Here is a 57,671-nt window from a genome sequence, read left to right on the forward strand (position 1 = left end):
CCGGCCGGGCGATGGACCGAGGCGGTGAGGCGAATGGTGTCCAGCACTTCGTCGATGCGATCCCTCTGTTCACCACTCAGGCGCGCCCGCAGGCTGGCCCATACCGACTTGTCGGTCTTCTGCGCCAGCTCCAGGTTTTCGAACACGCTCAGGGCTTCGAACACCGTAGGCTTTTGGAACTTGCGACCGATCCCGGCCTGAGCGATCTGCACTTCGCTCAGCGATGTCAGGTCCAGGGTTTCACCGAACCAGGCCTTGCCGTGGCTGGGTCGGGTCTTGCCGGTGATCACGTCCATTAGCGTGGTCTTGCCCGCGCCATTGGGGCCGATAATGCAGCGCAGTTCACCGACGCCGATATACAGGTTCAGGTCGTTGAGGGCCTTGAAACCGTCGAAGCTGACGCTGATATCTTCCAGGGTCAGGATGGTGCCGTGGCGGGTATTGAGGCCCTTGCCCGCCGCCTGGCCGAGGCCAATGGCGTCGCGGCTGGTGCCTTGGTCCTTGTTGGGTTCCAGGATCGGTTCGAGCATGAACTCAGCCGTTGCAGTGACTCTCATTATTCGCCCCTCTTCTTCAGCAGACCGATTACACCCTTGGGCAAGTACAGGGTAACGATGATGAACAGGGCTCCAAGGAAGAACAGCCAGTACTCGGGGAAGGCCACGGTAAACCAGCTCTTCATGCCGTTGACCACCCCTGCGCCCAGCAGCGGGCCGATCAGCGTGCCGCGCCCGCCCAGTGCCACCCACACGGCAGCTTCAATGGAGTTGGTCGGTGACATTTCGCTGGGGTTGATGATCCCTACTTGCGGCACATACAACGCACCCGCCAGGCCACACAGCACCGCACTCAAGACCCAGACAAACAACTTGAACCCACGCGGGTCGTAGCCACAGAACATCAGACGGTTCTCGGCATCGCGCAGCGCCGTCAGCACCCGGCCGAACTTGCTTTGCGCCAGGCGCCAGCCGATGTACAGGCTCGCTACCAGCAACAGCACGGTGGCGAAAAACAGCACTGCTCGCGTTCCCGGTTCGGTGATGCCAAAGCCGAGAATGCTGCGAAAATTGGTAAAGCCGTTATTGCCGCCAAAGCCCGTTTCGTTGCGAAAGAACAGCAGCATCCCGGCGAAGGTCAACGCCTGGGTCATGATCGAGAAATACACGCCCTTGATCCGCGAGCGGAAGGCGAAGAACCCGAACACCAGCGCCAACAACCCCGGCGCCAACACCACCAGGCACATCGCCCAGAGGAAGTGATTGGTACCGACCCAATACCACGGCAACTCAGTCCATGACAGGAAGGTCATGAATGCCGGTAGTTCATCACCAGAGGCCTGGCGCATCAGGTACATGCCCATGGCGTAACCACCGAGGGCAAAGAACAAGCCGTGGCCCAGGGACAACATCCCGGCGTAACCCCAGACCAGATCCAGGGCCAGCGCGACGATGGCGTAGCAGAGGATCTTGCCCACCAGCGTCAGGGTATAAGCCGAGACGTGCAGCGGGTTTTCCGGCGACAGCAGGGAGCACAGCGGCAGGGCCAGCAGCAGGGTCAGGATCACCACACCGACGGCAATCGTCACCTTGGGACCGGCCTTTTGCGTGGCCGTCAGTATTAATGGCTGGTTCATCAGTCGATCACCCGTCCTTTCAGTGCGAAGAGTCCTTGCGGGCGTTTCTGGATAAACAGAATGATCAGCGCGAGGATCAGGATCTTGCCGAGCACGGCGCCGATCTGCGGCTCAAGAATCTTGTTGGTGATCCCCAAACCGAAAGCGGCCATGACGCTGCCGGCCAACTGGCCGACGCCGCCGAGCACCACCACCAGGAACGAGTCGATGATGTAGCTCTGGCCCAGGTCCGGGCCGACGTTGCCAATTTGACTCAAGGCCACGCCACCCAAGCCTGCGATGCCGGAACCGAGGCCAAAGGCGAGCATGTCGACGCGCCCGGTGGGTACGCCGCAGCAGGCGGCCATGTTGCGGTTCTGGGTCACTGCTCGCACATTGAGGCCCAGGCGGGTCTTGTTCAGCAGCAGCCAGGTCAGCACCACCACAAATAGGGCGAAGGCGATGATGACGATGCGGTTGTACGGCAGCACCAGATTGGGCAGCACTTGAATTCCGCCCGACAACCAGGCTGGGTTGGCCACTTCGACGTTTTGCGCACCGAACACCAGGCGCACCAGTTGGATCAGCATCAGGCTGATGCCCCAGGTGGCGAGCAGTGTTTCCAAGGGCCGGCCGTAGAGGTGACGAATCACTGTGCGCTCCAGGGCCATGCCTATGGCGGCGGTGACAAAAAACGCCACCGGCAGCGCGATCAGCGGATAGAACTCGATGGCCTGGGGCACGTAGCGCTGCATCAGCAACTGCACCACATAGGTGGAGTAAGCGCCGAGCATCAGCATCTCGCCGTGGGCCATGTTGATCACCCCGAGCAAGCCGAAGGTGATCGCCAAACCGAGGGCCGCCAGCAGCAGGATCGAACCCAGGGACATGCCACTGAAGGCCTGGCCGAGGATTTCGCCCACCAGCAGTTTGCGCTTGACCTGGGCCAGACTGGTTTCGGCGGCGGTGTGCACGGCGGCGTCGGTTTCCACGCCTGGGGCCAGCAGGCTTTCCAGGCGGGTGCGGGCCAGCGGATCGCCGGTGTTGCCGAGTAGGCGCACGGCGGCCAGGCGTACGGCCGGGTCGGTGTCCACCAGTTGCAGGTTGGCCAGGGCCAGGCTCAGGGCGGCGTGGACGTCGTCGTTGGTCTCAGCGGCGAGTTGCTGGTCGAGCAATTTCAGCTGCGCAGGTTGGGCGCTTTTTTGTAGGGTTTGCGCTGCGGCCTGGCGAATCCTGGGATCGGCGGCGAGTAGTTGCTGGCTGGCTTGCACGTTGTCGATCAGGCCGCGCAGGCGGTTGTTCAGGCGTACGTTTTTGGTTTCGCCGTTGACCGTGAGTTGGCCTTGTTGCAGGGCGTTGACCAACTCGATGCGGGCCAGATCGGGCTGGGCGGCCCAGTCTTGCAGCAGCGTGGCTTGTTGGGCCGGGTTGGCTGCCAGGAAATCGTCGGCATCGCCTGCGTGTGCGGCCAATGGCAGCACAAACAGGACGGCCAGGATGAAGCGGTAAAGGGCAGTAGGCATATCAGTGGGCCTTGCGCGGACAATGTGGGAGCCGGGCTGTTGTGGTGAGGGAGCAAGCTCCCTCACCACAGGTTATTGGCCAGTCTCCGTGGCTCAGTTGCTCTTCACGGCATAGTCAGGCTTCTTGTCATTGCCCTGAATGTACGGGCTCCAGGGTTGGGCACGGACCGGCTCGTTGGTTTGCCACACCACAGAGAACTGCCCGTCAGCCTGGATCTCGCCGATCATCACCGGCTTGTGCAGGTGGTGGTTGGTCTTGTCCATGGTCAGGATGAAACCCGATGGCGCGGCGAAGGTCTGGCCGGCGAGGGCTTCGCGGACCTTGTCGACGTCGGTGGATTTGGCTTTTTCAGCAGCCTGGGCCCACATATGGATGCCGACGTAGGTGGCTTCCATTGGGTCGTTGGTCACGGCTTTGTCCGCGCCCGGAAGGTTGTGAGCTTTGGCGTAGGCTTTCCAGTCAGCCACGAATTTCTTGTTTACCGGGTTTTCCACCGACTGGAAGTAGTTCCACGCCGCGAGGTTGCCCACCAACGGCTTGGTGTCGATGCCGCGCAGCTCTTCTTCGCCCACGGAGAAGGCCACCACTGGAACGTCGGTGGCTTTCAGGCCCTGGTTGGCCAATTCTTTATAGAACGGAACGTTGGAGTCGCCATTCACGGTGGAGATCACCGCAGTCTTGCCGCCGGCGGAGAACTTCTTGATGTTGGCGACGATGGTCTGGTAATCGGCATGACCGAACGGGGTATAGACCTCTTCGATGTCCTTGTCGGCCACGCCTTTGGAATGCAGGAACGAACGCAGGATTTTATTGGTGGTGCGTGGGTACACATAGTCAGTGCCCAGCAGGAAGAAGCGCTTGGCGCTGCCACCTTCTTCGCTCATCAGGTATTCCACCGCCGGGATCGCCTGCTGGTTAGGCGCGGCACCGGTGTAGAACACGTTGGGCGACATTTCTTCGCCTTCGTATTGCACTGGGTAGAACAGCAGGCCGTTGAGCTCTTCGAACACCGGCAGTACCGATTTGCGCGACACCGAAGTCCAGCAACCAAACACCACCGCGACCTTGTCCTGGGTCAGCAACTGCCGGCCTTTCTCGGCGAACAGCGGCCAGTTCGATGCCGGGTCCACCACCACCGCTTCCAGCATCTTGCCGTTCACGCCACCCTTGGCGTTGATCTCGTCGATGGTCATCAACGCCATGTCCTTGAGGGACGTTTCGGAGATGGCCATGGTCCCGGACAGCGAGTGCAGGATACCGATCTTGATGGTCTCGGCGGCCTGGACAGTCCAGGTCATGCCCATGGCGGCGATGGATGCCGACAGAGTGAAAGCCTTGATCAAGCTGCGACGCTTCATTGTGCAATCTCCATGACTCAACGTTGTTATGTGGGGGCAGATACGGGCATTGAGTGGGTAGTTGCAAGGGGTGTGCCTAGTCGGCAAAAGGCAGGAAATAGTCGGTTTTGCACCGTGGTGGCCGGCAGCGGCGCACCATGAGCAGGCAGGGGAGGAGTGTTGGTGCGCAAGCGTGCGCTACAACGGGGCGGTAGCTGCCGGGTGTCAGCGCTTGCGCATCAACCCTATGAAAAACAGCCCGCCGATGGCCGCGGTGGCCACGCCAATGGGCAAGTCCTCCGGGGCAATCATTGTGCGTGCCGAGACATCGACCCACACCAGGAAGATGCTGCCCAGAAGTACGCACACCGGCAGCAAGCGCCGATGCTCGGCGCCTACAAGACGCCGGGCAATGTGCGGCACCATTAGCCCGACAAAACCGATGGAACCGCTGATGGACACCAGCACGCCGGTCATCAGCGAGGCGATCAGGAACACCTTGAGCCGCACATTGCGTGCGTTCAAGCCCAGGGTCACGGCAGTCTGTTCGCCGGCCATCAGGGCATTCAGCGGGCGAGCCATCCCCAGCAGCAACACCAGCCCCAACAGCACGGTGGCGCAGGGAACCGTCAGCAACTCCCAGCGCGCCAGCCCCAGACCGCCGAGCATCCAGAACATCACCGCCGACGCCGCGCGGTGATCGCCCATGAACAGCAGCAGGTTGGCCACCGCCATCATCACGAACGACACCGCAACGCCGCACAGCAGCAAGCGATCACTTTCCAGGCGACCGTTGCGGCTGGCCACTGCCAGCACCACGATCATGCTTAGCAGCGCACCGATAAAGGCGGCGATGGGCAGGGTCAGCAGGCCGACGATTTCACCGACATGCAGCACCACGATCACCGCGCCGAGGGTGGCGCCGGAGGTCACGCCCAGCAGGTGCGGGTCGGCCAGGGGGTTGCGCGTTACCGCCTGCAACACCGCGCCGATCAACGCCAGGCCGGCGCCCACCAGCGCACCGAGCAACATGCGCGGCACCCGGATCAGCCAGACGATATGTTCCTGGCCGACGCTCCAGTTCATCTCACCGATACCGAAGGCCTTGTGCAGCAAAATCCGCCACACCACGTCCACCGGCACCCGCGCTGAGCCGAACCCCAGCGAGACCACGCAGGAGACCAGCAACAACGCACCAAGGGCACTGAGCAACAAGGCGTAGCGACGGTTGATCATTCGCCGTGGAATCCCTTGGCCAGGGTTTCAACCGCCAGCACGTTGTCGATCCCCGGCGTGGCTTGCACGTAAGGGATGACGATGAAGCGCTGGTTCTTGATGGCGTCCACCGATTGCAGCGCCGGGTTGTTCAGCAGGAATTGCTCTTTCTGCTCGGCGGTGATTTCGCTGTAGTCGACGATCACGATGACCTGCGGGTTGCGCTCCACCACGGTTTCCCAGTTGATGCGGGTCCAGCTGGCTTCGACGTCATCGAGGATATTGCGCCCACCGGCCGCATCGATCAGTGCTTGCGGCATGCCCAGGCGCCCGGAGGTCATGGCGCGGTCTTCACCGCTGTCGTAAAGGAAGACGCGAGGTTTGTCAGCGGGCAGGCTTTTTTGCACCTCGGCGACTTGCTCCTGCATCTGTGCGATTAGCGTGTTGGCGCGGTCTTGCACGTCGAAAATCTTGCCCAGGTTGCGCAGGTCGTTGTAGGTGTCTTCAAGAGTGGCCGCCGGGCGCTTCATGACAAATGCGCAGGATTCGGTCAGCTCATAGACGTTGATGCCCAGGGGTTGCAGGGTTTGCGGGGTGAGGTCACCGCCCACGCGCATACCGTAGTCCCAGCCAGCGAAGAAGAAATCGACGTTGGCGTTGAGCAGGGTTTCCACTGACGGGTACTTGCTCGCCAGCTCCGGCAGGCCGTCGAGGATCTGTGCCATTTGTGGGGTTACCGACTTCCAGCCAGTGACGCCGCTGTAGCCGGCCATATGCGGCTTGAGGCCCAAGGCGAGCATCATCTGGGTCATGTTGATGTCGTGGCTGACCGCTTGTTTGGGCGCTTGCTTGAAGGTCACTTCGCGGTTGCAGCTCTGGATTTTCAGCGGGTAATGGGTCGCTTCGGCGAAGGCCTGGGAAGCGCTGAACAACAAAGCGATGGACAGCAGGGAGCGCAGGATCATGGTTGGGTTATCCAGGTGATTCGGGGGTAGCCGGACAGGGGATGAGTGTCGATCAGCGCCTCGACGCCGAATACCTCGCGCAACAGCTCGACGGTCAGCACTTCGTGAGGCGTGCCGCTGGCGACGATGCGCCCGTGGTTGATCACATACAGGCGATCACAAAATGCGGCGGCCAGGTTCAGGTCGTGAATGCTGGCCAGGGTACCGATCTTCAGGCGTTTGACCAGCTTTAAAAGCTCAAGCTGGTAGCGCGGGTCGAGGTGGTTGGTCGGTTCGTCGAGGATCAGCAGTTGCGGTTGTTGGGCCAGGGCACGGGCGAGAATAACCCGTTGCTTTTCACCGCCGGAGAGGGTGGCGAAAGCGTGGTCTTCAAAGCCCAGCAGGCCGACGGATTCGAGGGCCTGTTGAATCAGCTTTTGGTCTTCTATGGTGTCGCTGTCGAACAATCCCTTGTGGGGCGTGCGGCCCATGGCAACCACCTCGTCCACCCGTAAACCGAAGGCATCGGGAAATTCCTGAAGCACCACGGCGATGCGCTGGGCGCACCAGCGAGAGGTTTGTTTCCAGACGTTCTGGTGGTCGAGCAGTACCTCGCCGCTTTCTGGTTTGCTGAACCGATAGGCGCAGCGCAACAAGCTGGTCTTGCCGCTGCCATTGGGGCCGATCAACCCGACAAACTCCCCGGCACCCACCTGCAAACTGGCGTCACGCAATTGGAACTGGTGATGACAGTGGCCGTGACCCAATGGGGTCCAGGCGAGTTGGGTGAGGTTGAGTGAGGTCATTGGTTTCCTATCGGTTGTACACATTCAAGACAGATTTTTTTGGCGAGCGGAGATCACGCAGCAAGTGTTATAAGTTAACACTTGTTGCGTAGGGGGCGAAAGCCTGCGTAAGACTACACAGTGCTTCTATGTAGGGCGTCTCGACTGCTTCATGGCGAAGGTGAAGCAGATTCACTCTGGCGCAAAAAAGCGCGCCAGCACCAGGCGATCCAATACCCAGACCACGATCAGAGACGCCCCCACCAGGGGAAAGATAATCGCCAGGCCCAGCATGATCACCATGGCGGTTTTCCACTTCGGCAGGTCATGGCGCAACGGCGGAACCCCGAGGCCGCCCTGTGGCCGGCGCTTCCACCAGATCACTACGCCGCTGACCGCACTCAGCAGAATCATCAGGCAGACCAGCAGCACCAGAATCTGATTGACCACGCCGAACATCTTGCCTTCGTGGAGCATCACTGCGGTTTCAGTGGCCCGAGCTACGGTGTTGTAGTGTTCCCAGCGCACATCGGCCAGGACCTTGCCGGTGTATTGGTCGACATGCAGGGTGGCGTCGTTGCGCGGGTCGTTGGCGAACACCGCGATGGTGAATACGCCCTCGGCGGTGGTGGGGAAGGTGATGCTGTAGCCCGGTTCAACCTTGCGGGCGGTGGCCAGGTCCACGAGCTGTTGCAGACGCAGGCTTGGCGCTGCCGGGCCGGTGCTCATGCCAGCGTGGTTCATGTGTTCGGCATGATCGCCGGACATCGGCATCGGCGTGTTTTCCATGGCCCAGGGCACGGTCTGTTGTGTGGCGGTATTGAGGATGCGCGCTTGTTGGTCGGACTGCGGCACGTTGTTCCACATCGCCGCCGGGAAGCGGTTCCACAGGTCGGCGTATTGCTTGCCCCAGAAGCCGGTCCAGGTCATGCCGCTAAGGATCATCACCAGCAAAAACGCTGCGCCCCAGAAACCGGTGACTGCATGCAAGTCGCGCCAGAACAGCCGTCCGCGACTGCCCAAACGTGGCCACAAGATCCCGGCCGGCGATTTGCCGTGCGGCCACCACAGGTACAGGCCCGAGACCACCAGCATCACGCCCCAACCGGCCGCCAGCTCTACCAGGCGGTCGCCCACGGTGCCGATCATCAGCTCGCCGTGAAGCGCGCGGGCGATGGCTTGCAGGTTGCTTTTCGCGTCCTGCTCGCCCAGCACTGTCCCGCGATAAGGGTCGACGAATACCGTCACCTCGTGACCTTCGTTGAGCACGACAAATTGCGCGCTGCTGGTGGCGTCTACCGGCGGCAGATATTTGCTGATGGTGCCCTGGGGATAGGCCGCCTTGGCTCGTTGCAGTTGTTCATCGGCGCTCAGTACATACTCGGCGCTTTGCACCTTGAGCAAGTCGCCATACATCAGTGGGTCGAGCTGGGGTTTGAACAGGTAGATGATGCCGGTTACAGCCAGCAGCACCATGAAGGGGGCGACAAACAGCCCGGCGTAGAAATGCCAGCGCCAGGCCAGGTTGTAGAAGGAAATCTTTGGAGGGTTCATCAGGGGTTGCTCCGCAAGGCTTGTTATTTATCTGGCCGATCAAATTATTTGTTGTGGCAAGCAGGCTCGCCACAACAGTAGTGTTCGCTGTCAGAAACTCATATCCACCTTGGTCCAGAGCGTGCGCCCCGGTTCGTTGATGGCTTGCGGGTCATTGGCTGGGTAGCCGAACCCGGCGTTGCCGGCCAGGTTCAGGTGCTCGGCGTAGGCTTTGCCGAACAGATTGTCGACGCCGGTGCTGACCTTGAAGTTTTTATTGATGCGATACGCCGCGTTCAGGGAGACCACGCCAAAGCCCGAACTCTTGTCGAAGTCCTTGCCGACCACGTTGCCCTTGTTCTGGTCGATGCGGTTTTGCTCCGCGACTACTCGCCACAGAGCGCCGGCGCTCCAGTTGTCCTCGCTGTAGGTCAGGCCGAAGCGGGCATCCAGCGGTGGCATTTGCGGCAGGGCCTTGCCGTCGCTGCTGTTTTTTCCCCAGGCATAGGCGAGAGTGGCGTCGGCTTTCCAGTTGGAGGTGAGTTTGTACGCCACGCCCAATTCGCCGCCCATGATTCGTGCATCGATGTTCTGTGCCTGGGAAGTAGTGCCCATCATCCCTGGGGTGTAATTGAACAAAATATAGTCGCGCACCTGGCCGACATAGCCCGAAGCCCAGGCCTCCAGATCAGCGGTTTTGTATTGCAGGCCGAAGTCCAGCTGGGTGGTTTTTTCCGGTTTGACCGCGTCGAAGGCATTCACCGAGCCCGATGGTCCTGATTTTGGGGAAAATAACTCCCAGTAATCGGGGAAACGTTCAGCGTGGCCGAGGCCTGCGTACAGCGTGGTAGGGCTGTCGGCCAGGTCGTGTTCATAACGCACGAAGCCGGAAGGCAGCGTGTCGGCGCGGGTGTTGTTGGCGGTGGGATTGGCCCGAGCCGTCATCCCGGAGCCGGTGCTCTGGCGAAAATCCTTGGCCGAGGCGCGGTCCAGGCGGGCGCCGGTGATCAAGCGGTCATTGTCGGCGGCGTACCAGGTCAGCTCGCCGAACACGCCGTAGTTGTGGAAGTCGGCGTCCTTGTTGCGCGGCACGCCCTTGTAGGTATCGATACCCATGCCGCTGCGCTGGCGATGTTCGTTGGTCTGCGCGTCTATGCCGCTGATCAGTTGCACATCAGCCCATCGCCAGGTGGCCTTGATCCGCGCGCCGAGGGTGCGGCGGTCGACGTTGGAAGCCATGGGACCTGCCATCATCCCGGTGCCCGACGGGGTGCGCAGGCTGTAGTTGTCCATCACATGGTCGGCGTAGTTGTAGTAGACCTGGGCCTCGACCTTGTCCAGCACCTCGCCGATGTTGGATTTCTCGAAGCGCAGGCCCAGGCTTTCGCGCAGGAATTGCGAGCCGTCCATGCCGCGCCCGGCGTAGCGAGCTTCGCCATCGCCACGGCCGGCGGTCAACTCCAGCAGGGTGTCGGCGTCCGGGGTCCAGCCGAGGGCGACGTCACCGTTCCACTTGTCGTAGCGCGAGGCGACGGTGTCGTTGTTGCCGTCCTTGTAGTCGTCGGCGTGGGCCTGGTTACCGATCACCCGGACATAGCCCAAAGAGCCGCCGGCGGCAGCGTCGATGACTTTATCGAAACGCCCGTTGGAACCGGCCAGCACACTGGCGTTGACCCGCGTGCCCAACTCGCCGAACTGCTCCGGCTCGCGGTCGAACAGCACCGTGCCCGCCGAGGCGCCGGGGCCCCAGAGTACGGTTTGCGGGCCTTTGATTACCGTCAGCTTGTCGTAGGTTTCCGGGGAGATGTAGGAGGTCGGCGCATCCATTCGCCCAGGGCAGGCGCCGAGCATCATGCTGCCGTTGGTGAGGATATTCAGGCGCGAGCCGAACATGCCTCGCAGTACCGGGTCGCCGTTGGTGCCGCCGTTGCGCACCAGGGCGAAGCCGGGGATGGTCTTGAGATAGTCACCGCCATCACTGGCCGGCACCGGTTGGCGTGGGTCCTTGGGGTTGGTGATGATCGTCAGCGGTGAGCTGGGGGCGATGGCGGTGATTACCGTCGGGCTCAGCTCATTGTTGTGCTCGGCGTGGTCGTCGGCGTGAGCCTGTGGCGCCAGCAGTGCGCCACACAGAACGGCAAGAACGGGGGTACATCCCATACGGGTGTCAGCAGAAAACCTGGACATAAAAAATTCCATCTATCAATCGTAAACAACACGGCCAGCAGCCTGCGGCTGTCTGTCTAAAGTCGGCCGGGCGTGGTTTTAGGGTGTGGGTGTTTACGAGGCGATGGGCGGTGCGCGGCTGCGGGCGCCGGGGAAAATGCTCTGCCGGGCATGGCCCAGGCGCGGGGAAGGGGTGATGGCGTTAGCGGGGGGCGGGGCGCCGAGGGCGACGAAGGACACGCTGCCAGGCAGGGCCGGGCAACTGAACAGTAGGCTGCAATAGCCGCATTTTTCCCACAGTACAGGGTCGGCAGTGGGAGGCTTACCGTGTTCGGGCGAGTGTTGAGGTTCGCCATGGCAACTGGCGTCCATGCTCATCGGCATGGACATGCCGGCGTGATGATCCATCGGCATCGCTTGGGAAATCAGCGGTCCGATAAAGATCATCAGCATGGCAAACAGGCTGATCCAACTGCCGCGAGCAAGGCTTACGGGCTTGGTGGACAACCTGCTGTGCGGAGCACCCATATGGCGTAGGCCTTGGGTGGTTACTGGGCGTGCATGTGCTCGTGGGCGGCCATCGGCGGCACTTTTTGCACCGACACTTGTACGTTTACCGGCCCTGCGTTTTCGAAGTTCAGGGTCAGCGGGAAATGCTTGCCGTCTTGCAAGACACTGCGGTCCTTCAGGCCCAGCAGCATCACGTGGTAGGCCATGGGGGCGAACGTCAGATCCCCTCCCGCCGGAACGGCGACGCTGGGCACCAACTGCATTTTCATCAAGTCGCCCTGCATCACATGCTCATGCAGTTCGGCCTTGGCCGCCACTGGCGTGTCGACGCTGAGCAGGCGATCAGGTTTGTCGCCCTGGTTATGAATCACAAAATACGCCGCGACAGTCGGCGCGTTGGGTGGCAGTTCCTGTGACCAGGGATCGCTCACAAGAAGGTCGCCGGCCTTGTAGTCATCGGCATTGGCGGCACACACCGGCAGCAACAACGCAGCCAGGAGCAGGGAAGATTTAAGCATGGCAGTTCTCCAGAACGGTTCAAAACGCAGGTCAATTGCGAAGTGATCAGACCGTCGGAGAGGCGCGGGGATTAAGGCTTGGCCATTGCTGGCGCGGCGTGGGGAATTGCAGGGACGACAGCGGCAGGCTCTGCGCGGCGTCGAATCGAGTGACATACAACTGCGGCACATGCCCCGGCAGCGCCACCAACGGCGCCGAGCCCGAACAGTACCAGCAATGCTGCATGGTGGAGTGGTCGTCCTGCTGCGGCGCTTCTTGCTCCAGCGTTCCCAGGGAAATCGCCACCAGCTTGGTACCGCTTGAGGAGCAGAAGCTGCCCCACAGCAATTGTTCGCCAGGGCTCTTGGCTTGCTGCATCGCCCCGGCCATCGGCATGGCAAACGCATTGAACAGCACTGCAAAACAGGCGATCCAGGCAAATGCAAAGCGTTGACGGGCCATGGCGGACAATCCGTAGGGTTTAAACGATCAGATGGGTATTTAGCCTGATCGGGGTGGATAAGTAAAAACCGGGTGTGCGGTTTGGTGTCGCATGGCTATCAGGCTAGGCCGCAGGCACTCCATGAACTTGCATATCGACGCCTAGCGCCTTCCTGACCACTGCGAATATCGCAGCCAGATTGTCCATGCTTGGATTGCCTTTGGCTGAAAGCATGCGATGAAGGCTTTTACTGGGTTTTGCTGTCTCTTTCGCCAAGCCTTCGAAGCCAACTGTGGCATTGACCAAATCACGCAGGATCACGCGCGAGATTTCTGGTTCGCCGTTGAGAAATAGCGTAGCAGCCTCATCCAGAAGAGCTTGGGCAAATTCAGGATCACGCTGCGCGCGTTCGGCAATGGTGTGTTTATAACTGCGGGTGAGCGCCATGTCGGCTACCTCTGGTGTTCCGATTTTTTGCAACGCTGATACTCGTTGATCAGCGACTTTGCTGCTTTGATATCTCTTTTTTGGCTGGACTTGTCGCCACCACCAAACAGGATGATCAGCCGATGGCCTTCCTGTATCAGATAAATCCGGTAACCCGGCCCCCAGTTAATGCGGTATTCACCGAGCCCATCGAACCATTTGATATTGCTGGTATTGCCCATTTCAAGCCAAACCAATGCGTTTGAAACCTTAAGTGCCGCCTGCACACTCAAGAAAGAGAACCATTGACCGAACGGGCTGATCTGGTTTTCACGTTGGTATTCTTCGATCTCGATCATTGGCGACCCTGAAGGTAACAAATAGGTTACTACTCAAGCAAGCGAATGATCCTGACTTATCGGGCGAAGTTTTCCAACGCAGCGAGTGTTTCTTCCAGCGACAAAAACTCCCGATCCACCCCCACCAACACCGGCCGCTTCAACACCAACACCGGCACCCCACGCTCGCGCGCCACTTCCAGCTTCGGTTCGGTCGCACTGCTGCCGCTGTTCTTGCTGATCAGCACATCAATCTGCCTGCGTTCGAACAAGGCCCGCTCAGCCTCGATCAAAAACGGCCCCCGTGCGCCGATCACTTCGCAGCGTTCGTTGCCGGGATACCTATCCAGCGCCCGCAAGGTCCAGAACTGCTCGGCGGGGATTTCGTCGAGGTGTTGCAGCGGTTCGCGGCCCAGGGTGAACAGTGGGCGCTTGAAGGGCTTCAGCGCGACGATCAGCTCGGCCCAGTCGCCGACTTCCCTCCAGTCATCACCGGCCTGCGGCTGCCACGCCGGGCGGCGCAAGGCCCAGCAGGGAATGGCACACAGTTGCGCCGCACGAGCAGCGTTCTGGCTGATCTGCGCGGCGTAGGGATGGGTTGCGTCCAGCAGCAGGTCGATGCCTTGGTCGCGGATAAATTGCGCCAGGCCTTCAGCGCCACCGTAGCCGCCGACGCGAACCTGGCAGGTGAGGTCGGTGGGCACCCGGCCGATGCCGGCCAGGCTGTAGATATGCTGCGGGCCGAGGGTGCGAGCGATGGCCAGGGCTTCAGTGACGCCGCCCAGCAGGAGGATGCGCTTCATTGTGGTTTGATCACTTCCAGCAAGGTGATCGGCAGTGCCTGGCGCCATGTGTCGAAGTCACCCAAAGGCTGGGCCTGGGCAACATGGATGCGGGTCAGTTCACCGCCGTGTTGTTCGCGCCAGGCCATCAGGGTCATTTCGCTTTGCAGGGTGACGGCGTTGGCGACAAGCCGGCCACCGGGGCGCAGGTGTTGCCAGCAGGTGTCCAGCACGCCGGCGCGGGTCACGCCGCCGCCGATGAAGATGGCGTCGGGTGCTTCAAGGCCTTCGAGGGCTTGAGGCGCGCTGCCGCGAATCAATTGCAGGCCCGGCACGCCGAGGGCATCGCGGTTATGTTCGATCAAAAGTTGACGGCCTTCGTTTGCTTCGATGGCCAGCGCCCGACAGCTGGGGTGTGTGCGCATCCATTCGATGCCGATGGAGCCGCTGCCGGCGCCGACGTCCCACAGCAGTTCGCCGGGAGTGGGCGCGAGACGAGCCAGGGTCATGGCGCGCACGTCGCGCTTGGTCAGTTGGCCGTCGTGCCTGAAAGCGGCGTCTGGCAACCCAGCCAACCGTGACAGACGTGCCGTACCCGGTGCAGCCAGGCAGTCGATGGCTACCAGGTTCAACGCGGCAAACGGCGAGTCTTGCCAATCCTCGGCAATGCCGTCGATGCGACGTTCATCCGCGCCACCCAGGTGCTCGAACACACTTAAACGACTCGGGCCGAAACCACTTGAACACAACAAGGCCGCGATGGCCGCCGGGCTCTGGCCGTCGTTGCTCAGCACCAGTAAGCGCACTCCGCTGGACAGCTGGGCATTGAGCGCAGCCAACGGGCGGGCGACCACCGACAACGTCAGCACATCCTGCAACGGCCAACCCAGGCGCGCCGCCGCCAGCGAAACAGAGGAGGGCGCCGGCAGGATCAGCAGCTCATTGGCCGCCACTTGCCGTGCCAGACTGGCGCCGACGCCGTAAAACATCGGGTCACCGCTGGCCAGCACACACACCGGTTCACCACGCCGGGCCAACAGCGGTTCGAGGGAAAACGGGCTGGGCCACAGCTCTCGTTCACTGCGAATGCACGCCGGTAACAAGTCCAGCTGGCGCTGGCCGCCAATGATCCTGGAGGCGTGCAGCAGAGCGTGCCGGGCATTCCTGCCCAGGCCTTTGAAGCCGTCTTCACCGATGCCTACTACCGTCAGCCAGGGCGACATATTGATTCCTTGAACGACATCCGACGGGCAGGCTTTTCATGCTGTCGGACAAAGCAGGCATAATACCGCGCCTTTACCTGTGAACCGGTAGCCCGTTGAGTAGCCCCGTGAAGCCATTCCCACTGTCCAGCACCCTACGCCCCTCGGCTTGTCCGGGGCTGCTGCGTATTGTCCAGGCACTGGATGGCGGGATCTGCCGGATCAAGTTGGCGGGCGGTACTATTCGCGCCGAACAGGCGGTGGCCGTGGCGGACGCGGCCCGGACCTATGCCGGTGGAGTGATCGAGGCAACCAACCGCGCCAACTTGCAGATTCGCGGGATCGGCGCCGAACACGACGCGCTGATCGCCTGTCTGCTGGCCGCTGGCCTGGGACCGACCACCGCCGCCGGTGATGATGTGCGCAACGTGATGCTCAGCCCCAGCGCTGGCATCGACCGGGACATGCTGTTCGACACCCGGCCCTTGGCGGACCAGATACTTGCCACCCTGCAAACCCACCCGCGTTTGCATGAGTTGTCGGCCAAGTTCGCCGTGCAACTGGACGGCGGCGAAGCGCTGGCAATGCTCGAACACCACCATGACCTGTGGTTGTCGGCCTGGAACGTTGACGGTCAGACGCTGCTGGCCTTCGGTCTGGCTGGTTGCCCTGGCCATGATGCGCCACTGGCCGCCGTACCGCTGGCCCAAGGGCATGCACTTGTGGTGGCGGTGTTGGAGCTGTTTCTCGACCTGGCCCGCCCCGAACAGATCCGCATGCGTCACCTGTTGGCCGAAACGCCTGTGGATAACTTCATGGGGCAACTGGCGACGCGTTTGAGTATGCCTTTGCGGGCTGTCGACGGCTTTTCCCGCCGCCTCGGCCAGGCAGCGCTGCACGTGGGAACTTATCCACAGCGTCAAAAAAACCGGGTCCATGTCGTCGCTGTCGCACCTTTGGGGCGCCTGGATTCGAATATGCTCCAGGGCGCCGCGCAGTTGGCCGCTGCCTATGGCGATGGCAGCCTGCGTCTTACCCCGTGGCAAGGCGTGCTGCTGCCCAATTTGCGGGCACAAGATGCCGCTGTCGTCAGCGAGAGCCTGGCGCAACTGGGCTTCCTCTGTTCGGCAGACCTGGCCCTGGCGCGGATGATCGCCTGTACTGGCTCCAGCGGCTGTGGCAAAGGCCTGGCCGACACCAAGGCCGACGCCCTGTACCTGGCGACGCTGCTGCAAACCAGTGGTCACGTGCTGAATGTTCACTTGTCAGGCTGCCCACGCTCCTGCGCTGCTGCCCACACCGCGCCGGTCACGTTGCTGGCGGTAAGCCCCGGTCATTACGACCTCTATTTTCGCGAAGCAGGCCAGCCGGGTTTCGGCCGCCTGCACGCGCGCACTCTTTCTATTGAAGCGACGGGCGCCCTGCTGCGCGCCCGCCCACGGAGCAACACCGATGATTGATTACATCCGCGACGGTCAGGAGATCTATCGCAACTCCTTTGCGATCATTCGCGCAGAGGCCAAGTTGGATCGCATCCCGGCCGACCTGGAAAAACTGGCCGTGCGGGTGATTCATGCCTGCGGCATGGTCGAGGCCATCGACGGTTTGCAGTTCTCTGAAGGTGCCGGCAAGGCTGGCCGCGAAGCCCTGGCCGCGGGTGCGCCGATCTTGTGTGATGCGCGGATGGTGTCCGAAGGCGTGACCCGTACCCGCCTGCCGGCCAACAATCAGGTGATCTGCACCCTGCGCGATGACAGCGTAGCGGCCCTGGCGCAGGAACTGGGCAACACCCGCTCCGCCGCCGCCCTTGAACTGTGGCGCCCGCATCTGGAAGGCAGCGTGGTGGTGATTGGCAATGCGCCCACCGCCTTGTTCTACCTGCTGGAAATGCTCGACGCGGGTGCGCCAAAGCCTGCGCTGATCCTCGGTTTTCCGGTGGGATTTGTCGGCGCCGCTGAGTCCAAGGCCATGCTTGCCGCTGACAGTCGTGGCGTGCCGTTTGTGATCATGCAAGGCCGTCTGGGCGGCAGCGCCATGGCGGCTGCTGCCGTCAACGCCCTGGCCACGGAGATCGAATAATGCAGGCACGCGGACGTTTGATTGGCCTGGGCGTTGGCCCCGGTGATCCGGAGCTAATTACCCTCAAGGCCCTGCGCCTGTTGCGCGAATCGCCGGTGGTGGCGTACTTCGTCGCCAAGGGCAAGAAGGGCAACGCCTTCGGCATTATCGAAGAGCATCTGGTAGCTGAGCAGACCCTGATGCCGCTGGTTTATCCCGTGACCACCGAAGCCTTGCCTGCACCGTTGTCCTATGAGCAAGTGATCAGCGACTTCTATGACGACGCCAGCGTTAAGGTAGCCGCGCACCTGGATGCGGGGCGCGACGTGGCAGTGATCTGTGAAGGCGACCCGTTCTTCTACGGCTCCTACATGTATTTGCACGACCGCCTTGCCGAGCGCTACGACGCCCAGGTCGTCCCGGGCGTGTGCTCGATGCTCGGTGGTGCGTCGGTGCTCGGCGCGCCGCTGGTGTATCGCAATCAGAGCCTCTCAGTGCTCTCTGGCGTGTTGCCCCATGACGAACTCAAGCGTCGCCTGGCGGATGCCGATGCGGCGGTGATCATGAAGCTGGGGCGCAACTTCACCAAGGTGCGTCAGGTGCTGGAAGAGTTGGGTCTGGCCGGGCGGGCGCTGTATGTCGAGCGTGCGACCATGGCCAACCAGAAAATCGTCGCCCTGGATCAGGTCGAACCGATGTCTTCGCCGTACTTCTCGTTGATCATCGTTCCCGGTGAAAGGTGGCAAGGCTGATGACTCGTCCCGCGCCCGCGATTGTCATTCTGGGCAATGGCAGCCTCGCCACTGCTCGTAACATTCAGAAGTTGTACCCTGACGCGTTGATCCACGGCCTGGCCGAGCGGGTTGATGGCGCCGACCGGTTGTACAGCGAATTCGGCGCTACGCTGCGCCAGCTCTACCAGCAGGGCACGCCCATTATCGCCCTGTGCGCCGCTGGGATTGTCATCCGCACCCTGGCGCCGTTGCTGCTGGAAAAAGGCGAGGAACCGGCGGTGCTGGCCGTGGCCGAGGATGGCAGCGCCGTCGTGCCGCTGCTCGGCGGCCTGGGCGGGGTGAATGGGCTGGCGCGGGAAATCGCTGCGGCATTGGGGGTTGCCGCTGCGATCACCACCAGTGGTGAACTGCGTTTTGGTACGTGCCTGCTCAATCCGCCCAGCGGCTATCAGCTCGCTGATCTCGAATTGGGCAAGCGTTTTGTCTCTGACCTACTGGCCGGTGAAAGCGTACGCATCGAAGGCGTGGCGCCCTGGCTGGACCAGGCTAACCTGGTGCAGGATCAGCAGGCGCACCTGGCGATTCATGTGGGCAGTGCCGAGCGCGCGCCTGCGGCCAATGAGCTGCTGATCTATCCGAAGAGTGTGTGGGTAACGTGCCGTCCGGGAACGGGGTTGGCTTCGCGTATTCGTGTTGCCTTGCAAGAGGCCAGGATTGCCGTGCAGTCCCTGGCGTGCCTGCTGGCCAGTGACAGCGACATGGCCAATCCCGAACTGCATGAAGCGGCGATGGAACTTGCCGTGCCACTGCGCTTCGCCGACGTGGTGACGAATGCCGACATCGTCATCACGGTGGCCGACGAACCTTTGGACCTGTCGCTCATCGGCCGTCCCCGTGGCCGCTTGGCTGTGATCGGCCTGGGCCCCGGCGCTGCCGAGCTGATGGTGCCAGCGGTCAAGGCCGAGCTGGCCCGCTGCACCGATGTGCTGGGCTACGAAACCTACGTGCGCATGGCCGGGCCGTTTCGGGCCGACCAGATCCAGCACTGCACCGACAACCGTGAAGAAATGCAGCGCGCGCGCCATGCCTTTGAACTGGCGGCCCAGGGGCGTTCGGTGGTGGTGGTGTCGTCCGGCGACCCCGGCGTGTTCGCCATGGCCGCTGCGGTGCTGGAAGCCTTGCACGAATCCAGCGACCCGGCATGGCAGCGTGTCGACCTGGAGATCCTGCCGGGCGTTTCGGCCTCGCTGGCCACGGCCGCTCAGGCGGGTGCGCCGCTGGGGCATGACTTCTGCGTGATGTCGCTGTCGGACAATCTCAAGCCTTGGTCGATCATCGAGAAACGCCTGGACCTAGCAGCCCAGGCCGACCTGGCCCTGGCGTTCTACAACCCGATCTCCCGTGCCCGGCCTTGGCAGTTGGGCCGCGCCCTGGAGATCGTCGCGCAGCATCGTATGGCCGAGACGCCTGTGGTGTTGGGCCGCGACATTGGTCGTCCGGGCCAGACCCTGCGCACCACCACCCTTGGGCAACTGACGCCGGACCAGGTGGACATGCGCACCATGGTGCTGATTGGCTCGTCCACTACATGCACGTTCCCACGGGCGGGTGGCGGCGAATGGGTGTACACGCCGCGCTGGTATGGCGAAAAACCGCTCTCCTGAAACAACAGCGGCCCCGCAATGGGGCCGCTGAAGTGACGGAAAAACAAGTGTCCGACGAAAGCCGATTCTGCTTTCAACGTGGTTATAACGACTGCTTGTCGAGGACATTTCTCTTCTTGTTGAAGAGAAGGTCGGTACCGTTATTAGTCTAGGGCACCAGATAACCGCGCACGCCGGTAAAGATGATCTGCGCCGCCAGCGCGCATACAAATAAACCCATCAGCCGGCTGACAATCTGCAAGCCCTGATCGCCGAGGATACTTTCGATACGGTTGGACAGGTAAAGCACCACGCCCACAGTGAGGCTGGCCAGGGCAATGCTGAGGATGGCGGTGATCTTGTCATCCCAATGGGGTTGGCTGACACCCATCACCAGCAACGCACCGATAGTGCCGGGGCCGACCGTCAGCGGGATGGTCAGCGGGACGATGGTCACGTCCTGCTGCACGTTGTCGGTCTGCACTGCTGATTTACCCTGGGCCATACCCAGGGCCGAGATGAACAGCACGCTGCCGGCGCCGATACGAAAGGCATCCACGGTGATGCCGAACACGCTGAAAATCACCCGCCCGAACAGATAGAGCAGGACACTCGACACCAGGGTCGCCAGTCCCACCTTCCAGGCCAGGCGCCGGCGCTCCTTGCTGGAGTAACCACGGGTCAGGCTGATAAAGCAGGACAGTACGAAGAAGGGGCTGTACAGCACCAGCATCTTCAAATAAACACTGAACAACACGTGGAGCATGGTGGGAGCTCACAACGAAGGGGGCGAGCGTGAGTTTACCCGCGATGAAGGCTGCTTGTCCTGTGGCGATCCGACAAGCCCGCTCGCCACAAAAACAAACTCGCCAGGCCAATGGCCTCAGGACGTAGGGACGTGCTCAGGCCGTTGTGCGCGCCGCGCCACCCAGTACTCCACCAGCTCGCGCAGTTGCGACAGCTCCACCGGCTTGGCCATGTGCCCGTCCATCCCGGCCTGGCGTGCACGCTCTTTATGTTCCGAAAGAATGTGCGCCGTAAGCGCCACCACCGGCGTGCGGATGCGCTGGTTGCTGACTTCCCAAACCCGCAATTGCTGGGTGGCGGAGAAGCCGTCGAGGATCGGCATCTCACAGTCCATCAGCACTAGGTCGTAACGCTGGGCCTTCATCGCTTGCAACGCTTCTTCGCCGTTGCTGGCCGTGTCCGGCTGCAGGTTGAGCTTGCCGAGCATGCCGCGAATCACCTTGGTGGAGATGCTGTTGTCTTCGGCCACCAGGATGCGGAAGTCGCTGGGCACCGTCACCGCTGTCGGTGCGCTCGGGGCCGCCTGGCGCGGTTGGGTGATGCCTTTGCTGCGCTGGGTCAGTTCGTCGGCCAGGGTGGTCTTGAGGGTATAGCCGGCCACCGGCTTGGCCAGGATGCGTTTGATCCCGCAGTTGCGCGCGATGATCTTGCTCGGCGCATTGCTGATGCCGGTGAGCATGATCAGCAGGATGTCGTGGTTCAGGCTTGGGTCTTCCTTGATCTTCGCCGCCAACTGCATGCCGGTCATGCCGGGCATGTTCTGGTCCAGCAGGACCACGTCGAAGTAGTCTCGCAGGTGCGCCTTGGTGCGCAGCAGGGCCAGGGCTTCCTTACCCGACGGTACGGCGCTGACATTCAGGCCCCAGGCCGTGCATTGCTGCACCAGCACCTTGCGGCAGGTGTCGTTGTCGTCTACCACCAGTACCCGTGCGCCCTGGAGCGGGCCGTCGAGGTCCGAGGTCGGGTGTTCCAGGCGTTCCGGATCCAGCGGCAAGGTCAGCCACAAGGTGCTGCCCTGTTGGCTGCCACTCTTGATACCGAACTCGCCGTGCATCAACAGGATCAACTGACGGGCGATAACCAGGCCCAGGTGGCCGCTCAAGCGTGTGGCAGAGAGGAAATTCTTGCTGTGCAGTTCGCTGTGCAGCAGGGCGTCGCGCTCGGCGGGCTCCATCGGCAGGCCGCTGTCCTGTACGGCAATGCGCAGGCGCGGTTTGCTGCTGCGTTCATCCAGGGCGACAACGATCAGCACTTCACCTTCATCGGTCTTGTGCAGGGCGTTTTCCAGCAGGCTCAACAACGCCTGGCGCAGGCGCGTCGGATCGCCGCTGACGACCCGAGGTACCTGAGGCTGGATAAAGCTGATCAGCTCGACGCTCTGCTGTTCGGCCTTGGCACGGAAGATACTCAGGCAATCTTCGATCAGCGCGTTGAGGTCGAACTGCACGTCATCCAGTTCGATTTGCCCGGATTCGAGCTTGGATATGTCGAGAATCTCGTTGATCAGGGTCAGCAGCTCGTTGCCGGCGGTGTGGATGGTCTGCACATAGTCGCGCTGCTTGACCGACAAGGGGGTGCCCAGCAGCAGCTCGGTCATGCCCAGCACGCCGTTCATGGGGGTGCGGATTTCGTGGCTGATTTTCGCCAGGAACTCGGCCTTGGCGGCGATTTCCGCGTTGCTGGCGGCCAGGTCGCGACTGAGGCTGAAGCGGTCTTCGACGATGCTGCGTTGGCGTTCGCCCAGGGCCAGGCTCATCAATAGGCCGCTGATACAGATAAAACCGAGCAGGGTGACGATCAACCCTTGCGGTGCCACCAGTGTCAGGCCCAGCAATGCTGGCAGGATAATCAGCGTGCCTATATTGAAAATCACCATGGCAAGCATGAACAGCCGCGCCGGCCGGTAGCCTTTCTGCCAGTGATACGCCGAGACGAACAACATGCTCAGGCCGGCCAGCGCCACCAGCGCGTAGGTAATGATGTTCAGCGGCAGGGTGTTGACGAACAGCAGCAACAACCCGCAGAGGATGATCAGCAGGATATCCCCCATCAGCAGCTTGTTCAGCGGATGGGGCCCCAGCGGCGAGAAGAAGCGATAGGCGAACATCAGCCCGCACGGTGCGGTCAGCAGCAAGGCTAGGTAGGCGCTGGGGGTTTGAATCGCGTGCCAGTTCGGCAGCCACGGGCCGAGCAGGTTGAGCAACAGCATCAGGCTGAGCAACAACAACCCTTCGCACGCCGCCAGCCACAGACTGCTACGTGAGCGATGGTAGGCGTAGCGGGTTAAGTTGTGCAGGATCAGCATCACCAGGCAGCCGAAGAGCAGTCCATACGCCAGCGCCTGATTCTGGTTGGCGGCAGCAATGACCGCCGGTTCCAGGGTGATGTAAGGGCGCAGTTCATGTTCCGAGACCAGGCGCACGTAGACGTCCAGAGGCTTCTGGATTTGCGGCAGGGGCAGCATGAAGTCGCTGCTGGGCAGCGGGCGTTCGGCCTGGGGTTGGCGGGTGCCGGAGTTCAGTTGCTCCACCAGCGTGTCGCCGTCCAGCACGTACAGGTTCAGGTGCGCCAGGTCTGGCGCGAAGACCCGCAGCACTTGCTCGTGCTTGCCGGGTTGCAGCTTGAAACGTATCCACAACGCACTGTTGGGCTCGGCTGCGGTGATCCGGTCCAGTTCGATGGGGCTGAATTGATTGGTGTAGCGGGGGGAGCGAATGTCGCTCAGTTGCAGATCGGCCTGTTCATCAAGCAATACGGCCCAGCCACTGCCTTGCGTGGCGGCCTGGGCCGAGAGCATGCAGAGCAGGGTCAGCAGGCTGACAGTGAAACCTATGGCGATCCTGAGCCAGCGCACGGCGAAATCCCTTCGTAGGTTGATACACGGGTTTAACTATGCGCGGGGCCGCAATAGTACGGCAAGGGCCAAGGGCCCTTGCCTAACCGAACGGCTAGCTGGTTATTGATCTTCGCCACGCTCACGGGCAATGGCGCGATAGCCAATGTCCTTGCGGTAGAAGCAGCCCTGCCAGTTGATTTTAGCTGCCAATTTGTAAGCCTGCTGCTGGGCAGCATCGACACTGGCGCCCATTGCGGTGGCGCACAATACGCGTCCGCCTGCGGTCACCACGTTGCCATCCTTGAGCGCGGTGCCGGCGTGGAACACTTTACCTTCCAGAGAAGCCGCTGCGTCCAGGCCTTGAATCACATCGCCCTTGGCGTAATCGGCAGGATAACCGCCGGCCGCCAGCACAATGCCAACGCTGGGGCGCGGGTCCCACTGGGCTTCAACCTTGTCCAGGGCTTGGGCGAGGGCAGCCTCCACCAGCAGCACCAGGCTCGATTGCAGGCGCAGCATCACCGGTTGGGTTTCCGGATCACCGAAGCGGCAGTTGAACTCGATAACCTTCGGGTTGCCGGCCTTGTCGATCATCAAGCCGGCGTACAGGAAGCCGGTGTAGACGTTGCCTTCGTCGGCCATGCCGCGCACGGTCGGCCAGATCACCAGGTCCATCACACGCTTGTGAACCTCGGCGGTGACCACCGGGGCAGGGGAGTAGGCACCCATGCCGCCCGTGTTCGGGCCAGTGTCACCGTCGCCGACGCGTTTGTGGTCTTGGCTGGTGGCCATCGGCAGGACGTTCTTGCCGTCGACCATGACGATAAAGCTGGCTTCTTCGCCGTCGAGGAATTCTTCGATCACCACGCGCGAACCGGCCTCACCAAAGGCGTTGCCGGCGAGCATGTCGCGCACAGCGTCTTCGGCTTCGGTCAGGGTCATGGCGACGATCACGCCTTTACCGGCGGCCAGGCCGTCGGCCTTGATCACGATTGGCGCGCCTTTTTCACGCAGATAAGCCAGGGCTGGCTCGATCTCGGTGAAGTTCTGGTAGTCGGCGGTCGGGATCTTGTGGCGAGCCAGGAAGTCCTTGGCGAAGGCTTTCGAACCTTCCAGCTGGGCGGCGCCGGCGGTAGGGCCGAAGCAATCCAGGCCACGGGCGCGGAACAGGTCCACGACGCCGGCTACCAATGGGACTTCCGGACCGACGATGGTCAGGGAGACGTTTTTCTCGGCGAAATCGGCCAACTGCTCAAGGGCCAATACGTCGATGGCGACGTTTTCGCACTTGGCTTCAATGGCGGTACCGGCGTTGCCGGGTGCGACGAAAACTTTCTGGATGCGCGGGTCCTGGGCAACTTTCCAGGCCAGAGCGTGTTCACGGCCACCGCTGCCAATGATCAAAACATTCATTTCAAAAACCTCGGATGACGCAAATCTGGGAAACACAGTGATTTTCTGTAGGAGCGAGCTTGCTCGCGATGGTGGCTAACGATAGCGCGGGGTCTCTGAAACAGCGCGGCGCGTTATCGTTCTTCGCGAGCAAGCTCGCTCCTACAGGTGAAAGCAGTGCTGTTAGTGACGGAAGTGGCGCATGCCGGTGAAGACCATGGCGATGCCCGCTTCATCAGCGGCAGCAATCACTTCGTTATCACGCATCGAGCCGCCCGGCTGGATCACCGCAGTGACGCCCGCTTTGGCGGCATTGTCCAGGCCATCACGGAACGGGAAGAACGCATCCGATGCCATGACCGAACCCTGTACCTGCAAGCCTGCATGTTCAGCCTTGATCGCGGCAATGCGCGCGGAGTTCACGCGGCTCATCTGGCCTGCGCCGACGCCGATGGTCTGGCGGTTCTTGGCGTAGACGATGGCGTTGGACTTAACGTACTTGGCCACTTTCCAGGCGAAAATCAGGTCGTTGATTTCCTGCTCGGTCGGGGCGCGCTTGGTCACTACCTTGAGGTCTTCGCTGCCGATCATGCCGATGTCGCGGCTCTGTACCAGCAAGCCGCCGTTGACGCGCTTGTAGTCCCAGGCAGCGGCACGGTCCGTCGACCACTCGCCGCAGGTCAGCAGGCGCACGTTGGCCTTGGCGGCAACGATGGCGCGGGCTTCTTCGCTAACGGAAGGCGCGATGATCACTTCAACAAACTGACGCTCGACGATGGCCTTGGCCGTTTCGGCGTCCAGTTCACGGTTGAAGGCGATGATGCCGCCGAACGCTGACTCGGTGTCGGTGGCGTAGGCCAATTCATAGGCCTGGCGGATACCGCCTTCAGCGTCCGGGCTCACGGCCACGCCGCACGGGTTGGCATGCTTGACGATCACGCAGGCTGGTTTGACGAAGCTTTTCACACATTCCAGCGCGGCGTCGGTGTCGGCTACGTTGTTGTAGGACAGCTCCTTGCCTTGCAGTTGGGTCGCGGTGGCGATGCCGACTTCGGCAGGCGTCGCTTCCACGTAGAACGCCGCGCTCTGGTGCGGGTTCTCGCCGTAACGCATTTCCTGGGCCTTGATGAACTGGCTGTTGAAAGTGCGCGGGAACTGGCTGCGATCGGAGGTCGAGAGGGATTCGGCGGCCTGGTTCACGGTGCCCATGTAGTTGGCGATCATGCCGTCGTAGGCAGCGGTGTGTTCGAAGGCCTTGAGCATCAGGTCGAAGCGCTGAGCGTAGGTCAGGCCGCCGGCCTTGAGGCTTTCCAGGACTTGGCCGTAATCGCTGGCGTTGACCACGATGGCCACGTCCTTGTGATTCTTGGCTGCCGAGCGAACCATGGTCGGGCCGCCGATATCGATGTTCTCGATGGCGGTTGGCAGGTCGCAACCTGGCTTGTTGATGGTGGATTGGAACGGGTAGAGGTTAACGGCCACCAAGTCGATCGGCTTGATGCCGTGTTCGGTCATGATGGCATCGTCGATACCGCGACGACCGAGGATACCGCCGTGGATTTTCGGGTGCAGGGTCTTGACCCGACCGTCCATCATTTCTGCGAAACCGGTGTAGTCCGCCACTTCCACTGCGGCCACGCCGTTGTCCTGCAGCAGTTTGAAGGTCCCGCCGGTGGAGAGAATCTCCACGCCCAGGGCTTCCAGCCCCCGGGCAAATTCGAGGATACCGGTCTTGTCGGAGACGCTGATCAAGGCACGGCGGATCGGCAGGCGGGTAGTCTGGTCGGTCATTTCAATTTCCATCAAAAGCAAAGGAGTCAGCAAAAAAGGCGACCGTTTTTACGCGGACGCCTTTCTGGTTTGATTGAATGCTTACAGCAAATCGTACTGCTTGAGTTTCTTGCGCAGCGTGCCACGGTTGAGACCGAGCAGCTCACTGGCCTTGGTCTGGTTGCCCTTGACGTAGTTCATCACGCTTTCGAGCAAGGGCGCCTCGACTTCGGAGAGCACCAGGTTGTACACGTCCGTGACGGCAGCGCCCTCAAGGTGGGCGAAATAATTGTGCAGCGCCTTCTCGACACTCCCGCGAAGGGTCTGGCCTTCTTCGCTCGGCGTGTTGAGGTGCTGTTTCAAATTGACGTTGTCGCTCACGGGTGTTGTTCCACTCACTAAAGTCTCGGTCATCATCGTCATGCGGCCACCCCTTCTCCGTCCCCTGTCACCAGGCTCTTGTAACGTTCGGCGAAAAACTCACGAACGTTGGCGACCTGTGCTTGCGTATCATCCAAACGATTGAAGTGGGCGCGAAACTCCCTGGCGCCCGGCAAGGTTGCGAGATACCAGCCGACATGCTTGCGAGCAATGCGTACTCCCATCACGTCTCCGTAGAAGACGTGCAGGGCGGCCAGATGCTCTAGCAGAATACGTTCCACCTCGATCAACTCCGGTGCCGGCAAAATTTCGCCGGTACGCAGAAAATGATCGATTTCACGAAAAATCCATGGCCGCCCTTGGGCAGCCCGGCCAATCAACAGACCGTCGGCCCCGGTCGCGTGCAGCACGCGCCGGGCTTTCTCGGCCGAGTCGATGTCGCCGTTGGCAAAGACCGGAATCGACACTGCCTGCTTGATCGCGGCAATGGTGTCGTATTCGGCTTCACCGGTATAAAGGTCGGCGCGGGTGCGGCCATGCACCGCCAGCGCTGTAATGCCGGCCTGTTCGGCGATCTTCGCCACCGTCAGGCCGTTCTTGTTCTCCCGGTCCCACCCGGTGCGAATCTTCAGGGTGACCGGCACATCCACTGCAGCGACAACGGCATGCAGGATCTCGCGTACCAACGCTTCATCCTTGAGCAAAGCAGAACCGGCTGCTTTGTTGCAGACTTTTTTTGCCGGGCAGCCCATGTTGATATCAATAATCTGCGCCCCCAACTCGACGTTGGCCCGGGCGGCATCCGCCAGCATTTGCGCATCACCACCGGCGATCTGTACCGAGCGGGGCTCGGGATCGCCTTCGTGGATCATGCGCATCCGCGACTTGCGGGTATTCCACAAACTCATGTCGCTGGTGACCATTTCTGAGACCACAAGGCCTGCACCCAGTCGTTTGCACAGCTGACGAAAGGGCTGGTCGGTGACGCCCGCCATAGGGGCGAGAATCAAGCCGTTGTGCAATGTGTATGGGCCGATGCGTACCGCCGACATAGGACTTCCCTGTTGTGGGGCCGGATCATTAGAGTTCGAAAAAGGGTTGGCATGATACCCGCTCTCGATGACTGGATAAAGGCTGAATTGGATAAAATCTGAACAGTTATTTTCTTATCGCTGCCGGTTTGGTAGCGAACGGCGTAGTCAATAATCTGCCGTCAAACCCTGGTGCCTGAGCCGATTCATTCGGGAGAGTGGAAGCTCAGGCTGTAATTCACCGCCTTGTTGCCGGGATCGAGGATGTCCAGGGCGATGTGAATCGGAGTCTGGGACGGCATCTCGGTCACGCCCGCCAGCTCGCCGCTGAGGTATTCGGCGGGTTTGAAGCGTCGGCTGGCGATCATCTGCCCGTTAAGGTCAGCAAAGCGTAGCTCCAGCAGCGGAAATGGTTGGGAGAACGTCGCACGGTTATAGATGATTGCGTCGACCACCAGGGCTCCGGCGAACTCCGGGTGGCTGCGTACCACCAGGTTACTGCTCTTGATGTGGGCGATATCGACCCTGGAAGGCACGGTGCAGCCCAGTTTCGGGCACAGCTCCTGGAACCAGGGCCGGTATTTATCCTGGCGCGCCAGGTCGTCGAATTGGTAGGCAATATATTGGCCGGCCAGGGCGGCAGCGGCCAGTAGCACCAGCAGAATCCAGAGCAGGCGACGGCCCCAGCCGGAAGGGCGCTTCTGGGTGTAGAGGTGCAGGGGGTCGTCTTCCAGCTCCTGCAGCATGTCATCGTGGGCGCTTGCGGCGGGATGGGGTCGTTTGCGGCGTGACTGCGGCTGTTCTTGAGGCTCGTCGGTTACCGGTGGCTCGGACGGGTCGAAGTGGTCATCGGTTCTTCTGGTGTGCAGCGTTGGCTCATCGTCCGACTCCAGGGTGTCGGACGACATCGAGGGTTCGGTTCGCTTGGGTTTTCCTGCTACAGCCTTTGCCGGTTCAGGTTCATTGTCCGCCGCTTGTGGCGCTGGAGTCCGCTCATCAGGCGGATCACTGAACAGGCTGGCAGCCCATTGTTCTTCTTCAGAGTTGGCTGTATTGCGGCTGGCGCTGAGGGAATCTTCATTTTGCCGACGGTCGGAGCCTGGTTGCCGACGGTCTGCACCCAGAGGCTGGGTGTGCTGAATCTCGCGACGCTCCAGCTTGGCCAGTTCTTCGTCCAGGTCCAGGTTGTCTAGGTCCAGCTCTTCAGCGGTCCATTGTTTCTGGCTGACGGCGCGCGGTGCTGCTTCTGCCGTTGCCGCAGCTTGAGGCTCAGGCGCGCTGGCGCGCTGCTCCAGCAATTGCCGGGCGGCATTAAACACTTGCAGGCAAGAGCCACAACGAACCACGCCGCGGGCCACGCTCAGTTGTGCGTGGCTTACGCGAAAGCGGGCGTGGCAATGCGGGCACTGGGTGACGAAACTGTCGGTCATGCGGCCATCCGATTCATGCAGGCGCTCATTCTAGCGCCGACGACCACTGATGCGTACCCAGCCGTCACGGTTGGCGATCGGGTCCAGCTCGAAATCCTGGGCGTAAGCGGCGGCGACGTCTTCGCCCTGCTCGGCGAGGATACCTGACAGCGCCAGGCGGCCACCCGGCTTGACCAGGCTGGACAGCTGCGGGGCCAGCGACACCAGTGGGCCGGCCAGAATGTTGGCCACCAGCACGTCGGCCTGTACCTGTGGCAGTTGCTCCGGCAGGTACAGGGGGAATTTATCTTCGGCGATGTTATTACGCCCGGCGTTATCGCGGGAGGCTTCCAGGGCTTGCACGTCGATGTCGGTACCGACCGCTTCCTTCGCGCCCAGCAGCAGGGCAGCGATGGCCAGGATTCCCGAGCCACAGCCGAAGTCCAGTACGTTGCAGTCCTGCAAGTCCTGGCCATCGAGCCATTCCAGGCACAGGGCGGTGGTCGGGTGGGTGCCGGTGCCAAATGCCAGGCCAGGGTCCAGCAGCAGATTCACCGCGTCAGGCTCGGGGGCGGCGTGCCAGCTCGGTACGATCCACAGGCGCTGGCCGAAACGCATGGGATGGAAATTGTCCATCCAGCTGCGTTCCCAGTCCTGGTCTTCGATGATCTCGCTGTGGTGTTCGGGCAGCGGGCTGCCGGTCAACAGCTCCATATGGGCCAGCACGCTGGCGGCCTCGGTGCCGTCTTCGAACAGCGCCAACAGATGGGTGTGGGACCACAGCGGGGTGGTGTTCAGCTCGGGTTCGAAGATGGGTTGATCTTCGGCGTCCATGAAGGTCACCGACACCGCGCCCACTTCAAGGAACGCGTCTTCGTAGGTTTCGGCTTGTTCTGGGCTGATGGCGAGACGGACTTGCAGCCAAGGCATGGCGGGCACCTTTGAAAAAATGAGTGTGCAGCGGGGTGGGGCTGCGGGAAGCGCGCCAGTTTACGCGAGGTGGGGGCAGAAGACGACACCGCTGGACACACGCAGATCAATGTGGGAGACAGGCAAGCCCGGCTCCCACATTGATCGTGCGTTGTTTCTGATACCTCAGAGACAACAAAACCGCCCGAAGGCGGCCTTGTTGGGTGGATCACTTCGCTTACTGATTAGCCAGCTTGTGTTCCAGGTAGTGAATGTTCACACCACCTTCGCAGAAGCCTTCATCGCGAACCAGATCCCGATGCAACGGGATGTTGGTCTTGATGCCGTCAACCACGATTTCGTCCAGGGCATTGCGCATGCGTGCCATGGCTTCGTCGCGGGTCGAGCCCCAGGTGATCAGCTTGCCGATCAGGGAGTCGTAGTTCGACGGGACCTTGTAGCCGCTGTACAGGTGCGAATCGACGCGAACGCCGTTGCCACCTGGTGCATGGAAGTGCTTGACCATGCCCGGGCTCGGCATAAAGGTTTTCGGGTCTTCGGCGTTGATCCGGCACTCCAGCGAGTGGCCGTGGATCTTCACGTCATCCTGGGTAAACGACAGCGCGTTGCCAGCGGCGATGCTGAGCATCTCCTTGACGATGTCGATGCCAGTGACCATTTCCGATACTGGATGCTCTACCTGCACACGAGTGTTCATCTCGATGAAGTAGAAACTGCCGTTCTCGTAGAGGAACTCGAAGGTGCCAGCGCCACGGTAGTTGATGTCGATGCACGCCTTGACGCAGCGCGCGAGGACTTCTGCACGAGCGGTTTCATCCAGGCCTGGTGCCGGTGCTTCTTCCAGAACCTTCTGGTGACGGCGCTGCAGCGAGCAGTCGCGGTCGCCCAGGTGAATGGCGTGGCCCTGGCCGTCGGAAAGCACCTGAACTTCCACGTGACGTGGGTTGGTCAGGTATTTTTCGAGGTAGACCATCGGGTTGCTGAACCAGGCGCCTGCTTCTTCGCGGGTCTGCTTGGCTGCTTCAATCAGGTCTTCTTCGCGATGCACCACACGCATGCCGCGACCACCACCGCCGCCAGCGGCCTTGATGATCACCGGGTAACCGACTTCGCGACCAATGCGCAGGGCGGTTTCCGGGTCTTCGGGCAACGGGCCGTCAGAGCCTGGAACGGTCGGCACGCCGGCAGCGATCATGGCGTGCTTGGCCGAAACCTTGTCGCCCATCAGGCGAATGGTGTCAGCTTTCGGGCCGATGAAGGCAAAACCGGATTTTTCCACCTGTTCGGCGAAATCGGCGTTTTCCGCGAGGAAACCGTAGCCTGGGTGAATGGCGGTAGCGCCGGTCACTTCAGCTGCTGCGATGATCGCCGGGATGTGCAGGTAAGACAGGCTGGCAGGCGCAGGGCCTATGCAAACCGTCTCGTCCGCCAGGCCCAGGTGCATCAGCTCTTTGTCGGCAGTCGAGTACACCGCGACGGTCTTGATACCCATTTCCTTGCAAGCGCGCAAGATCCGCAGGGCGATTTCGCCGCGGTTGGCGATCAGGACTTTTTCCAGCTTCGCAGGTTTCAACATCGTTGGTTCTCCGCGGTTCAAACGATGGTGAACAGCGGTTGGTCGAATTCAACCGGCTGACCGTTTTCTACCAGGATGGATTCGATCACACCGGCTTTTTCAGCCTGGATGTGGTTCATCATCTTCATCGCTTCAACGATGCAGATGGTGTCGCCCACTTTGACGGTCTGGCCGATTTCAGCAAAGGCTGGCGAGGTCGGTGCCGGGGTGCGGTAGAACGTACCGACCATTGGCGACTTGACCACGAAACCGTTCAGTTTCGGTGCTGCTGGGGCTTCAGCGACAGTAGCAACCGGAGCAGCGGCCACTGGGGCAGGTGCCGGTGCTTGCATCTGTGGCGCGTAGAACTGTTGGGCCGGGGTCTTGCTGTGACGGCTGATCCGTACGGATTCCTCGCCTTCCTTGATTTCCAGCTCGTCGATACCGGATTCTTCCAGCAGTTCGATCAGTTTCTTAACTTTACGGATATCCATGAATCGTCAACTCCCAAGGGTCGGTCAGGGGCGCTTGGCCTGTTCTTCAAGCTGTTCCAGGGCGGCCTCCAGGGCCAGTCGGTAACCGCTGGCGCCAAGGCCGCAGATCACTCCTACTGCAACGTCGGAGAAGTAAGAGTGATGGCGGAAAGGTTCGCGTTTGTGCACGTTCGATAAATGCACTTCGATGAATGGGATGCTCACCGCCAGCAGCGCGTCACGTAATGCAACGCTTGTGTGCGTAAAAGCGGCGGGATTGATCAGGATGAAGTCCACGCCTTCGCTGCGCGCGGCGTGAATGCGATCAATCAATTCGTACTCGGCATTGCTTTGCAGGTAGAGCAAATGGTGGCCGGCATCACGAGCCCGTCGCTCCAGATCGAGGTTGATCTGTTCGAGGGTCACTGCACCGTAGACGCCCGGTTCACGGGTGCCGAGCAGGTTCAGGTTGGGTCCGTGCAGAACCAGTAAGGTCGCCATCGGCTGTTCCTTGTTATTGGTGTGGGTGCGGCAGAACCCGGCGACTATGCCGCAAAGCCTTTGTGACTGTCCAGTTCCCTACAATAGGCAGCACGATTAGCGAGGATTACGCAAAATATGTGACTGGGGTATCGTATCCGGTCACTGGGAGCACTCTGTACGCCATGTGGGAAATGTCAGACGCGAAAGGCCTGCACGGCGGTATTGAGTTGCCCACCGAGCGCCAGCAAATGCTCGCCCTGGCTACGACCCTGGCCAATACGCAGTAAGTTATCCTCGCCCAACTGATGAATCCGCTCACTGTTATCCCGGATCTCACTGACCGCGCCGCTTTGCTGGGCGGTGGCATCAGCAATGCGTACGGCAGTGTCGGAAATGGTCTGGATCGCGCCGACGATTTCATCCAGCGCACCATCGGCGGCCTGGGCTTGCTGGGCGGTGGCTTCGGCGTGTTCGACCTGGGCGCGCATGCCTTCCACCGATTGCCGGGCGGCGGTTTGCAAGTTGGCAATCAGGGTCTGGATTTCTGCAGTGGCACCCGCTGTGCGCTGGGCCAGTGATCGGACTTCGTCAGCGACCACGGCAAACCCGCGGCCGGCCTCACCGGCACGGGCCGCTTCGATCGCAGCGTTGAGGGCCAGCAGGTTGGTCTGGTCGGCAATCGAGCGGATCACCGTCAATACACCGCCAATGGTGGCGGACTCTTCGGCCAGCTTTTCGATCATCTGTGCGTTCTCCTGGACCTCCCCGACCAGCGCGTACAACCCGGTCAGGCTCAAGCCAATCACCCGCTGGCCTTGTTCCACGGCTTGGCCGGCACTACGGCTGGCCCCGGCGGCCTGGCTGGCATCGCCTGCCACTTGTTGAATGGTGGCTTCCAGCTCCCCAAGGGAATCACGAATCTGCGCGGTATCACCGGCCTGGCGCTCGGCACCGTCATGCAGGCCACCACTCAGTTCAGCGAGGGCCCGGCTGCTGCCGGCTACTTGTTCGGCGTTTTCGCGAATGGTGCCCACCAGGTTCACCAGATAAACCCGTAAACGATTGAGAGAGGCCTCGATGTCGTGCAGTTCGCGGTTGGTCGCGCCCAATGCTATCGCCTGGCTGAAATCACCTTCGGCCCAGTTCGACAACGCCGGCGCCAGATTGGTCAGCACCCGCGCTAGGCGCCGCTGCAAGGTGTCGATCAGCAGGGCGATCAACAGGATCAAGCCAATCATCACACCCTGCATTACCCGCACTTCACCCTGGATCTGCCCGTGCTGGGCCCGCACCACGGGCTCCAGTGCGGCGATGGCTTGTTGCACTGCGTCGATTTTCAGGCGAGTGGCAGCGGCCAGTTCACCCCGTTGGCGGATTTGCTCGCGGGTACGTTTCAGCTCTGCCGGATAGCGGGTCAGCAGGCTGTTGAGTTCGCGCTTGAGGTCGACGCCGGTGTCCTGGGCCACGGTTTTTTCGCTGCCTTGCAAACCCATCATCGCCGAGAAGTCGTCGCTATTGGACTCGCTGTTGCCCGTCACACCCAGCAATGGCAGTTGTTCCAGCAAGTCAGTCTGGCTGCGGATGCTGGCCACTTCCCGCTCGACATCGTCGGCCAGTTCACTGCGTCCACTGCTGACCAGCTTGTCCCTGGCCAGGGACAGTTTGGCCAAATGTTGGGATGCCGCCAGCAAGGGCGGTAGATAACGTGCCGCCTCAGGAGTATTGACGCCTGCGGCGTACTGACTCAGTTGCTCCAGGTTAGCCCCCAGCTCCCGCTCGGCTTGCAGCAGCAGGGCTTGCGGATCGCCCGCCAGCTTGCCGGCGGCCAGCAGCTCGGTCTTGCTGAAACCATCCAGGTCGGCAAGGCTGGGGCGCAGGTTGTGAGCGAGGTCAGGAGGCAGTTCGTCGAGGTCTTGCAGCAGGTTTTCCAGGCTCTGGCTGGCGCTGCTCAGGCGCAGTGCATCGCCGCTGGCCAGGTAGTCGTCGATATTGCGAGCGGCCTGATTCTGGAAGGTCTGAGACAAGCCCAGATAGCGTTCCATCAATAGGTAAGGGCGCTCCAGCGCCCGTTGCGACCACCAGAGCGTAGCGCCCAGGGCCAGGCAAACGGCGACCAGCAGAAGGGTGTTCAGATTCGTCAGCAGCTTCAGGCGCATGCGTGGTTTCAACCAACGGCAGAAGGATAAGTGCCTGAAGTTATTGCGCTTTCGTTACAAGGTTATGACAGGCTGAGTAGAATCCGATGAAAAGGTGGCACTTTGCCGTGATTGTTCGGCGGCCTGCACACGATTGCGCCCGGCATGCTTGGCGCGGTACAGCGCTTCATCGGCCTGGGCGGCCATCATCAGGCTGTCGGAGCCATCGCATAGTTCAACTACTCCGGCGCTGAAGGTGCACCAGAGGTCCTGGGGTTGGGCCGGGTAATGAATTTCAGCAAAACGCCCACGAATTTCATCGAGTACTTTGTAGGCAGAGTCCATGTCGGTGTCGGGCATGACGATGGCGAACTCTTCGCCGCCATAGCGGCCGATAAAGTCAGTCTTGCGCAGTCGCTGCTTGAGAAACAGCGCTAGGCTCTTGATCACGCGGTCGCCCATGGGATGGCCGTGGCTGTCGTTGACCCGCTTAAAGTGGTCGATGTCGAGCATGGCAAAACTCAACGGCTTGGCCTCGCGACGGGCGCGGAAGCTGCAGTCTTCCAGCAGTTGCAGGATATGGGTGTGGTTGTACAGCCCAGTCAGGCTGTCGCGCACCATCCGCGCCTTTAGATGCCGGGCCCTTGCTGCGCGGTTGCGTACGGTGGTGATCAGGTGCCGTGGCTTGATCGGTTTGGTGAGGAAGTCGTCGCCGCCTTCACTCATGGCGTCCAGTTGCTTGTCCAGGTCGTCTTCGGCCGACAGGTAAATAATCGGCACGCTGACATAGCGGTCGTTGTGGCGAATGACCTTGGCCAATTCGGTGCCAGTACAGGCGGGCATGTACATGTCGAGGATGATCAGGTCAGGCTGGAAGTCCGCCAGCTCGGCCATGGCCTGGATCGGCTCGATCAGGGTGCGGGTGACGATGCCGGCACTGTTGAGCAGGCGCTCGGTGTGCATAGCCTGGGCACGGGAGTCGTCGATGATCAGCACTTTATAGGGTTCATACTGGGCGACGCAGGTCAGCACCTCGATTTTTTCCAGCAGGCTCGATGCTTCCAGCGTGCCGGTCAGAAACTCCTGGCCTCCAGCGCGCACGGCGGCCAGGCGAGTCGGGGTGTCGGTTTCGTGCAGGCTGAAAAACAGCAGCGGCAGTTTCTGCTCCAGACCTTCCTGGGCTTCGGCCGCCAATAGCAGGCCCAGGCCTGTGCCGCAGAAATCCACGTCCATCACAATCGCCGCCGGCAAGCGCTCGGCCATGGATGAGCGAAATGCCGCCACGCTGTCCAGGGATTGTGCGCTCAAGCCGAAGAACTCCAGCTGCTTGGCCAGGCGCTCGGCGCGGTCGTGATCGGCCAGCATCACGTAGATCGGTTTGCGCATCGGTGGCAGTGAGGTTTGTTCCAGCTGGTCGCCCTGGCGCAAGCCGGTGCGAGAAAGGCGCTGCATCAAACGGTTGAGTTCGGTGATCAGGTTGCTGCTCAAGCGGCCGCGATTATCGTCCACAGCCTTGAGTGCTTCAATGATGTGCCGTGCCAGTTGGCCGTGTTCCGGCTGTTCGAAACGCTCGGCGAAACGCAGCAGGCGCAGGTTGGCTTCGCTGAGTTCGGATAAATCGGCGCTCGACCACTCGCTGCGCTGCAGGCGCTGCCAGATCTCAAGAATTTGACGCGCCTGATGAATTACCCGCTGGGCAAAATGGTGCTTGAGGCGCTCACGGCTGGGGTCTTCTGGCTCGGTCATATCCTGACTACTAGTAAGGGTGCACGCTGAGGTCGATTGATGGCCCTATGCTAGCACCTCTTTCCATTCGCACGAGTGTCATACATCAATTAACTGCAAGGTCCTGCTTTTTCACTTACTGATCGCTGGGTCGCGCAGACGTAAAAGCGCCCATCCTTTATAGTTGAACGCCGCCCCAGCGCCACCTTGATTTAAAAGCCCCGCACAGACTGGCACGATGGGGTAGGGTTATGGTCGTAGCTATTGAACGCACGCCATCGACTCAAGTGCATGAACTCAAGTGATTGAAAGGATATCGCCATGCTGGACTGGAAAAACCGTGCAGGCAGCGCACCGGGCCCAAGCCCTGCGCCCAAGTCAGCTCCCCGCAGCTATTTGCGTGGCCTGCTGATGAGCCGCGCCTTGCTCACCCTGGTGGCCCTTTACCTGCTGGTCAGCGGTGGCCTGGGCTGGTATTGGAGCCAGGAGCCGGCCTTGTTCCCGGTCCAGCAGAACGCCCAGATTGCCGCCGAGAAAGACGGCAAGCAAATGGTGTTGGGCTTCACCACCGTCGAAACCCTCAAGACCGTCGTTGGCACGTTGCTCAACAAGCCGGGCGGTTATATCTCCAATGATCGATTCCCGCCGGGCCTGTGGATGGACAACACTCCGAGTTGGGAATATGGCGTGCTGGTCCAGGTCCGTGACCTGACCCGCGCTCTGCGCAAGGACTTTGCTCGGTCCCAGTCGCAGTCGGCGGAAGATGCGGACTTGGCCAAGGCTGAGCCGCGCTTCAACTTCGACAACAGGAGTTGGGTGCTGCCGTCCAGCGAATCGGAATACCAGGATGGCATCAACTCCCTGAGCCGCTATGAAGCGCGGTTGTCGGACCCTAATCAGAAAGGCGCGCTGTTTTATGCCCGCGCCGACAACCTGAATAACTGGCTCGGTGATGTTGCCACTCGCCTGGGGTCGTTGTCGCAACGGCTGTCGGCCAGCGTCGGCCGGGTCAAGCTCAATACCGCACTGAAAACCGAAGCCCTGGCGCCGGGTGAAGTGCCGCAGGTCGATGAGGAAGTGGTGGAAACCCCATGGATGCAGATCGACAACGTGTTCTATGAGGCGCGTGGCCAGGCCTGGGCGCTGTCTCATTTGTTGCGTGCCATCGAAGTCGACTTCGCCGACGTACTGGCCAAGAAGAACGCCACGGTCAGCGTGCGTCAGATCATTCGTGAACTGGAAGCCTCGCAAGAGCCGGTGTGGAGCCCAATGATCCTCAATGGCAGCGGCTTCGGCGTGTTGGCTAACCACTCGCTGGTGATGGCCAACTATATTTCCCGGGCCAACGCGGCGGTGATCGATTTGCGTCAACTGCTTAACCAGGGTTGAGTCATGGTTGATAGTACCCAAGAGGCCGCCCACCGTGCGGCCTCGGATGCCGAACAGATTGCCTGGGTCGACGAGCAGGACAACCTGCTCGGCGCTCTGGTGCGCTCCGATTTACGCCAGCGTGGCCTGATCGGGCGAGGCACCTACATCATGCTGTTCAATTCTGTCGGTGAGCTGTGTGTGCATCGGCGAACTCTGAGCAAGGCTATTTACCCCGGTTACTGGGATGTGGCCGCGGGCGGCATGGTTGCTGCCGGAGAGACCTACGCCGATTCGGCGGCCCGTGAGTTGGAAGAGGAGTTGGGCGTCAGCGGTGTTGAACTGACCGCCCATGACCACTTCTTCTTTGAAGACACCGGCAACCGGCTGTGGTGTTCGGCGTTCTCTGCGGTGTGGGACGGGCCTTTGCATCTGCAGCCTGAAGAAGTGCTGGAAGCGCGCTTCATGCCTGTCGAAGCGGTGCTCAAGGATATCGAAGAAAAGCCCTACTGCCCGGACTCCCTGGCCGCGCTGCATCGTTATCTGGCCTCACGTCGCTAAAGTTGCATAAAATTGCGCTATTTGACTCTTAGCAAGTGGGCTTTTTGTCGTTACACTGCGCGACTTTTCAAGCTGAACCGCCTTTGCTTCATCATGTAGGAGCGAGCTTGCTCGCGAAGGACGTCAACGATAACGCGGGCTGCCAGACAGCACGCACCGTCCTCAGGTTTTTCGCGAGCAAGCTCGCTCCTACAGGTTTTTGAAGTGTTTGCGGTTCAGTAGCGCTGCCCCTGCCTGAGTGGGGCTTCGCGGTCGGTGACCCTTTTACGGGCGCTGATCAGTCTTTGTCCTCCCAAGAGGATTGCCGGTGGCCAAAAAAGCCGCATCCTTCGCCGCCCTTGGTGGTCTGGTATTTTCCACCGACGCAGGTCGACATTGCCCGGACTGTCGCCAGCCCGTGGACGCCTGTACCTGCAAACAAGCCCTGATCCCTGAGGGCGATGGTATTGCCCGCGTACGTCGCGAGAGCAAGGGCCGCGGCGGCAAGACGGTGACGACCATCACCGGCGTACCGTTGGCCGAGGATGGGCTCAAGGAGTTGGTCACCACGCTGAAGAAGCGTTGTGGCACCGGTGGCGCCCTGAAAGACGGGGTCATCGAAATCCAGGGCGATCACGTCGAATTGCTGTTGGCCGAGCTGATCAAGCTCGGTTACAAGGCGAAGAAGTCCGGCGGCTAGCAGCCTCTGTGAAAACCACCTCCCCGATGAGCCCGATGCCTTGCAGTTCAAGGCCAGGCCGTCGCTCTCATGGTTTTCACAGAGCCTGTTCCTGACTGGTGTCTAAACTCTGTCCTGCAAGTGGGGTCTACCCCTCTCACAGGCAAATCGTCATTTTCACTCTTTAGACTGCGCCAGCCTCTGAATTGGGTGGCGCTCTTCGACTTTATATAGGGGACTTCGATGTCCGTACGACGCACACGCAAAGACGATGGCAGCCAATGGACAGTTGCGGACAGCCGTAGTGTTTACGGAATTCGCCATTGGGGGGCCGGGTATTTCGCGATCAATGACGCCGGTCGCGTCGAAGTTCGTCCGAACGGCCCCAGCAGTTCACCCATCGATTTGTACGAGCAAGTGGACCAGTTGCGCAAAAGCGGCCTGTCCTTGCCTCTGTTGGTGCGCTTCCCGGACATTCTTCAAGACCGCGTGCGTCAGTTGACCGGTGCCTTCGACGCCAATATCGAGCGCCTGGAATACCAGAGCAAATACACCGCGCTGTACCCGATCAAGGTCAACCAGCAGGAAGCGGTGATTGAAAACATCATCGCCACCCAGGACGTGTCCATCGGCCTGGAAGCCGGCTCCAAGCCGGAACTGCTGGCAGTCCTGGCCCTGGCGCCGAAGGGTGGCACCATCGTCTGCAACGGCTACAAGGACCGCGAGTTCATCCGCCTGGCGCTGATGGGCCAGAAGCTGGGCCACAACGTCTTTATCGTGATCGAGAAAGAGTCCGAAGTCGGTCTGGTGATCGAAGAAGCCGCCAACCTCAAGGTCAAGCCTCAGATCGGGCTGCGAGTGCGTCTGTCGTCGCTGGCGTCGAGCAAGTGGGCGGACACCGGTGGCGAGAAATCCAAGTTCGGCTTGTCGGCCGCGCAGTTGTTGTCGGTGGTTGAGCGTTTCCGCGCCGCCAGCCTGGACCAGGGCGTTCGCCTGCTGCACTTCCATATGGGCTCGCAGATCGCCAACCTGGCGGACTACCAGCACGGGTTCAAGGAAGCCATTCGTTACTACGGCGAACTGCGCAACCTCGGCCTGCCGGTGGACCACATCGACGTCGGCGGCGGCCTGGGTGTCGACTACGACGGTACTCATTCGCGCAACGCCAGCTCGATCAACTACGACATGGACGATTACGCCGGTGTCGTGGTCGGCATGCTCAAAGAATTCTGCGACGCCCAGAACCTGCCGCACCCGAATATTTTCTCCGAGAGCGGCCGTTCCCTGACCGCCCACCACGCCATCCTGGTGGTGCAAGTCACCGACGTCGAGAAACACAACGACGATGTGCCGGCGATCGAGAACAGGGAAAATCTGCCGGAGACCGTGCAATGGCTGGCGGACCTGCTGGGTCCGACCGACATTGAAATGGTCACCGAAACCTACTGGCGCGCCACCCACTACATGAGCGACGTGGCCTCCCAGTACGCCGACGGCAAACTGACCCTGGCAGAAAAAGCCCTGGCCGAGCAGTGCTACTTCGCCGTGTGCCGCCGTCTGCACAATTCGTTGAAGGCTCGTCAGCGCTCCCATCGCCAAGTGTTGGACGAACTCAACGACAAGCTCGCCGACAAGTACATCTGCAACTTCTCGGTGTTCCAGAGCCTGCCGGACACCTGGGCCATCGGCCAGGTGCTGCCGATCCTGCCGTTGCACCGTCTCGACGAAGAGCCGATGCGCCGCGCCGTGCTGCAAGACCTGACCTGCGACTCCGACGGCAAGATCAAGCAATACGTCGACGAGCAGAGCATTGAAACCAGCCTGCCGGTCCATGCCTTGAACGAAGGAGAGGATTACCTGCTGGGGATTTTCCTGGTGGGCGCCTACCAGGAAATTCTTGGTGACATGCACAACCTGTTCGGTGACACCGACTCGGTGAACCTCTACCAGAAGGAGGACGGTTCGGTGTACAGCGCTGGGATCGAAACCCACGACACCATCGAAGACATGCTGCGCTATGTGCACTTGTCGCCGGAAGAGTTGATGACTCACTACCGTGACAAGTGCGCCAGCGCCAAGATCACGGCAGCGGAGCGGACCCAGTTCCTCGATGCATTACGTCTGGGGCTGACGCGGTCTTCGTACCTGTCGTCTTGAGTCGTTAGCGGCTAAACAAAACCCACCGTTGCTGGTGGGTTTTTTTATGTTCGCTCGGCGGACTCAACCTTGGGAGAACCATCGATCCTGGCGGCTCAAGTGCCAGGCGAAGGCGGCCAGGATCACGCTGCGCAGGACCATGAACAACAGGAAGGTCAGCCAGAGTCCGTGATTGCCAAAACCTTGCAGTGCCCAGGCAAACGGTAGCAAAAGGGCGACACTCAGCAGCATGCCGTTGCGCATTTCGCGCGCACGGGTGGCACCGATGAACAGCCCATCCAGCAGATAACTCCACACCGCAAGCAGCGGCAGTACCGCCAGGTACGGTAAGTAGATGAACGCCGTTTCGCGCACGCTGGGAATGTCGGTCTGCATGGCAATAAACAAGTGGCCGGCAACGGCGAAGAGCAGGGCGAAGGCGGCGCTGGCCAGCAGTGACCAACCGCAGGCGACCACCAGCGTGCGGCGCAAGGCCTGACGGTCATGGGCGCCGATGGCATGGCCGCATAGCGCTTCGACGGCGTGGGCCAGTCCGTCCAGTGCATGGGCGGTGAGCAACAGGCCGTTGAGCAGTAGCGCATTAGCCGCCACGGTGGTATCGCCCAAACGAGCACCTTGCACGGTGATCATGAAAAACACCGATTGCAGGGCCAGGCTGCGGATAAAGATGTCGCGGTTGACCGCCAATAAAGGGCGCCAGCTTGCCCAAAGCTTCAAGGCAGCCCAGGCAATATGGCCGGGGTAAGCGCGCAGGGCTTTTTGCGTCAGCGCCAGGCCCAGCAGGGCGCCGGTCCATTCGGCGATCACCGAGGCGCGAGCCGAACCCACCACGCCCCAATCCAGGCCCATGACGAACCACAGGTTCAGGGCGATGTTCACCAGGTTGGTGGTCAACAGGATTGCCAGCGGTGCGCGGGCGTTCTGGGTGCCGAGGAACCAGCCAACCAAGGCATAAGTGGCCAGGGCGGCGGGCAGGCCGAACAAACGAGTGTGGAAAAATTCGCGAGTCAGCTGACTCAACTCAGGCGAAGGTTGCATCCAGTCCAGTACCAGGCCGCTCAATGGAACCCCAATGGTCCCCAGCACCATCGCCAATCCCAGCGCCAGCAGCAAACCCTGCAACAGAATCTGCCGCAACGCCGCACCATCCCCGCGCCCGGCAGCCTGGGCGGCAAACCCGGTGGAACCCATGCGCAGGAAACCCATGGCCCAGGCCAGGAAGGTATACAGGCTGGCGCCGACGGCCACGGCACCGAGTTGATGAGCATGGGGCAGATGGCCGATGACCATGCTGTCCACCAGCGCTACCAGCGGCACTGAGATATTCGACAGAATCATCGGCGCCGCCAGGGCCCAGACGCGGCGATGGGTGGAGCGGTGGCGCCAGTCGGTAAGTAGGGTGGACATGCAGACTCCTTTGGGGAGCAGCATTGTAACTGGGCCTGTGGCATACGCGACTTGATCATTCCCACGCGGAGCATGGGAACGATCAGTGCCCTGCGTCGGTCAATGTGAGCAGCGCCACAGCCGGTTCGGTGCCACTGATATATAGTTCACCCCTCAGACATCCCTGACAACGAGTGCCCCATGCTTAACAAAGGACTGTTCCTGGCTTGCGCGCTGGCCCTGCTGAGCGCCTGCGATTCATCTGATAAACCGGTTGCTCCTCCCGCACCTGCGGCGGCGACAGCACCGAAACAGGTCAAGCCAGCGGTAGACGTGGCGGCGCTCAAGCAGCGCTATGCCGGTCGTGAGTTAAGTGTGGTGGACGTGTCCGAAGTCCAACTGGACGGCGCGAGTACCTTGTCGGTGAGTTTCTCGATCCCGCTGGACCCCGAGCAGAAGTTCGAAGGCAAACTGCATTTGGTGGACAGCAAGGCAGGCAAGGTCGATGGGGCCTGGGAGCTGTCGGACAACCTCATGGAACTGCGCCTGCGCCACCTTGAGCCCCAGCGCAAACTGGTGCTGACCGTGGACGCCGGCCTGCGTGGGGTCAACGACGCCAAGCTCGCCGCCGAGTACGTCAGCCGCCTGGAAACCCGTGACCTGCAAGCCACCGTCGGTTTCGCCAGCCGTGGCACCTTGTTGCCGACCCGCTTGGCCGAAGGCCTGCCGGTGATTGCGCTGAACGTCGACAAGATCGACGTCGAATTCTTCCGCATCAAGCCCGAATCCCTGCCGGCGTTCCTCGCCCAGTGGGGCCGCAACACCAGCCTGCAAAGTTATGAGTCCCGCGAACTGCTGCCCATGGCCGACCTGGTGTATGGCGGCCGCTTTGACCTCAATCCAGCGCGCAATACCCGTGAAACCCTGTTGCTGCCGATTGCCGGCCTCAAGCAATTGCAAGAGCCTGGCGTCTACCTCGCGGTCATGCGCGCCTCGGGCACCTACAACTATTCTCAACCGGCCACGCTGTTCACCTTGAGTGATATCGGCCTGTCGGTGCACCGCTACCAGAATCGCCTGGACGTCTTCACCCAGGCCCTGGAAGGCGGCAAGGCTCTGGACGGTGTCGAGCTGGAAATCCTCGATGCCGAAGGCCGCGTGCTCGGCCAGGGTAAAACCGAGAAGGGCGGCCATGCCCAGTTGCCGTTGCCGAAAAAGGCCCAGGTGCTGCTGGCCAAGCAGGGCGAGCAAACCAGCCTGCTGCGTCTGGACAGTGCTGCTCTGGACCTGGCGGAGTTCGACATCGGCGGCCAGCCGGCACACCCGCTGCAATTTTTTGTATTTGGCCCCCGTGACCTGTATCGCCCCGGCGAAACCGTGCTGCTCAACGCCTTGCTACGGGACAAGGACGGTCAGGCCGTCAAGCCGCAGCCGGTGAGCGTGGAAGTACGTCGCCCCGATGAGCAGGTCAGCCGCAAGTTTGTCTGGGACGCTGACGCTTCTGGTCTGTATCAATACCAACTGCAACTGGCCGGTGAAGCGCCGACCGGGCGCTGGCAGTTGGTGTTCGACCTGGGTGACGGCAAGCCGCAACTCTATGAATTCCTCGTCGAAGACTTCCTGCCCGAACGCCTGGCCCTGGAACTCAAGGGTAGCGACACACCGCTGAGCCCTGCTGACAACGCCACCATTCACGTCAATGGCCGCTACCTGTATGGCGCGCCAGCGTCCGGCAATCGGGTCAGTGGGCAAGTCTATGTGCGACCGCTGCGCGAGGCGGTCAAGTCGCTGCCGGGTTATCAGTTTGGTTCGGTGACTGAAGAAGAACTGAGCCAGGATTTCGAACTGGACGAAAGCGTACTCGACGCCAAGGGCGAAGAACTGCTGACCTTGGAAAGCAAATGGCGCGATGCCAAGTCGCCGCTGCAACTAATCGTCCAGGCCAGCCTGCAAGAGTCCGGCGGTCGCCCGATCACTCGCCGGTTGGTGCAACCGATATGGCCGGCCGAGCAACTGCCGGGCTTGCGCGGCTTGTTCGACGGCACCGAGACCAATGGCGATGGCCCTGCGGAATTCGAAGTGCTGGTGGCCAACCAGGAAGGCCAGAAACTTGCCGCCGAGAACCTCAAGGTGCGACTGGTGCGCGAGCGTCGCGACTATTACTGGAACTACTCGGACAACGACGGCTGGAGCTATCACTACAACGAGAAATTCCTCAACCTCGACGAACAGACCGTCAACATCAAGGCCGGCGACACCGCCAAGGTCAGCTTCCAGGTGGAGTGGGGCCCGTACCGTGTCGAGGTCGAAGACCCGCAGACCGGGCTGATCAGCAGCGTGCGTTTCTGGGCTGGCTACCAGGCCCAGGACAACACCGAAGGCGGCGCCGTGCGTCCGGATCAGGTCAAGCTGGCGCTGGATAAACCGGCCTATGGCGACGGCGACACCGCCAACGTTACGGTCACGCCACCGGCTGCGGGCAAAGGTTACTTGCTGGTGGAATCCAGCGAAGGCCCGTTGTGGTGGCAGGAAATCGATGTGCCGGCCGAAGGCAAAAGCTTTGCGGTGAAGCTCGATCCGAAATGGTCACGTCATGATCTGTACGTCAGCGCCCTGGTGATTCGCCCTGGCGAGCGCAAGGCCAATATCACGCCAAAACGTGCAGTGGGCTTGCTCCATCTGCCGCTTGATCGCACCCAGCGCAAGCTTGGCCTGACGCTCACAGCACCGGAAAAAATGCGTCCCAAGCAGCCACTGACGGTGAAGATTACGGCTAAAAATGCCGACGGCAGCGTGCCGAAACAAGTCCATGTGCTGCTGGCAGCGGTGGACGTGGGCATTCTCAATATCACTGAGTACCCGACCCCGGACCCGTACTCCAGCCTGTTTGGCCGCAAGGCTTACGGCGTGGACCAGTTCGACATCTATGGCCAACTGATCGAAGCCGGGCAGGGCCGTCTGGCCAGCCTGGCGTTCGGCGGCGATGCGGCGCTGGCCAAAGGCGGCAAGCGCCCGGACACCAGTGTGACCATCGTCGCGTTGCAGAGCGCGCCGGTCACGTTGAACGAGAAAGGCGAGGGCGAAGTCAGCGTCAATATCCCCGACTTCAACGGTGAACTGCGCCTGATGGCCCAAGCCTGGAGTGACGATCGCTACGGTATGGCCGAAGGCAAGACGGTGATTGCCGCGCCACTGATTGCCGAGCTGTCGGCGCCGCGCTTCCTGGCTGGCGGTGACCAGACACGCCTGGCCCTGGACTTGTCCAACCTGTCGGGCAAGTCGCAGAAGCTGGATGTGCAATTGACTGCCGAAGGGCAGTTGGCCCTGCTCGGCGAGCCATCCCATAGCGTGCAACTGACTCAAGGCCAGCGCACCACCTTGCAGATTCCCGTGCGGGCGTTGGGTGGGTTTGGCCAGGGCAAGGTCAAGGTCACCGTCAATGGCCTCGACTTGCCGGGTGAGAACCTGCCGCCGTTTTCCCGCGAATGGACCCTGGGCGTGCGTCCGGCTTATCCGGCGCTGCTCAAGCAATACCGCGCGGTGCTCAAGGATGAAACCTGGAGCTTGCCAGACGCCGAACTGGCGCTGTTCGAACCGGCCGGACGCGAAGCGTTACTGAGCCTGTCGAGCCGTCCGCCGTTGAACCTCGGTGAACAGATTCGAGCGCTCAAGGCTTACCCCTATGGTTGCCTGGAGCAAACCGCCAGCGGTCTGTACCCGTCGTTGTATGCCGATGCGGCGGTGCTCACGCGCCTGGGCCTCAAGGGTGAGCCGGATGCCGAGCGCAAGCGCAAGATCGAGATAGGCATTGAGCGCCTGCTGGGCATGCAGCGCTACAACGGCAGCTTTGGTCTGTGGGGCGCCGATGGTGAGGAAGAGTACTGGCTGACGGCTTATGTCACCGACTTCCTGCTGCGGGCTCGCGAGCAAGGTTTTGCCGTGCCGCCTGAAGCACTGAAAAAGGCCAGCGAGCGACTGCTGCGTTATGTTCAGGAACGCAACCTGATCGAAGTCGACTACAGCGACAACGCCGACCACACCCGCTTTGCAGTGCAGGCCTACGCAGGCATGGTCCTGGCCCGCAGTCAGCAGGCGCCGCTGGGAGCGTTGCGCAGCTTGTTCGAACGGCGTACCGATGCCCGTTCTGGTTTGCCGTTGGTGCAACTGTCCATCGCCTTGCAAAAAATGGGCGATCAGCCCCGTGCCGATCAAGCCTTGGTGGCTGGGCTGGCGGCTACCCGTAAAGGTAATGAGTGGCTGGCCGACTACGGCAGCCCGCTGCGGGACCAGGCGATGATTCTGGCGTTGCTGGAAGAGAACGACTTGGCCAAGGGCAAGCGCGAGGAGCGGCTGTTCGACCTGTCGGACCAGATGGCCGCCAATCAGTGGCTGTCGACCCAGGAGCGTAATTCGCTTTTCCTCGCTGGTCGTGGCCTGCTGGGCAAGCCGGAATCCAACTGGACCGCCCAGTTCACCAGCGGCGGCGAAACCCGCGAGCTGAACAACGGGCAATCGGGCTTGAAGCTGGAAGGTGCGTTGCTGGCCTCGCCGCTGACCTTACGTAACGAGGGCAGCGAGCCGGTCTACCAGCAACTGAGCATTTCCGGTTATCCACTGCAGCCACCGGCCGCTGGTGGTGAGAACCTGAGTATTCGTCGTGAATACCTGGGGATGAATGGCCAGCCGCTGAACCTGCGCAATCTCAACAGTGGTGATCTGGTGCTGGTGCACCTGGCAGTCAGTGCCAATAAGCAGCGGGTGCCGGATGCCCTGGTGGTGGACTTGTTGCCAGCCGGCCTGGAGCTGGAAAACCAGAACCTGGCACAAAGTGCCGCCAGCCTGGAAAACGCCAGCAGCCAGGTCAAGGAATGGCGCGAGTCGATGCAGAACGCGTCCCTCAAGCATCAGGAGTTCCGCGATGACCGCTACGTGGCGGCGCTGAATCTGGACGGCTACGGCACCACACACCTGCTGTACCTGGCCCGTGCGGTGACGCCCGGCACCTATCGTGTGCCGCCGCCGCAAGTGGAGTCGATGTATCGGCCGAACTGGCAGGCAGTGGGGGAAACCCCGGCGGACATGGTGATCAAGGGGCGTTGATATACACCTCCTGTAGGCGCGAGCAAGCTCGCTCCACAGGAGGTTGGGTCGTTAGTGAACCACCCAACTCAACAGCCACAACCCAAGCATCAGCCAGATAATGCCCATGATGATCGAGGCCCGCATAAAGGCGCGAACCGCCGAGTACAACAGCATCAGGCCGATGATCAGGGTGATGATGCTGATGATCGAGGTGTCCATGCCCAGGGTGCGGGACAGGCCTTCGATAAAGTTGCCGCCGGCATGAGTCAACGCATTGAACAACCCACTGAGCCCATCGACGATAAACCGGATGACGGAACCGAGCGCCTGGCCCAGCCATTCGAAAAAGCTTTCTACCTGCATGTGTGCGTCCTGATAAAAAGGTGGGCGTATCTGCCGGACCTGAGCCTTTGGTCGTTAATTCCACGGGCTAGTTCCCTTGAAGCATAGAGGTTTGCAGGTTTGAGTTTGCGATTAGTTGCGCGTTGGACGCTGGGCAGTGTGGTGCTGGTGGTTGCCTTGTTATGGCTCGCCGACCGTCTCTGGCCGTTGCCGCTGCCCAAGGACGACCTGGCCCGCGTGGTGCTGGCTGAAGACGGTACGCCGCTGTGGCGCTTTGCCGATGCCAACGGCGTGTGGCGCTACCCGGTGGAAAACGGCGAAGTCTCGCCGTACTACCTTGACGCCCTGCTGACCTACGAAGACCGCTGGTTTTATCAGCATCCCGGCGTTAACCCGCTCGCGTTGGTACGCGCCACCTGGCAGAACCTCACCGGTGCGCGGGTGGTGTCCGGCGGCAGCACCTTGTCGATGCAAGTGGCGCGCTTGCTCGATCCCCACTCGCGGACTTTGCACGGCAAGCTGCGGCAACTGTGGCGCACGGCCCAGCTGGAATGGCACCTGTCCAAGGAGCAGATCCTCAACCTCTACCTCAATCGCGCGCCCTTCGGCGGCACCTTGCAGGGTGTGGCTGCTGCCAGTTGGGCTTATCTGGGCAAGTCGCCGCAGCAACTGACCCACGCTGAAGCCGCCTTGCTCGCGGTGTTGCCCCAGGCACCGAGCCGTTTACGCCCGGATCGTCATCCGTTGCGTGCCCAGCAAGCGCGGGACAAGGTGTTACGCCGGCTGGCTGAGTTTCAGGTGTGGCCGCAATCTGCCGTCGACGAAGCTCTTGAAGAACCGTTGTTGCTGGCGCCACGCCTGGAGCCGAGCCTCGCGCCGTTGCTGGCCCGCCGGCTAAACCGTCCCGACAGCCCACCGCTGATTCGCACCACCCTGGATGCCACCCTGCAGCGTCGCCTCGAAGACCTGCTGCTGGGCTGGCGTGCGCGCCTGCCAGAGCACACCTCGGCGGCGATTCTGGTGGTGGAAGAGGAAACCATGGCGGTGCGCGCCTATCTCGGCTCAGTGGACATCAACGACGCCCGGCGCTTTGGCCATGTCGACATGATCAGCGCCATGCGCTCGCCGGGGTCGACGCTCAAACCCTTCCTTTATGGCATGGCGCTGGACGCCGGGTTGATTCATTCCGAGTCCTTGTTGCAGGACGTGCCACGGCGTTACGGTGATTACCGGCCGGGCAACTTTTCCATGGGATTCAGCGGTGCGGTACCGGCCAGTACAGCGTTGTCCAGCTCCTTGAACCTGCCGGCGGTGCAATTGCTGGAAGCCTATGGACCGAAGCGCTTTGCCGCGCAAATGCGCATCGGCGGCATGCCCCTGGCGCTGCCGGCCCTGGCCGAACCAAATCTGGCGCTGATCCTTGGCGGCGCCGGCAGCCGTCTGGAAGATCTGGTCAGCGGCTACAGCGCCTTCGCCCGCGACGGCAAGAGCGCCAACATTCGTTTGCAGCCGGACGATGCGCTAAGAGAGCGGCCATTACTGTCGCCAGGGTCCGCCTGGATTGTGCGGCGCATCCTCAGCGGCCAGGCGCGACCGGACCGTGACCCTCGGGCCGAGCTGGTGCAGCGGCCGGTGCTGGCCTGGAAAACCGGCACCAGTTATGGCTTTCGCGATGCCTGGGCTATTGGTGTCGGGCCGCGTTACTTGATCGGTGTGTGGATCGGCCGCCCGGACGGCACGCCGGTGCCGGGCCAGTTCGGCCTGGCCTCGGCGGCGCCCTTGATGCTGCAAGTGCATGATGTATTGACCAACCGCGACAGCCAGCGTGGCATCAGTGCGCCCGTTAAACCGGTGCCGATGAACGTCGGCGTCGCGGCGATCTGCTGGCCGTTGGGTCAACCGATGAGCCGTAGCGATCCTAACTGCCGCCGCCAACGCTTCGCCTGGACGCTGGACAAGACCACGCCGCCGACCTTGCAGGCATTGGATCAGCCGTTGGGTGTCGGGTTGATGGAGACAATCTGGGTCAATGCCAGGGGCCTGCGGGTAGCCGCTAATTGTCCCGGGGCGGTATCTCGGGACGTTGCGCTGTGGCCGGCACCGCTGGAGCCGTGGCTGCCCAGGGTCGAGCGACGGGACGCGCGCATTCCCGCAGATGATCCCGATTGCCCGCCACCCGCGCTGGCGGCGTCGTCGCCGTTGTCCATCGTTGGCGTACGCGAGGGCGATCAACTGCGTCTTCCGGCCGCCAGCCTGCAACGCCTAAGCCTGAAAATCTCCGCCCTGGGCGGCAGCGGCCGGCGCTGGTGGTTTCTCAACGGCGCACCGCTGGGAGACAGCGCCAACCAGGACAGCATCAACGCCAGCTTCGAACGACTGGGCCGCTACCAACTCAGCGTGCTCGATGAAGCGGGGCAGACGGCCCGAGTCGAATTCAGCGTCGTTGACTAACCCACAGGTGCTTGCCTTCCCCGATCATCCGCCCGAAGCTATACACCTTCAGGAGCCCCCCATGAACCTCGAACACCTCACCGAACGCCTGCACCGCATCCGCGATAACAACGACTGGAAGCCATTCCACAGTCCGAAAAACCTGGCCATGGCCGCCAGCGTGGAAATGTCCGAACTGGTGGAGATTTTCCAGTGGCTGAGCGAAGACCAATCGCGCCAGCTACCCGCAGACAAACTCGCCCATGCCGGCCAGGAAGTCGGTGACATCGTGCTGTATCTACTGCTGCTGTGCAGTGAGCTGGGGCTGGACATGGATCAAGTGGTACGCGCCAAGCTGGCGGACAGCGAGCGGCGGTTTGCCCATGAGTGATCGCCATTTCGACCAGCTTGCCACCCGTTTTGCCGAAAAAATCTACGGTGGCGCCAAGGGTGCTATTCGCCTGGCGGTGTTGCAGGCCGACTTGATAGAAACCCTGCCGGACCGCCCGCTGCGGGTGCTGGATATCGGCGCGGGCCTTGGTCATATGTCGCTGTGGCTGGCCGAGCGCGGTCATCAGGTGACCCTGGCCGAGCCCGCCGCGCCGATGCTCGACGGCGCCCGCCAGCGCTTTGCCGAAGCCGGTCAGAGGGCCACCTTTATCCAGGCGCCCTGGCAGGACCTGCTGGGCCAACTCACCGAACCTTATGACCTGGTGTTGTGCCACGCCGTGCTGGAGTGGCTGGCCGAGCCCCATGGGATCCTGCCGGTGCTGCACCAACTGACGGCGCCCGGTGGCTGGTTGTCTCTGGCCTTCTACAACCGCGACGCGCTGATTTACCGCAACCTGCTCAAAGGCCACTTCCGCAAAATGCGCAAGAACGACATGGCCGGCGAAAAGCAGAGCCTGACGCCGCAGCAACCCCTTGATCCACGGGAGTTGGCGGCGCAACTAGATGGCCTGTGGCAGGTCGAAAGTCAGAGTGGCGTGCGGGTGTTCCACGACTATATGCCGGTGGAATTCCAGGCCCGCGTTAATTTGCAGGATTTAGTCGAGATGGAGCTCGCTCACCGTCGACACCCAAGCTTTGCCGGACTTGGGCGTTATTTGCACTGGATCTGCCGTCCGGTTTAAGCGGCCCAGTCTGCGGAGGTTGAAATGAAGCGCCGTGTCGGATTTATCCTGCTCTGCCTGGGGCTTGGCGCCTGCCAGAGCAACAACCCTTATGTAGCTGCCTCCAACCCCATTCCTGCGGCGCCTGCCCAGGCAGCCAATACCTTTGATGCCAGCGCCTACCCGGCGCCAGTGCGCGACTATGGCGCCTACCGCAACTGGGCCTGGCGCAACGGCCAGTTGCCGGCGGGCTCGGCTTGGGCCGACTCGGCGCAGATTGCCGAAGCGGTCAGTGGCGCCCTGGATCAACGCGGCTTGCGCCCGATGCATGACAACCGCGTGCCCGACCTGTTGGTCAGCGCTGATGTGCACCAGGAAAAACGCCTGCGTCAGGTCCAGGACGACTATGGTTATGGCTACGGCGGCTACAACCGCTATGGCAACGGTTACGGCATGTACAACTCGGTGCCGATGGTGCGCACCTATGAAGTGCAGGTCGTGGTGGTGCGGGTCAATTTGTTTGATGCCCGCAGCGGCCAGCCAGTCTGGAGCGCCAGCGCTGAAACCAGCAGCCAGGGAAGTCTGAGTGAACGCGGTGATGCCTTGCGCCAGGCTGTGCAAAAGGCAATGACGGCGTATCCTCCAAGTTAACAACTATTCTCATCTCAGGCTCAGATAGCGCCTCAGATAGCCCTCAAATAGCCTCTTGGAGAACAATCATGTTGCGTCGTATCGCTTTGCTTGCTTTTGCCGTGCTGCTGGGCGGCTGCCAGACGAATCAGGTCAACCACGACTTTGATGCCAGCCGCGATTTTGGTGCCTACCGCAGTTGGAGCTGGAAAGACCCCGCGTTGCAGTACCGTCCCGATGATCCGCGGATCAAGAGCGACCTCACCGAACAGCGCATCCGCCAGGCAGTAGGCGAGCAACTGGAACAGCGTGGCTTGCGTCCTGCCGCAGCGGGCACCAAGGCTGACCTGAACGTGCAGACTTACCTGATCGTCGAGGATCGCCAGCAACAAGTCACCACCAACTACGGTGGCGCCTGGGGCGGGCCGTGGAACGGATACTGGGGCGCGCCGATGTACAACGAAACCCGCAACATCACCTACAAGGTTGCGACCATTCAGATCGACCTGCTGGACGGCAAGGACGGCAAGCTGGTGTGGCGCGGCAGCGATGAGCAAATGATGAGCAGCACGCCTAATCCACAGGACCGTAGTGCGGCTGTTCGGGCGACGGTGGCCAAGGTTCTTTCCAACTATCCACCGCGTTGATTACCTGAAGCGGTCCTGAAAATACCGCAAATTTCAGTTCACACCACTCCAGGAGTCGGTAAAAGTGGCGACATGCCAGCGTACTCCCCAACCCTTGTCTACACTGCTGTTCAACACAGGAGAGTAAGCGCTCGGCAGTTCGCCGGCAAAGGAGTGCTCGATGTCTCCCCGACTTCGTTCTGGCCGCCTGGCCGGTTATTCCGGGCAACGTGGTGCGATTGGCCTGATCGCCGTTTGCGTAATGGCGTTGGCCTTGGTGTGCACGTTGCTTGTGGTCGATAGCGGACGCTTGTACCTGGAAAAGCGCAAGTTGCAGTCGATTGCCGATACCGCCGCCCTGGAAGCAGCCGGTCGCGGCGGACAATGCGCGCCCAGTACCACGGCCACCGATTACGCCAAGCAAAACGCCACGCGCAATGGCTTCACCGTAATTGCCAACGACAACAGCCGCGGGCTTGCCGTGACGTGTGGCACCTTGGTGACCAACGCCAGCAATATCCGCGTCTTTAACGCCGACGCCAGTAAAAACGATGCAATTCGTGTGGTGGCGTCGCACACGGTGACCAACAGCATCGCCAATGGCGTGTGGAACCTCTTCAGCGGTACGCCTCAAACCACTACGACGTTGTCGGCGACGGCGGTGGGGGCACTGGCGCCACCCGTAGCGCAACTGACTATTCGAAGCACGTTGGGTACGATCAACTCCGCCAAGTCAGAGATTTTGAATAAGACAATCGGCGGTTTACTTGGGGGTAGCCTTGCTCTCACTGCTGTCGGCTGGGAGGGGTTGGCCAATACCGATGTCAATCTGCTCAGTTATCTGGATCAGTTGGCCATTCAATTACATGTAACAGCAGGGGACTATCAGGCGTTGTTGAACGCCGCCGTATCCCCGACTCAATTGATCAATGCTGCGGTCAAGGTCTTGCAAGTAAACGGTACGGTGGCAGCGGCCATCATTAACAATGCAGTTTCGATTGAGGCAATTGCCCCGAATACACAACTGTTGAAAGTTGGGGACTTATTGAAGGTCGCGACCGGAACACCGGCCGCTGCCCTGAACACCAACGTGAAGTTGTTCGAATTGATTCAGGGTGTGGCCCAGCTCTCGAGTAGCAAGAGTGCTGTGAGTGCCGCGTTCCAATTGAATATTCCATTGGTGGGCAATGCTTCGATAACAACGAAAGTCATCGAGCCGCCGCAGCTTTCGGCTATCGGAAACCCAGCCTTGGCAAAGGCAGGCCTGCTGACGGGGACTAATCAGATTTTCGTGCGTACTGCACAAGTCAGGACCTTGATATCTCTCGAAATTCCCGTACTAAAGGGCGTTTCTTCGATCGCGTCGGCGGTTGTCGGCTTGACCACGCCGGTGACCGGAGTGGTAAACAGTCTGTTGCACCTGAATCTGGCAGGGGTGCTGAATGCTGTTCTATGTCTGATTTCCTGTGAATATACCGATGTCGATATCGCCTCCAAACTGGACATCTACATAGAAGCTGCCAGCGGAGAAAGCCATGTCACTGATTTCAGTTGTGCGAATCCAGCGACAAAGTCTTTAACGGTCCTAGCCAGCAGTTCTCTTGCCACGCTGGCCATCGGTAATATTGATCCTACTAAAGCTTTCTCCTCGTTAGTGCCGGTAGACGTCCAGCCGATACGGCTGATCGATATTGGTACGAGGCATTGTGTGGCGATAGTGGTGTGCAGTGCTAAACGCACACCAAATGTGGGTGGTGGTTTTCTATTGAAAGCGCAATCCACCGTGGGGCAGCGAACTGAAAGTTTGTTCTACTCACCGGTAGCTGAAATGAATTTGCTACCGACCTATAAAAGCATTTCCAGTGTCAACATCATCAATAGCCTTGGCGCGACGTTGAGCGGCCTTCAAGTGACTTATGCACCTCCTACAGGCACCGTATCAAGTGGCGCGCTTGCGTCAGTCGCGGGATTACTCACGACGGTTACCAATATCCTTGTGGAAGCGATTCAGGGCCTTCTGGCACCGCTACTGGATCCACTCGTCAATACCCTGCTGAGCGCTCTGGGTATCAGCCTGGGAAATGCCGAAATTGGCGCCAACCTAAGTTGCCATATGGGACAGGCTTACCTGGTGATCTAACCCTCCACCACCGGTAACTCCACACAAAACCTCGCCCCATGCTCACTGTTGGCAACGCTCAGCTGTCCGCCCATGTTTTCCACAATTCCGTAGCTCACTGACAACCCCAATCCGGTGCCCACGCCAATCGGCTTGGTGGTAAAAAACGGCTCGAAAATCCGTTCGAGCAACCGTGGGTCAATCCCGCCGCCGTTGTCTTCCACCCAAATCCGCACATGGCGGCTGTCGTGTTCGCAGTGCAACGAGATCCAGGGTTTGAAGTCGCGGTCCTGCTCGTGCTTGCTCAGCAGGGCGTCGCGGGCATTGACCATCAGGTTGATCAGCACCTGTTCCAGCTGGTCGACGTAGCCTTTGACCTGCACCGTGAAATCGACCGGGGTGACACGCAGGTCCAGGCCTTTGCCGCGCAGGCCTTCGCTGAGCAGGGACAGCGTGCCGTCCACCGCTTGGGCCGGGTCGAAGGGTTGCTGCTCGATTTCCGAGCGGCGCCCGAACACCCGCATATGGTCCACCACCCTGGCTGCTCGCTGGACCTGGGAGTCGATGCGCTGGAGTTTTTCCGTCAGGTAATCGATCTGCGCATCGCCGTTGCCCAGGCGTTTGAGTATGTTGACGATGGCCATGCGCATGACGTTCAGCGGCTGGTTAATCTCATGGGCAAGGCCGGTGGCCATCTCGCCAAGGGTGGCCATTTTTGCGCTTTGGGTCAGTTGTTGTTGTGAGCGGCGCACTTCGGTGTTGTCGCGCCCCACGGCCTGGATTTCTTGCAACTGGCCCTGTTCGTCGAACACGCCACGGTCGGACCAGACCCACCAGGCATGTTCGCGTCCGGGCAGTTGCAGGCTGATCTCGGCAGTGCTGACGGGAAACTCCGGGGTCAATTGAGCGATGCGCTGGATAAACGCGATGCGTTGCTCTTCTGATAGCCACTGGCTCAGATTCAGCCCCGGCAGTTGTGCTGGCGAACACTCCATGTAGTTGGCCAGCGGCGTGTTGCCGAAGGTCAGGGTCAGGTCTGGACGGTAGCGGCAGATCATCGCCGGCGAGTCCTCCACCAGAATCCGGTAGCGCTCCTCGCTCTGCTTAACCCGCTCTGCGGCCAGGGTCGCCTCGGTAATATCCAGCCACAGGCCGACGGCCTCCACCGGCAGGCCGAGGTCGTCGCGCAGCAGCTTGGCTTCGTCCAGCAGCCAGTGGTAATCGCCTTGTTTGTCTCGTACCCGATAGCGGCTGCGCACGTTGCCTTCACGCAGCAGGTGGCGGGTGCGTTCAAAGTAGAGGTCGCGGTCTTCGGGGTGGATTAACGAAGCCAGCGTGTCGTGGGTGCATTCGGCCAGGGTCCAGCCCAAAAGCGGCAACAGGCTGTCGCTGAAAAACGCTGGGTGCAAGGCGCCGCTGGCGTAGCGCTGGACGTAGATCACCGCCGGTGAACTGGCGATCAGGTTGTCCAGTCGGGCGTGGGCGGCGGCGGCTTGCAGTTGCTGGTTCTTGATATCGCTGATGTCGAGCATGAAGCCGATCCAGCGCCGGTTGTCGCCAACGCCCAGCACCTGGCCCTGGACGCGGTACCAGATGGGGTTAAGTTCGGCGTCGGTACGGTGCAGGCGCACGCTGGTCAACAAGGGTTTGCTCAACTGCTGCAAGTCCTGCAGGCGGCTGTTCAATTCCTGGCGGTCGGCCGGATGGATCAGGTCCAGCCAGTTGGCCAGGTCTAGTCGCGTGGGACCGTCCTCAAGGCTCAGGCTGCGCATGAGCTGTGGCGCGAGCTGGATCTCCTGGCTTGCCGGCGGCAGCTCCCACCAACCGGTACCGAGCAGGCCTTGCAAGGCTTCCAGGCGTTCCAGTTGCTGATGGTGACGTTGCTCGCGCAGGCGGCTGAGCAGGGGGGCGGCGAGGGCGGCGGTGAGGTTCAGCCAGTCACGGTCACTGATATCTGCCTGGCTGCTGTAAAACCCGCACAACAACCACGCCGCAACGCCTTGGCCATCGCGATACGGCACCAGGAAACCGTCGGCGTTGCCAAATACACTGTGCAGACGCGGGTGTTCACTGCGGCCCTGACCGACCGCGAGGCTCAGTGGCGTATTACCGTTGACGCTGTCCAGGCTGGTGCCCAGGCGTTGCCCGGTTTGCCATAGCGCCGGGGCGTCATGAGCCACGTATTGGCTGTAGACCAGCCAGCCCTGATCCTGTTCATCCAGCAAGGCGAGGGCCACACAGGGGATTTTCCAGCGCTGGGCCAGGCTGCGCAGGTGTTCGTTGAATACTTGCGGCAGTCGCGCCAGGCTGCAGACCCGCAATTGCTCGCTCATCTTGCAGGCCAGTTGATGGTTTTGCTCGCGGTGTTGCGCCAGCTGCCGCCCGGCCAGCAAGTCGCCGATATCCAGCAGTCGCAGGACCCAGCCATCGCCGTCCGGCTCGATCCAGCCTCTGGTCTGCAGGGTTTGCCCGGCGGCACCGTGGAAGTCCAGGTCCAGGCTGTGGTGCTGCCAGTCGGCCGGGG

At 61.2% G+C, this 57,671-nt stretch carries 47 protein-coding genes (2 of these 47 running past the window's edge); 15 read left to right on the forward strand and 32 right to left on the reverse strand.

All coding sequences use genetic code 11. The features are described from left to right. The 16 genes from urtD to cbiE all read right to left on the reverse strand — a co-directional run. On the reverse strand, positions 1 to 557 hold the 5' portion of the coding sequence (gene urtD / locus AAEZ06_RS20380) for an urea ABC transporter ATP-binding protein UrtD (protein ID WP_502948044.1). The gene continues 304 nt to the left of window position 1, outside the view; only the first 557 of its 861 coding nucleotides appear in the window; it begins with the start codon at positions 555 to 557; its stop codon lies off the left edge, out of view. Then, positions 557 to 1,633: an urea ABC transporter permease subunit UrtC gene (gene urtC / locus AAEZ06_RS20385; protein WP_149411105.1), complete on the reverse strand. Its 1,077-nt coding sequence runs from the start codon at positions 1,631 to 1,633 to the stop codon at positions 557 to 559. Before urtC ends, urtD begins: the two co-directional genes overlap by 1 nt. Then, positions 1,633 to 3,135, reverse strand: coding sequence for an urea ABC transporter permease subunit UrtB (urtB, locus tag AAEZ06_RS20390; RefSeq protein WP_350615906.1), 1,503 nt, complete (start codon positions 3,133 to 3,135; stop codon positions 1,633 to 1,635). Before urtB ends, urtC begins: the two co-directional genes overlap by 1 nt. A 93-nt stretch (positions 3,136 to 3,228) precedes the next feature. Continuing rightward, the gene (urtA, locus tag AAEZ06_RS20395) at positions 3,229 to 4,494 is read right to left on the reverse strand and encodes an urea ABC transporter substrate-binding protein (RefSeq protein WP_350615908.1); all 1,266 of its coding nucleotides are present in this window, start codon (positions 4,492 to 4,494) and stop codon (positions 3,229 to 3,231) included. Positions 4,495 to 4,698: 204 nt separating this feature from the next. Beyond that, complete coding sequence (locus tag AAEZ06_RS20400; protein ID WP_149411102.1) at positions 4,699 to 5,709, reverse strand: FecCD family ABC transporter permease; 1,011 nt, start codon at positions 5,707 to 5,709, stop codon at positions 4,699 to 4,701. After that, positions 5,706 to 6,653, reverse strand: a complete 948-nt coding sequence (locus AAEZ06_RS20405) for an ABC transporter substrate-binding protein (protein WP_149411101.1) — start codon at positions 6,651 to 6,653, stop codon at positions 5,706 to 5,708. Before AAEZ06_RS20405 ends, AAEZ06_RS20400 begins: the two co-directional genes overlap by 4 nt. After that, positions 6,650 to 7,438 carry an ABC transporter ATP-binding protein gene (locus AAEZ06_RS20410; RefSeq protein ID WP_149411100.1) on the reverse strand — a complete coding sequence of 263 codons (789 nt, stop codon included), beginning with the start codon at positions 7,436 to 7,438 and terminating at the stop codon, positions 6,650 to 6,652. Before AAEZ06_RS20410 ends, AAEZ06_RS20405 begins: the two co-directional genes overlap by 4 nt. A 171-nt stretch (positions 7,439 to 7,609) precedes the next feature. Continuing rightward, positions 7,610 to 8,971: a PepSY-associated TM helix domain-containing protein gene (locus AAEZ06_RS20415; RefSeq protein ID WP_502948045.1), complete on the reverse strand. Its 1,362-nt coding sequence runs from the start codon at positions 8,969 to 8,971 to the stop codon at positions 7,610 to 7,612. 90 nt (positions 8,972 to 9,061) lie between these two features. Continuing rightward, complete coding sequence (locus AAEZ06_RS20420) at positions 9,062 to 11,137, reverse strand: TonB-dependent copper receptor (RefSeq protein WP_350615911.1); 2,076 nt, start codon at positions 11,135 to 11,137, stop codon at positions 9,062 to 9,064. Between the two features lie 93 nt (positions 11,138 to 11,230). Further along, positions 11,231 to 11,644 carry a DUF2946 domain-containing protein gene (locus AAEZ06_RS20425; protein ID WP_149411097.1) on the reverse strand — a complete coding sequence of 138 codons (414 nt, stop codon included), beginning with the start codon at positions 11,642 to 11,644 and terminating at the stop codon, positions 11,231 to 11,233. A 20-nt stretch (positions 11,645 to 11,664) separates the two neighbouring features. Beyond that, positions 11,665 to 12,144 (reverse strand): copper chaperone PCu(A)C, encoded by a 480-nt coding sequence (locus AAEZ06_RS20430; RefSeq protein WP_149411096.1) that lies wholly within the window; start codon positions 12,142 to 12,144, stop codon positions 11,665 to 11,667. A 46-nt stretch (positions 12,145 to 12,190) separates the two neighbouring features. Further along, positions 12,191 to 12,586, reverse strand: a complete 396-nt coding sequence (locus tag AAEZ06_RS20435) for a DUF2946 domain-containing protein (RefSeq protein ID WP_350615914.1) — start codon at positions 12,584 to 12,586, stop codon at positions 12,191 to 12,193. Positions 12,587 to 12,689: 103 nt separating this feature from the next. Then, on the reverse strand, positions 12,690 to 13,013 hold the full coding sequence (locus AAEZ06_RS20440; protein ID WP_149411094.1) for a helix-turn-helix domain-containing transcriptional regulator: 324 nt from the start codon (positions 13,011 to 13,013) through the stop codon (positions 12,690 to 12,692). Between the two features lie 5 nt (positions 13,014 to 13,018). After that, a complete protein-coding gene (locus AAEZ06_RS20445) occupies positions 13,019 to 13,351 on the reverse strand; it encodes a type II toxin-antitoxin system RelE/ParE family toxin (RefSeq protein WP_149411093.1) in 333 nt (110 codons plus the stop codon). A gap of 56 nt (positions 13,352 to 13,407) precedes the next feature. Next, a complete protein-coding gene (locus tag AAEZ06_RS20450) occupies positions 13,408 to 14,133 on the reverse strand; it encodes a cobalt-precorrin-6A reductase (RefSeq protein ID WP_350615917.1) in 726 nt (241 codons plus the stop codon). Further along, positions 14,130 to 15,335, reverse strand: coding sequence for a precorrin-6y C5,15-methyltransferase (decarboxylating) subunit CbiE (gene cbiE / locus AAEZ06_RS20455; protein WP_149411091.1), 1,206 nt, complete (start codon positions 15,333 to 15,335; stop codon positions 14,130 to 14,132). Before cbiE ends, AAEZ06_RS20450 begins: the two co-directional genes overlap by 4 nt. 122 nt (positions 15,336 to 15,457) lie before the next feature. Between cbiE and cobG the strand changes: the two genes are divergently transcribed. The 4 genes from cobG to cobJ are packed head-to-tail and all read left to right on the forward strand — an operon-like array spanning position 15,458 to position 19,770. Continuing rightward, positions 15,458 to 16,774 (forward strand): precorrin-3B synthase, encoded by a 1,317-nt coding sequence (cobG, locus tag AAEZ06_RS20460; protein ID WP_350615980.1) that lies wholly within the window; start codon positions 15,458 to 15,460, stop codon positions 16,772 to 16,774. Next, a complete protein-coding gene (locus AAEZ06_RS20465) occupies positions 16,767 to 17,393 on the forward strand; it encodes a precorrin-8X methylmutase (RefSeq protein WP_149411090.1) in 627 nt (208 codons plus the stop codon). The genes cobG and AAEZ06_RS20465 overlap by 8 nt, the downstream gene beginning before the upstream one ends. Then, positions 17,393 to 18,124 carry a precorrin-2 C(20)-methyltransferase gene (locus AAEZ06_RS20470; protein WP_133101497.1) on the forward strand — a complete coding sequence of 244 codons (732 nt, stop codon included), beginning with the start codon at positions 17,393 to 17,395 and terminating at the stop codon, positions 18,122 to 18,124. The genes AAEZ06_RS20465 and AAEZ06_RS20470 overlap by 1 nt, the downstream gene beginning before the upstream one ends. Beyond that, positions 18,124 to 19,770 (forward strand): precorrin-3B C(17)-methyltransferase, encoded by a 1,647-nt coding sequence (gene cobJ, locus AAEZ06_RS20475; protein WP_149411088.1) that lies wholly within the window; start codon positions 18,124 to 18,126, stop codon positions 19,768 to 19,770. The genes AAEZ06_RS20470 and cobJ overlap by 1 nt, the downstream gene beginning before the upstream one ends. 148 nt (positions 19,771 to 19,918) lie before the next feature. Here the strand turns inward: cobJ and tspR are convergent, their stop codons facing one another. The 13 genes from tspR to AAEZ06_RS20545 all read right to left on the reverse strand — a co-directional run bounded on the left by tspR (position 19,919) and on the right by AAEZ06_RS20545 (position 36,697). Continuing rightward, positions 19,919 to 20,515, reverse strand: coding sequence for a type III secretion system genes modulator TspR (tspR, locus tag AAEZ06_RS20480; protein WP_149411087.1), 597 nt, complete (start codon positions 20,513 to 20,515; stop codon positions 19,919 to 19,921). A gap of 117 nt (positions 20,516 to 20,632) precedes the next feature. Continuing rightward, positions 20,633 to 23,410 carry a hybrid sensor histidine kinase/response regulator gene (locus AAEZ06_RS20485; protein WP_350615921.1) on the reverse strand — a complete coding sequence of 926 codons (2,778 nt, stop codon included), beginning with the start codon at positions 23,408 to 23,410 and terminating at the stop codon, positions 20,633 to 20,635. 102 nt (positions 23,411 to 23,512) lie between these two features. Beyond that, positions 23,513 to 24,805 (reverse strand): phosphoribosylamine--glycine ligase, encoded by a 1,293-nt coding sequence (purD, locus tag AAEZ06_RS20490; protein ID WP_149411085.1) that lies wholly within the window; start codon positions 24,803 to 24,805, stop codon positions 23,513 to 23,515. A gap of 162 nt (positions 24,806 to 24,967) precedes the next feature. Next, positions 24,968 to 26,575, reverse strand: coding sequence for a bifunctional phosphoribosylaminoimidazolecarboxamide formyltransferase/IMP cyclohydrolase (purH, locus tag AAEZ06_RS20500; RefSeq protein WP_149411084.1), 1,608 nt, complete (start codon positions 26,573 to 26,575; stop codon positions 24,968 to 24,970). 81 nt (positions 26,576 to 26,656) lie between these two features. Further along, positions 26,657 to 26,977, reverse strand: coding sequence for a DNA-binding transcriptional regulator Fis (fis, locus tag AAEZ06_RS20505; protein WP_003186237.1), 321 nt, complete (start codon positions 26,975 to 26,977; stop codon positions 26,657 to 26,659). Beyond that, positions 26,974 to 27,987, reverse strand: a complete 1,014-nt coding sequence (dusB, locus tag AAEZ06_RS20510; protein WP_149411083.1) for a tRNA dihydrouridine synthase DusB — start codon at positions 27,985 to 27,987, stop codon at positions 26,974 to 26,976. Before dusB ends, fis begins: the two co-directional genes overlap by 4 nt. A gap of 185 nt (positions 27,988 to 28,172) precedes the next feature. Continuing rightward, the gene (locus AAEZ06_RS20515) at positions 28,173 to 29,396 is read right to left on the reverse strand and encodes a DUF3426 domain-containing protein (protein WP_350615925.1); all 1,224 of its coding nucleotides are present in this window, start codon (positions 29,394 to 29,396) and stop codon (positions 28,173 to 28,175) included. A gap of 30 nt (positions 29,397 to 29,426) precedes the next feature. After that, positions 29,427 to 30,305, reverse strand: coding sequence for a 50S ribosomal protein L11 methyltransferase (gene prmA / locus AAEZ06_RS20520; RefSeq protein WP_149411081.1), 879 nt, complete (start codon positions 30,303 to 30,305; stop codon positions 29,427 to 29,429). 217 nt (positions 30,306 to 30,522) lie between these two features. Next, a complete protein-coding gene (gene accC / locus AAEZ06_RS20525; RefSeq protein ID WP_149411080.1) occupies positions 30,523 to 31,881 on the reverse strand; it encodes an acetyl-CoA carboxylase biotin carboxylase subunit in 1,359 nt (452 codons plus the stop codon). A 17-nt stretch (positions 31,882 to 31,898) separates the two neighbouring features. Then, complete coding sequence (accB, locus tag AAEZ06_RS20530) at positions 31,899 to 32,354, reverse strand: acetyl-CoA carboxylase biotin carboxyl carrier protein (RefSeq protein WP_133101508.1); 456 nt, start codon at positions 32,352 to 32,354, stop codon at positions 31,899 to 31,901. 24 nt (positions 32,355 to 32,378) lie between these two features. Further along, complete coding sequence (aroQ, locus tag AAEZ06_RS20535) at positions 32,379 to 32,834, reverse strand: type II 3-dehydroquinate dehydratase (protein ID WP_133101509.1); 456 nt, start codon at positions 32,832 to 32,834, stop codon at positions 32,379 to 32,381. A 176-nt stretch (positions 32,835 to 33,010) separates the two neighbouring features. Further along, on the reverse strand, positions 33,011 to 34,972 hold the full coding sequence (locus AAEZ06_RS20540; RefSeq protein ID WP_149411079.1) for a methyl-accepting chemotaxis protein: 1,962 nt from the start codon (positions 34,970 to 34,972) through the stop codon (positions 33,011 to 33,013). Positions 34,973 to 35,026: 54 nt separating this feature from the next. Next, the gene (locus tag AAEZ06_RS20545; protein ID WP_149411078.1) at positions 35,027 to 36,697 is read right to left on the reverse strand and encodes a response regulator; all 1,671 of its coding nucleotides are present in this window, start codon (positions 36,695 to 36,697) and stop codon (positions 35,027 to 35,029) included. A gap of 300 nt (positions 36,698 to 36,997) precedes the next feature. Here AAEZ06_RS20545 and AAEZ06_RS20550 point away from each other — a divergent pair, with 300 nt between their 5' ends. The 4 genes from AAEZ06_RS20550 (at position 36,998) to speA (ending at position 41,420) form a co-directional block, all read left to right on the forward strand. Beyond that, positions 36,998 to 38,065: a DUF2333 family protein gene (locus AAEZ06_RS20550; protein WP_149411077.1), complete on the forward strand. Its 1,068-nt coding sequence runs from the start codon at positions 36,998 to 37,000 to the stop codon at positions 38,063 to 38,065. A 3-nt stretch (positions 38,066 to 38,068) separates the two neighbouring features. Continuing rightward, positions 38,069 to 38,605: an NUDIX hydrolase gene (locus AAEZ06_RS20555; RefSeq protein WP_149411076.1), complete on the forward strand. Its 537-nt coding sequence runs from the start codon at positions 38,069 to 38,071 to the stop codon at positions 38,603 to 38,605. A gap of 307 nt (positions 38,606 to 38,912) precedes the next feature. Then, positions 38,913 to 39,284 carry a translation initiation factor Sui1 gene (locus AAEZ06_RS20560; RefSeq protein WP_350615930.1) on the forward strand — a complete coding sequence of 124 codons (372 nt, stop codon included), beginning with the start codon at positions 38,913 to 38,915 and terminating at the stop codon, positions 39,282 to 39,284. A 222-nt stretch (positions 39,285 to 39,506) separates the two neighbouring features. Continuing rightward, entirely contained in the window at positions 39,507 to 41,420 is a 1,914-nt protein-coding gene (gene speA / locus AAEZ06_RS20565; protein WP_149411074.1) for an arginine decarboxylase, read from the forward strand. 63 nt (positions 41,421 to 41,483) lie between these two features. Here speA and AAEZ06_RS20570 read toward each other — a convergent pair whose 3' ends face one another. Beyond that, complete coding sequence (locus tag AAEZ06_RS20570) at positions 41,484 to 42,827, reverse strand: MATE family efflux transporter (protein ID WP_350615933.1); 1,344 nt, start codon at positions 42,825 to 42,827, stop codon at positions 41,484 to 41,486. Positions 42,828 to 43,007: 180 nt separating this feature from the next. On the opposite strand from AAEZ06_RS20570, the gene AAEZ06_RS20575 reads away from it, so the two are divergent. Beyond that, a complete protein-coding gene (locus tag AAEZ06_RS20575) occupies positions 43,008 to 47,906 on the forward strand; it encodes an alpha-2-macroglobulin family protein (protein ID WP_350615935.1) in 4,899 nt (1,632 codons plus the stop codon). Between the two features lie 51 nt (positions 47,907 to 47,957). Here the strand turns inward: AAEZ06_RS20575 and AAEZ06_RS20580 are convergent, their stop codons facing one another. Further along, on the reverse strand, positions 47,958 to 48,251 hold the full coding sequence (locus tag AAEZ06_RS20580; RefSeq protein WP_133101518.1) for a hypothetical protein: 294 nt from the start codon (positions 48,249 to 48,251) through the stop codon (positions 47,958 to 47,960). A gap of 99 nt (positions 48,252 to 48,350) precedes the next feature. Here AAEZ06_RS20580 and pbpC point away from each other — a divergent pair, with 99 nt between their 5' ends. From pbpC to AAEZ06_RS20610, 6 genes are all read left to right on the forward strand, one after another. After that, a complete protein-coding gene (gene pbpC / locus AAEZ06_RS20585; RefSeq protein ID WP_350615937.1) occupies positions 48,351 to 50,681 on the forward strand; it encodes a peptidoglycan glycosyltransferase PbpC in 2,331 nt (776 codons plus the stop codon). A 61-nt stretch (positions 50,682 to 50,742) separates the two neighbouring features. After that, positions 50,743 to 51,051 carry a MazG-like family protein gene (locus AAEZ06_RS20590; RefSeq protein ID WP_149411070.1) on the forward strand — a complete coding sequence of 103 codons (309 nt, stop codon included), beginning with the start codon at positions 50,743 to 50,745 and terminating at the stop codon, positions 51,049 to 51,051. Continuing rightward, positions 51,044 to 51,793, forward strand: coding sequence for a methyltransferase (locus AAEZ06_RS20595; RefSeq protein WP_149411069.1), 750 nt, complete (start codon positions 51,044 to 51,046; stop codon positions 51,791 to 51,793). Before AAEZ06_RS20590 ends, AAEZ06_RS20595 begins: the two co-directional genes overlap by 8 nt. A 24-nt stretch (positions 51,794 to 51,817) precedes the next feature. Further along, positions 51,818 to 52,423, forward strand: a complete 606-nt coding sequence (locus tag AAEZ06_RS20600; protein WP_149411068.1) for a DUF4136 domain-containing protein — start codon at positions 51,818 to 51,820, stop codon at positions 52,421 to 52,423. 68 nt (positions 52,424 to 52,491) lie between these two features. Further along, positions 52,492 to 53,049: a DUF4136 domain-containing protein gene (locus tag AAEZ06_RS20605; RefSeq protein WP_149411067.1), complete on the forward strand. Its 558-nt coding sequence runs from the start codon at positions 52,492 to 52,494 to the stop codon at positions 53,047 to 53,049. Positions 53,050 to 53,209: 160 nt separating this feature from the next. Further along, complete coding sequence (locus AAEZ06_RS20610) at positions 53,210 to 55,168, forward strand: pilus assembly protein TadG-related protein (protein ID WP_149411066.1); 1,959 nt, start codon at positions 53,210 to 53,212, stop codon at positions 55,166 to 55,168. Here the strand turns inward: AAEZ06_RS20610 and AAEZ06_RS20615 are convergent. After that, positions 55,165 to 57,671 carry the 3' portion of a PAS domain-containing sensor histidine kinase gene (locus tag AAEZ06_RS20615; protein ID WP_350615942.1) on the reverse strand. The gene runs 235 nt beyond the window's last position, so 2,507 of the gene's 2,742 nt are visible here — the last part of the coding sequence; the start codon falls outside the window, past its right edge — the gene reads right to left on this strand; the stop codon is at positions 55,165 to 55,167. The genes AAEZ06_RS20610 and AAEZ06_RS20615 overlap by 4 nt on opposite strands.

Origin of the sequence: Pseudomonas sp. HY7a-MNA-CIBAN-0227 (genome assembly GCF_040310325.1) — a bacterium.
GTDB lineage: Bacteria > Pseudomonadota > Gammaproteobacteria > Pseudomonadales > Pseudomonadaceae > Aquipseudomonas.

What these genes read in the sequence shown, in the direction of transcription:
- urtC (WP_149411105.1), bottom strand. Translation starts at nt 1,633, where the DNA reads ATGAACCAGCCATTAATACTGACGGCCACGCAAAAGGCCGGTCCCAAG.
- urtB (WP_350615906.1), bottom strand. Translation starts at nt 3,135, where the DNA reads ATGCCTACTGCCCTTTACCGCTTCATCCTGGCCGTCCTGTTTGTGCTG.
- urtA (WP_350615908.1), bottom strand. Translation starts at nt 4,494, where the DNA reads ATGAAGCGTCGCAGCTTGATCAAGGCTTTCACTCTGTCGGCATCCATC.
- AAEZ06_RS20400 (WP_149411102.1), bottom strand. Translation starts at nt 5,709, where the DNA reads ATGATCAACCGTCGCTACGCCTTGTTGCTCAGTGCCCTTGGTGCGTTG.
- AAEZ06_RS20405 (WP_149411101.1), bottom strand. Translation starts at nt 6,653, where the DNA reads ATGATCCTGCGCTCCCTGCTGTCCATCGCTTTGTTGTTCAGCGCTTCC.
- AAEZ06_RS20410 (WP_149411100.1), bottom strand. Translation starts at nt 7,438, where the DNA reads ATGACCTCACTCAACCTCACCCAACTCGCCTGGACCCCATTGGGTCAC.
- AAEZ06_RS20415 (WP_502948045.1), bottom strand. Translation starts at nt 8,971, where the DNA reads ATGAACCCTCCAAAGATTTCCTTCTACAACCTGGCCTGGCGCTGGCAT.
- AAEZ06_RS20420 (WP_350615911.1), bottom strand. Translation starts at nt 11,137, where the DNA reads ATGTCCAGGTTTTCTGCTGACACCCGTATGGGATGTACCCCCGTTCTT.
- AAEZ06_RS20425 (WP_149411097.1), bottom strand. Translation starts at nt 11,644, where the DNA reads ATGGGTGCTCCGCACAGCAGGTTGTCCACCAAGCCCGTAAGCCTTGCT.
- AAEZ06_RS20430 (WP_149411096.1), bottom strand. Translation starts at nt 12,144, where the DNA reads ATGCTTAAATCTTCCCTGCTCCTGGCTGCGTTGTTGCTGCCGGTGTGT.
- AAEZ06_RS20435 (WP_350615914.1), bottom strand. Translation starts at nt 12,586, where the DNA reads ATGGCCCGTCAACGCTTTGCATTTGCCTGGATCGCCTGTTTTGCAGTG.
- AAEZ06_RS20440 (WP_149411094.1), bottom strand. Translation starts at nt 13,013, where the DNA reads ATGGCGCTCACCCGCAGTTATAAACACACCATTGCCGAACGCGCGCAG.
- AAEZ06_RS20445 (WP_149411093.1), bottom strand. Translation starts at nt 13,351, where the DNA reads ATGATCGAGATCGAAGAATACCAACGTGAAAACCAGATCAGCCCGTTC.
- AAEZ06_RS20450 (WP_350615917.1), bottom strand. Translation starts at nt 14,133, where the DNA reads ATGAAGCGCATCCTCCTGCTGGGCGGCGTCACTGAAGCCCTGGCCATC.
- cbiE (WP_149411091.1), bottom strand. Translation starts at nt 15,335, where the DNA reads ATGTCGCCCTGGCTGACGGTAGTAGGCATCGGTGAAGACGGCTTCAAA.
- AAEZ06_RS20465 (WP_149411090.1), top strand. Translation starts at nt 16,767, where the DNA reads ATGATTGATTACATCCGCGACGGTCAGGAGATCTATCGCAACTCCTTT.
- AAEZ06_RS20470 (WP_133101497.1), top strand. Translation starts at nt 17,393, where the DNA reads ATGCAGGCACGCGGACGTTTGATTGGCCTGGGCGTTGGCCCCGGTGAT.
- cobJ (WP_149411088.1), top strand. Translation starts at nt 18,124, where the DNA reads ATGACTCGTCCCGCGCCCGCGATTGTCATTCTGGGCAATGGCAGCCTC.
- tspR (WP_149411087.1), bottom strand. Translation starts at nt 20,515, where the DNA reads ATGCTCCACGTGTTGTTCAGTGTTTATTTGAAGATGCTGGTGCTGTAC.
- purD (WP_149411085.1), bottom strand. Translation starts at nt 24,805, where the DNA reads ATGAATGTTTTGATCATTGGCAGCGGTGGCCGTGAACACGCTCTGGCC.
- purH (WP_149411084.1), bottom strand. Translation starts at nt 26,575, where the DNA reads ATGACCGACCAGACTACCCGCCTGCCGATCCGCCGTGCCTTGATCAGC.
- fis (WP_003186237.1), bottom strand. Translation starts at nt 26,977, where the DNA reads ATGACGATGATGACCGAGACTTTAGTGAGTGGAACAACACCCGTGAGC.
- dusB (WP_149411083.1), bottom strand. Translation starts at nt 27,987, where the DNA reads ATGTCGGCGGTACGCATCGGCCCATACACATTGCACAACGGCTTGATT.
- AAEZ06_RS20515 (WP_350615925.1), bottom strand. Translation starts at nt 29,396, where the DNA reads ATGACCGACAGTTTCGTCACCCAGTGCCCGCATTGCCACGCCCGCTTT.
- prmA (WP_149411081.1), bottom strand. Translation starts at nt 30,305, where the DNA reads ATGCCTTGGCTGCAAGTCCGTCTCGCCATCAGCCCAGAACAAGCCGAA.
- accC (WP_149411080.1), bottom strand. Translation starts at nt 31,881, where the DNA reads ATGTTGAAACCTGCGAAGCTGGAAAAAGTCCTGATCGCCAACCGCGGC.
- accB (WP_133101508.1), bottom strand. Translation starts at nt 32,354, where the DNA reads ATGGATATCCGTAAAGTTAAGAAACTGATCGAACTGCTGGAAGAATCC.
- aroQ (WP_133101509.1), bottom strand. Translation starts at nt 32,834, where the DNA reads ATGGCGACCTTACTGGTTCTGCACGGACCCAACCTGAACCTGCTCGGC.
- AAEZ06_RS20540 (WP_149411079.1), bottom strand. Translation starts at nt 34,972, where the DNA reads ATGCGCCTGAAGCTGCTGACGAATCTGAACACCCTTCTGCTGGTCGCC.
- AAEZ06_RS20545 (WP_149411078.1), bottom strand. Translation starts at nt 36,697, where the DNA reads ATGACCGAGCCAGAAGACCCCAGCCGTGAGCGCCTCAAGCACCATTTT.
- AAEZ06_RS20550 (WP_149411077.1), top strand. Translation starts at nt 36,998, where the DNA reads ATGCTGGACTGGAAAAACCGTGCAGGCAGCGCACCGGGCCCAAGCCCT.
- AAEZ06_RS20555 (WP_149411076.1), top strand. Translation starts at nt 38,069, where the DNA reads ATGGTTGATAGTACCCAAGAGGCCGCCCACCGTGCGGCCTCGGATGCC.
- speA (WP_149411074.1), top strand. Translation starts at nt 39,507, where the DNA reads ATGTCCGTACGACGCACACGCAAAGACGATGGCAGCCAATGGACAGTT.
- AAEZ06_RS20570 (WP_350615933.1), bottom strand. Translation starts at nt 42,827, where the DNA reads ATGTCCACCCTACTTACCGACTGGCGCCACCGCTCCACCCATCGCCGC.
- AAEZ06_RS20575 (WP_350615935.1), top strand. Translation starts at nt 43,008, where the DNA reads ATGCTTAACAAAGGACTGTTCCTGGCTTGCGCGCTGGCCCTGCTGAGC.
- AAEZ06_RS20580 (WP_133101518.1), bottom strand. Translation starts at nt 48,251, where the DNA reads ATGCAGGTAGAAAGCTTTTTCGAATGGCTGGGCCAGGCGCTCGGTTCC.
- AAEZ06_RS20590 (WP_149411070.1), top strand. Translation starts at nt 50,743, where the DNA reads ATGAACCTCGAACACCTCACCGAACGCCTGCACCGCATCCGCGATAAC.
- AAEZ06_RS20595 (WP_149411069.1), top strand. Translation starts at nt 51,044, where the DNA reads ATGAGTGATCGCCATTTCGACCAGCTTGCCACCCGTTTTGCCGAAAAA.
- AAEZ06_RS20600 (WP_149411068.1), top strand. Translation starts at nt 51,818, where the DNA reads ATGAAGCGCCGTGTCGGATTTATCCTGCTCTGCCTGGGGCTTGGCGCC.
- AAEZ06_RS20605 (WP_149411067.1), top strand. Translation starts at nt 52,492, where the DNA reads ATGTTGCGTCGTATCGCTTTGCTTGCTTTTGCCGTGCTGCTGGGCGGC.
- AAEZ06_RS20610 (WP_149411066.1), top strand. Translation starts at nt 53,210, where the DNA reads ATGTCTCCCCGACTTCGTTCTGGCCGCCTGGCCGGTTATTCCGGGCAA.